Source organism: Flammeovirga aprica JL-4 (assembly GCF_012844305.1).
In the GTDB taxonomy this organism is placed as follows: domain Bacteria; phylum Bacteroidota; class Bacteroidia; order Cytophagales; family Flammeovirgaceae; genus Flammeovirga; species Flammeovirga aprica.
The window spans coordinates 1-57,671 of sequence record NZ_JABANE010000044.1; the positions used below are offsets into that span (position 1 = coordinate 1).

A 57,671-nucleotide genomic window follows, 5' to 3' on the forward strand; every position below is an offset into this window, starting at 1 on the left:
TAAACCCTCTTACTAAGTAAACCTCCTTCTTGGAATATTACAAGTAATGATTGATATACAAACCTAAGGTTAAGTCGTGGGCTAATGATGAAGTCATAAACCTTGGTAATAACTAATATTTACACCCTTAATCACCCGCCTTCAAATGAGTAATATCATTTTGAGGTCGGGTGATTTTTTTAATTCAACCCATTAATTCAACGATTCATCAAAATATCCATTTCGATTCATCTGTAATTTTCCCGATTCATCCTTCAATTTCCCGGCTTCGTCTTCCTTTAATTTATATACAGCGTTAGAATGAGGAAGTTTGTGTTATCATCAAATCATAACATTAAACTTATTCAACCAGATGAAAAGCAAATATATATATCTAATTCTGAGTCCTCTGATTATCATTATCGCTGTTTTTGCAGTGAGTGCATTACCAGAAAAAGAACCTGAAGCACCGCTTGAGGGAAAAAGTGATTTAGCAGTAAAAGTGGAATACGCGAAGTTGGAAACCTTACACAATACAATTGAAGTAACGGGAAAACTGAAAGCGAAAGATAGATATGAAATTTATGCGGAAGTAGAAGGACGTTTGTTGTCTTCCGCTAAAAAATTCAGAGAAGGAAATTATTACAAAAAAGGTCAGGTAATTTTACAGATCGACAAGCAAGAACGCTATATGACATTGCTTGCGGATAAGAGTAATTTTATGACAGATCTGACAGCAATTTTACCTGATTTAAAAGAAGATTTTTCAGAGAGTTACCCCACTTGGAATCAATACTTAAAGGAGTTTGATATTCATCAACCTTTAAAAGAGTTACCTACGCCTAAGACAGAAAAAGAAAAATATTTTATCGCCGGAAACGGAATTTACAGCTCTTATTATACCATTAAATCATCTGAAGAAAAATTAAGCAAATATACAATTTACGCTCCCTTCAATGGCGTAATTTCAAAAAGCAATGTGGAAGCTGGAACAGCTGTAAGAGCTGGTGAAGAGCTAGGAGAAATGGTCAGCTTGTCTTCTTATGAATTGGAAGTAACAGCCCCGCTAAAAGATATTGAGCATTTCAAAAAAGGAAGTAAAGTAAACTTGTATTCCTCTGAATTAGAAACGGAATGGTCAGGTACTGTCATCCGAATTGGAAGCACTTTAGATGCGAACTCTCAAAGTGTGAAAGTGTATATCCAAACTTCAGGCAAAGACCTAAAAGAAGGGATGTTCTTAACTGCAAAAGTAAACAGTACATCGTTTGAAGATGCGATTCAAATTCCTCGAAAATTAATCTTTGATGAAAATCAGGTTTTCATTGTAGAAAATAACAAACTGAAGATTCAGAAAATTGAAGTGCTGGAGTCTTTCAGATCTGAAGCAATCGTAAAAGGTGTTCCTGCTAACTCGGCAGTATTGATGACCAACATCAAGAACCCTTATGAAGGAATGAAAGTGCAAGTGATGAAATAAGCGGATCGAATCATGAAGAAATTAATATCCTATTTTATAAAGTTCCCAGTGGCTGTCAATTTAGTAATGGCACTCACATTGGTGATGGGTTTTATAACGGCGAGTAAAATTACAAGTACGTTTATGCCCAATGCTCCTCAGCGTTTTATTTATGTTGATGTCGTGTATCCTGGTTCATCTGCTGAAGAAGTGGAGGAAGGTGTCATTCTGAAAATTGAAGAAGAATTGAAAGGGCTAGAAGGACTAGATCAAATCACTTCTTATGCTCAAGAAAACGTAGGTAAAATCACGTTGGAAATGTTCAAAGGTACTGATATGGATGAAGCTTTGACGCGTGTAAAAAACGTGGTGGAAGGTATTTCATCTTTCCCTTTGGATGTTGAATCAGTTGTTTCTAAGAAACATGAAGATGCCAACTTCAGTTTTATGTTTGGTATTACAGGTGATGGTGTTTCATTAAAATCGCTCAAAGAGACTGCTAGAAAAGTTGAGAAAGATTTACTGGCGAAAAAGGGAATTTCTAAGATTGAAATCTCTGGTTATCCGAATGAAGAAATTGCTATTCTGCTTCAAGAAGACGCTTTGGAAAGTTATAATATGACTTTTGAAGAAGTGGCTATGGCAGTGCAAAGTGCCAACCTAGAAATGACAGGTGGTAGTATCAAAGATGGTGAAGAAGAGTTTTTTATCAGAGCAAAAAATAAAGGCTATTCTTCTAAAGAAATGGACCACATTATCATCCGTCAGACAGACATTGGAGGTGTGATTCGTTTGAAAGATGTAGCCAAAGTAGTGGACCAATGGGAAGACGCTCCTGCAAGAGCCACTTTGAATGGAAAAAGAGCTGTAACGGTGACCATCAATAATACTTTCAGTGAAGATATTTTAGCAACAGCAGATATTTTATATGAATATATTGATGAATTCAATGCTGAGAATGATGTATTGCACATTGATGTAATTCGTGATCAATCGGATTTATTAGGACAACGTTTAGACCTGCTGATTGACAATGGTATTCTAGGAATCATCTTGGTATTGATTGTTTTATCACTTTTCCTTAACCCTAGAATTGCTTTTTGGGTAGCGATTGGTATACCCTTTTCTATATTCGGAATGTTTATACTGATCTCATTTACAAGTGTGACGATCAATATGATTTCACTTTTTGCCTTGATCGTTGTTCTCGGGATTTTGGTGGATGACGCCATTGTAGTAGCAGAGAACATCTATCAACATTATGAAAAAGGCAAGCCTGCCATTCAAGCGGCAATTGATGGAACAATGGAAGTACTTCCAGCTGTAATTTCAGCGGTATTGACCACGATCGTTGCTTTCTCTACTTTCCTTTTCATTGATGGAACAATGGGTGACTTCTTCAAAGATATGTCATGGATTGTAGGACTGATCTTGTTTGTTTCTTTGATCGAAGGTTTAATTATCCTTCCAGCACACCTGGCATTTTCAAAAGCCTTTAAAGCGAATGGAAAAGCAGAAGCTAATATTATCACCAAAACAGTAGACAAATACCTATTCAAATTCAGAGACAATGTGTATTTGCCGGTATTGGAATTCACATTGAAGAACAAAGCCATCACATTCAGTATTACAATGGCACTGTTTATTTTCTCAGTAGGTATGATGGCAAAGAAAGTAGTTCCAGCAACATTTTTCCCGAGTATTGAAGGAGATGATGTGACGATTACATTAGTGATGCCCAACGGTACGCAACAAGAAGTAACAGAAAAAGGGGTACAGCAGATTGAAAGAGCCATTGAAGTTGTCAATAAAGAACTACAACCTGATCAAAAAGACCAGCAGGATATCATCAAAAAAGTGAATATGGTGTATATGGGTTCGGGCCACCAAGTTCAATTCAACCTTACCCTTTTAGGTGCAGAAGAACGTTCTGGATCAACTGCCGATGTCAGTAATTTACTATCAGAAGCCATCGGTAAAATTCCAGGAGCCGAGTCGATCAGTTTTGCTTCTTTCTCTCCTTTTGGAGACCCTGTAGTAGTTTCATTAAGAGGAGATGATTTAGAAGAATTAGAGATAGTAAAGAAAGAGTTGAAACTCCGTATGGAGAAAATGCCTGAGCTGAGAAATGTCAAAGACAACAATCCTATAGGTAACAGAGAAATCCACATTTCTTTAAAAGATAAAGCCTACCTACTTGGACTTACTGAACAACAGGTGATTTCTCAAATTCGTCAAGGTTTCTTCGGTTACGAAATCCAAAGAATCCAAAGAGGACAGGACGAAGTAAAAGTTTGGGTGCGTTATGATATGGACAACAGAAGCAGTTTTGGTGATCTGGAGAAAATGAAAATCAGAATGGGCAATGGTGTTGCGTATCCTTTCTCAGAAGTGGCCAATTTCACTATTGAAGACGGTTATTCATCGATCAACCATATTGATTTCAATAGAGAAATGAAGTTGACGGCTCAATTGAAAAATCCTGATGATGCTCTTCCAGATATTTTAAATAAAATCAAGACAGAGTTATTACCTGACCTATTAAAAGAGCATCAAACAGTAGAAGCGGATTTTGATGGTCAGAAAAGAGAACAGGAGAAGGTAGGTAACTCAGCGGCGAAAGTAATTCCGATTGTATTTATCCTTATGTTCACGATCGTGGTCTTTACGCTAAGATCATTCAGTCAGTCGTTTATCGTTTTCGCACTTGTTCCATTAAGTTTTATATGGGTTGTCATGGCACATTACCTTCACGGTTTTGCCATTAGTATGATGTCTTTTATGGGAATCATAGCCTTGCTGGGTGTGATGGTCAATGATGCTTTGGTTCTGATCAACGCATTCAACCTTAACCTAAAAGCTAATATGAAATTTGATGAGGCCTTAATCGAGGCATGTGTATCTCGTTTCCGTCCAATTTTATTGACTACTGTAACCACTGTTGCAGGTATGGGACCAATGGTGTTCGAAACAAGTTTACAAGCACAGTTCCTTATTCCAATGGTGATTACGATCTCTTACGGAATTGCAGGCGCAACTCTAATTACCCTTATCGTTCTTCCAGTTTGTATCAAGATGTTCAATCAAATCAAGGTGAAAATCAAGAAGATCAAAACAGGAGAAGAAGTAAATCAAGAAGCTGTTGAATCAGCAATCAAAGAATTAGCATACGACTATGAAGAAGTCTATTAATATCATCTATACCTTCTGTTTCTTACTGTTGGCAGGAAACAGCTTTGCTCAAGAGAAAATGAGCATTAATGAGGCAATTCAATTGGCATTGACCAACAACCACAATCTAAAAGCGGTGTCCGTCAATAAAGAGCAAGCCAGCAATAATGCCACTGCAGGTATGGCAGGGATGTTACCTTCCATTACTGCAAATGGTACTGCAGATTATAGTAATAACGATACGGAGATGGAGTTTATGAGCACAGGAGCTCCATCAGAAGGAGGCGATAACAGAATGCAGTTGGATAATGCGGCCTCTACCACTTTTGATGCGAACATCAGAATGGATTATGTATTGTTTAATGGCAATGGCAATCGTTTTACATTAAATCAGCTTCGTGAAAGTGCGACTTTGGAAGACATCCGTTTCAAACAGGAAGTAGAGAATACTGTTCTTCAAGTGGTAGAAGCATTTTATGATATATCGCGTGAGCAAGAAAACCTCAATATTTCCAAAGCAACAATTGTCACCTCGAATAAAAGATTAGAAAGGTTAAAGAACCGCTATCTTTTGGGACAGTCGACAAAGTTGGAAGTTTTAAATGCCGAAGTAGATTTGAATAGTGATAGTACGGCTTACCTTCAAACAGAACAGGCTTATTTTACAGCTATTAGAAAACTGAATGTGGTATTGGGAGGAGAAGTAAATGCGACTTACGAAGTGGATGCTGATTTTGAATTTATAAATGGTTTGACTGCTGATAAAGTATTGGAACAGGCAATGACTGAAAACCTTTCGCTTTTAGCACAGCACAAGCAGGAAGAAATTACAGAATTAGATTTGAAAATTGCGAAAGCAGGAAAATCACCGACACTTTCTACTTATGCTCAATATGGTTACAACAGAATGAATAATGATGCAGGGCAGGTACTTTACAGTGAAAACTTAGGGATGTCAGCCGGAGTGACCATGTCATTTAATGTATTCAACGGACATCAGCAAAAGAAAAAGGAACAAAATGCTAAGCTAAGCGTAATGGCACAACAGCAAAACACAATGCAGTTGACCAAAGAATTACAAAGAGATGTGATGAACGCTTGGTCAGATTACGATTACAAACAACGTATCGCCAATATGGAAGTCAAAAGCATGGAACAAGCCGAATTGAACTTCAGACAGACGAAAGAACAATACGAATTGGGACAGGTGACAAGCATTGATTTCCGTACAGCTCAGACCAATCTTCAAACTGCAAAAAATAGATTAAACGATGCGTTGTACAACGCTAAAGTAGCTGAATATTCCATTCTGCAATTATCTGGAGACCTACTAGATCAAATTAATGAGTAATAGTAATAGAGTGTAAAACCCGTTATCCAGCACTCAGGTCTTCGGGCTTGGGTGCTTTTATTAATTAAGGGGAATTATTCAAATGAGCATTAAACTTTAACTGATTATATTAGAGACATGAAAAAGAAAAGGAATTTACTCTGGCTGTTTTTTATACCGCTCACTATGTTTTGTATCATCCTAATACCGATGACTACATTGACATTGAGTGGATATATTTCAGAAAATAAGGTTTCCCATTTCCTTTCAGAAATGCTACCATTGATTCTGCTTACTTCCTCTACAGCAGTATTTGGATACTATTTCGCTGTAGTGAAATTGAATAAAATCCTTCCTTGGAAGAAGCACATGTTTTTAAGAGGTTTGGTAGACTTTGCCATGGTACTAGCTGTAACAAGTATCCTAATGAGCTTTATGCATAGTATGTATGATTCTGGGAATTTATTTAGTAGAATGATGGCTTTCAAAGAACAGAATTTACCCATTGAAGGCATGTTTGCATTGCCTTTGGTCGAGAACATTTTATTTATTGTTGCTATAGAAACAATTGAGTTAGTCAGTGAAAAAAATGAATTGGAATTGAACCTTGAAAGAGTAGAGAAAACCCAATTACAGACAAAATATTCTGCCTTAAAAAATCAATTAGACAATCATTTTCTTTTTAATAACCTCAGCGTACTTTCCTCCTTAATCTATGAGGACATCGAAAAGTCAGATCAATTCATTCAGGAGTTTGCCAAAGTATACAGGTATGTATTGACCATCAGCGAAGAAATGTTGGTGCCAGTAGAACAGGAATTGGAATTTATAGATGCTTATTTATTCCTTTTAAAGATCCGTTTTGAAGAAGGTTTTCAAGTCAAAAATGATTTGGACGAATCCTTATTTGCTCAGTCTATTCCACCATTATCATTACAGGTATTAATCGAAAATGCAATCAAACATAATCGAATCTCTAAAAAATCACCTCTTCAGATTCATATCTATGAAGAGAATAACAATATAGTGGTAGCCAATAATTATCAACCAAGAGATACTCCAGAAACGGCTTCCACACACACAGGACTCAAAAATTTAGAAGAGAAGTATAAATTAATTTCAGACAAAATCCCACTTTTTGGTATTCAAGGGGATCAATATATAGCAGAATTACCATTGATAAATCAATAAGCGATGTATAAAGTACTGATTGTAGAAGACGAAGCACCAAGTGCAAGAAAACTTAAAATGCTATTAGGAAAACTTGAAGACGATTTTGATGTGATAGCATCTTTAGAATCCATAGAGGAGTGTGTAGAGTTTTTTGAAACTGGAGAAAAAGTAGACCTTATCTTTATGGATATTCATCTTTCAGATGGTAATAGCTTCGAGATTTTTGAGCAATTAGAAGTGGAAACTCCTATTATTTTCACAACTGCTTTTGATCAGTACGCCATCAAAGCCTTCAAGCAAAATAGCGTGGATTACCTTCTCAAACCCATCAGTCTTGCCGATCTAGAAACAAGTGTAGACAAGTTCAAAAAGCGATTTATCACAGACAATTCTCCAAGTAAAATTGATTACGACTTATTGGGGCAAGTCGTCGCACAGCAAATGAATCATGACTACAAAGAACGTTTTATGGTCAGTTTTCGTGATGAACTCAGAACCGTTAAGGTAGAAGATATCGCATTTGTATTCGCAGAAAGTAAAGCGGTTTTTATTCAAGTCACAGACGGAAAAGTGTATGATGTCAATTACACGATGGATCAAATTGAAAAGAAACTCGATCCTAAAAACTTCTTCAGAGTCAACCGAAAATACATCGTTCAGATTAATGCAATTGACAGCGTGTCTTGGTATTCAAAAACAAAACTGAAGATTTTTACTAAACCAGAGACGCCTTCGGAATTGTTTGTCCCTGCAGATAAGATGGGGAAGTTTAAGGAGTGGTTGAATAGGTGATTTTATTTTTTACTTTTAATAATACCGTCCTAGATTAGAAAAAGTTACGTTAAGATAAATTGTTATATTTACTCTACTTAGTAGAGTAACTTAAAGGTTTGTATCGTCCCTAAAAAGAGTTCTTATTAGCTGAAAAATGGCAAGTTGTATTTACTAATTATTACAGGAGTACCTAGTTGTAAGTGCTAATTATAATATTTGATAGGGACGGTTACTAGGAGATAATCATATTATTATAATGGATAAAGAAATCTTTTTAGAACAGTCATATCGTAATTTTTTTAAAGAGGTAAAGAAAAAAATATACCACTCACAACATAATGCCTTAAAGGCTGTAAATAAAGAGTTGATTCAACTTTATTGGGAGATTGGAAAGTCTATTATTGATAAACAAAAAGAATATGGATGGGGGAAATCAGTAATTCAAAATTTATCACATGATCTTCAAAAAGAGTTTCCAGGGTTGAAAGGGTTTTCTTCTCAGAACTTATGGTATATGCGTCATTTTTATCTTGAATACAAGGATAATAAAAAACTCCAACCATTGGTTGGAGAAATTAGTTGGAGTAAACATATAGTTATTTTTAGTAAATGTAAAGATGATCAAGAAAGAGAGTTTTATATTAAAATGACGAATAAATATGGATGGACAAAAAATATTTTAATCAATCAAATTGAAGGTAATGCGTTTAAAAACTTTCTGACTGATCAGACAAATTTCGATAAAACTCTAGAAGAAAAATATAAGCACCAAGCAAAATTAGCAGTAAAGGATAAATATACTTTTGACTTTTTAGAAATTAGTGAAGATTATTCTGAACGTGAACTAGAATTGGGGTTGATTCGAAATGTTCGAAAGTTCTTAATGGAAATGGGTGGAGATTTCGCTTTTATGGGAAATCAATATCGTTTACAAGTAGGGGAAGAGGAGTTTTTTATAGATATGCTTCTCTATCATAGAAGGTTAAAATCATTGATAGCCATTGAATTAAAAACAGGAAAGTTTAAACCTGAGTATGCAGGAAAAATGCAATTTTATCTTACGGCATTGAATGAAACTGTCAAAGTAGAAGATGAAAACCCTTCGATAGGGATAATTATATGTAAATCAAAAGACAGAACGACAGTAGAATTTGCTTTAAAAGATATGAATAGTCCAATGGGTATCGCTACATACCATTTACAGGAGAATCTACCTAAAGAAATGGAAGGTTTATTACCTAGCTCTGAAGAAATAGCAAAGAGACTAGAATTATTTTTATAAGATGTCTATCACCAGTTTATAATTGAACTATAGAAATACTTCCAATTCAATTATTCTTTCTTAATTCACACACCTAAACCCAACACCAATCCATAATATTTGGTATTTTAGCTGTCTAAATACCAAAACATCAACAATGAGAGTTTTCCTTAACGTCAAAAAACATTTCAACTACGATAAACTAGACAAACAAGAGTACAAACGTCTGGTGCGAGATATCATTATTCTGAACATAATTATTTTTCATTTATTGTGGATGACCTTCAATTCGTTATTCGCTACTGAAATTGTTCAGAACTTTTTGTTTGCTATAGCAGAAACCCCTGCTAGCTGGTATAAGGATTATATTTTTGATAATTTTTATATCATCGAAATCTGTTTTATGGTGTTCTATTTATTGGAATTTTTCACTTCATGGTGGGAAGCCTATAGAACAAAAACCTATGCAAAATGGTATTTCTATCCTTTCTTACATTTCTATGATTTAGTGGGTAGTTTCCCAGGGATGAACTTTTTCAGATTGTTGAGAATTTTTGCTATGCTATTTAGATGGCATAGTCATGAGGTGATCAATTTGGAAGAACTGAGTGTTTACAGAACTATCCTGCATATCAAAGAAATTGTAGTGGAAGAAGTGTCAGATGCCGTTGTGATTAATGTATTGGAAGGTGTAAAGGATGAATTGAAATCGGGAAGTTATGCCAATCAGCAGTTTATGGTTGATGTAGTGAAGCCTTATCAGGAGAACCTGTCCTTTTGGATTTCAAGGAAAATAATGCATGCTATGCAAGAGGCTTACGCCAATAAAAAAGGAGATTTGGAAAACTACGTTTCTATATTGATTGAAGATGCGGTCAATGAGAATGAAGAAATAAAAGACATCAAAAAAGTGCCTGTATTGGGGAGCTACGCTTCCTCTCGTTTAGAAGATGCTATTTCTGATATTGTTTTTAAGGTAGCCAATGATTTGTTTGAAGATATTTCCTCTGAAAAGAATGAATTGATCCTGAAAGATGTGGTGTATGAAATGATTGAAGGTATAATGTTCTCAAAAACCAAACAAGGCAATGAAAAGCTGGTGCAAGAATTGGCAAGTTCTGTGATTGATGAAGTGATCAGCAGAGTTGCTGTGAAACAATGGCAAATGAGAGAGCAAATGTGGGAAGATAAACAGCAGAAAGATTTAGAAGAAAAGCGTAAACAAAGAGAGCAGTTCATTCATCATAATAAGCAGAATGACGACAGCTAGGGAAGTTTTGCATAATGATTTCTAATATTATTTGCGTAACTTGCGAAAGTTGTTTAAACGAATTTAGAAGTTATGAACTGGCATCAGTTAACTGAAATCTCTCAATTAGAAGAGTTAGTGGCGTTATCGCAGTCACAAAAAGTCCTAATTTTAAAACACTCAACACGTTGTTCTATCAGTGCAATGGCATTGGACCGACTAGAACGATCGTGGGACGATGGAAATGGAATCTCAGCTTATTATTTGGATTTAATCCAATACAGGAACATTTCCAATGCAATCGCTGAAAAATTTAACGTAGAGCACCAATCACCTCAAGTGCTTGTATTAGATAAAGGAGAAGTAGTGTATACCGCTTCGCACATGGGAATTTCCTATTCAGACATCGTCGCTTAATTATCATCAAACAGACAACACCATGAAAATTGGTATCATATGTTATCCTACCTACGGAGGTAGTGGAGTAGTCGCTACAGAGTTAGGGAAAAGTTTAGCCGCAGATTTAGGTCATGAGGTGCATTTCATTACCTATGATCAGCCAACGAGGTTAGATTTTTTTGATGAAAATATTTACTATCATAAAGTAGACATCAAAACCTACCCATTATTTAAATACCCTCCTTATGAGTTGGCGCTGACAAGTAAGATGGTGGAAGTGGCAGAGTCTGAACAATTAGATGTTTTACACGCTCACTATGCAATTCCTCATGCGTCTGCGGCGTATACAGCAAAGCAGATTTTGGCCAAGAAAGGAATCAATATGCCTATCGTGACCACACTTCATGGTACAGATGTGACTTTAGTGGGGAAGGATGACAGTTTGGGGCCTGTAGTAGCTTTTTCTATTGATGAATCGGATTGTGTAACTTCCGTTTCTGAAAGTTTAAAAGAAGAAACTTACCAATATTTTGATCTCACAACAGACATCAAAGTGATCCCCAACTTTGTGGACCTGAAACGCTTCATGAAACACAAAAAGGACCACTTCAAAAAGGCAATTTGTCCTGATGGAGAAAAACTGTTGATTCACGTTTCCAATATGAGGAAAGTGAAAAGAGCAGATGACGCTTTGGAGGTTTTCAAGAGAGTAAGAGAAAAGATTCCTTGCAAATTGCTGATGGTAGGTGATGGCCCGGAGAGAGCGAGTTTAGAAGAGAAATGTTATGAACTGCGTACTTGCAATGACGTTCGTTTCTTGGGAAAACTAGCAGAAGTAGAAGAAATTCTTTCCGTAGCTGACTTATTCTTGATGCCTTCCGAGAAAGAAAGTTTTGGCTTGGCGGCATTAGAAGCGATGGCCTGTGAAGTTCCAGTGATTTCTACGAATGCAGGAGGTATTCCTGAAGTAAATATTCACGGGAAAACAGGTATGATGAGCGATATTGGTGATGTGGAGGACATGGCAAAAAATGCCTTATATATCCTTGATGATAAAAACCTTCCATCGTTTAAAGAGAATGCACTCAAACAAGCACAACGATATAATATTGCTGAAATCATTCCTCAATATGAAGAGATTTATAAGAAAGCAATTGAAAAGACAAAAGTGAAAATAGGCTAGAACACCTCTTTTTTACCGATCAAGGGTTATTTCATCAAAGGAATGAGATAACCCTTTTTTGTTTTAGAGTATATGGAATATATATTTTAGAAGTGAAAATTTTCCATTTTAGGTTGTGAGGTAATTAATTTCTGAGAAAATAGTGGCTCTATAGTCGATGAAATTAATAAACTCACGTTCTGAAAGGGTGAATTTTTACTAAAAGAGATGTTTCAAACATGCTCTTAACGATAAATGTATATTATCTGATGATAAATTAGTATTTTATTATCAAAATTTGTATTATTGTTAATAATTGACAATGAAATGACTAAATCCAGCTACCGTCAAATTTTTGACAAATGAGTTAATTATTTTCTAACTATTAAAATAAAACAATCTAGTAAATTTTAAATATCAAATCTTTCTTTTTAAAAACCATTTTACAAAACAACAACACTAATAGCCTGTGCATCGTTCATTCGAAGCCCGCACTACAATTGTCTTTTTATTATTTGAAACCAGTTAAAATATAGGGAGCACTCGCTATTGAAAATTTGAAATGAATTACACAATCTTCAACCCTTTCTAAATGAAAATTTAATTGACGTTTAGACCTTTCAGTTATGTCTTATTTTTAATGGAAATGCTTGACACATCACTTCTATTGAACATTAGATTTAATGCCTGGTCGAATACTGTCTACACTTTTCGAGAATTATATAATCAAGATAGAGGAGCATGAGGTTTTCATGTTAAATCTAGTCTAGACCTTATTGAAATGCAGAAACTTTTATTGCAAGAACTAAAATTTCAGTAGGTATTGGACTGAAACGGATCTCTACACTCTAATTTTTAATGGTACAAGAATCTAAACCTCTTAGCTGGAGGGTTATATCATTGTCTTTGCTGCTTGGTTATATAATTACAACACAACAGCTCCCTTTGCGTAAGGTTGAGCTCTATTACATCCGTTAAATAGAAAATTTAATTACAACTAATTATGAAACGCAATTTCATGTTGGGTGCAATACTATTTTTGTATCTGGCTACTAACAATCTATGGGCGCAGGAATTTAATTATGGAGAAGCCCTTCAAAAATCTCTCTTTTTTTATGAAGCACAACAGTCCGGAAAGTTACCCGAATGGAACAGGGTAACATGGAGAGATGATTCAGCATTGGATGATGGATCTGATGTTGGCTTAGATCTGACTGGCGGTTGGTATGACGCCGGGGATCACGTAAAGTTTGGCTTCCCGATGGCATTTAGTGTTACTGCCCTCGCTTGGGGTGTGGTAGAATACGAAGATGCTTACAGACAAAGTGGACAACTAGAAATAATGAGACGTAATCTTCGTTTCGTTACAGACTATTTTATAAAATGTCATACTGGACCTACAGAATTTTATGGACAAGTAGGTGCAGGTGGACCTGATCACGCGTATTGGGGATCACCTGAGGTAATGACAATGGCAAGACCAGCTTATAAAATTGACGCTGCTAATCCAGGTTCTGACTTGGCGGCGGAAACTGCAGCTGCAATGGCCGCTTGTAGTATAGTTTTTAAAGATGCTGACCCAGCTTACAGTGCATTATTATTACAACACGCTGAGGAATTATATGCATTTGCAGACAACTACAGAGGTGTTTATTCTGAATCCATTACAGATGCGGCGGGTTTTTACCGTTCATTCAGTGGATATCAAGATGAGCTAGTATGGGGTGCAGCATGGTTATATAAAGCGACTGGCAACACTACATATTTAGATAAAGCAGAATCAGAATATACAAACTTATCGAATGAAGGACAATCTACTTTGAAAGCTTACAAGTGGGGATTAGCTTGGGATGATAAAGCATATGGTATTTATGTTTTAATGTCTGAGTTAACAGGAAAAGAAGAGTACAAAGCAGATGCTGAGAGACACTTGGACTACTGGACAGACGGTTTTGAAGGAGATAGAATTCCTTACAGCCCAGGTGGACAGGCACACTTGATGCAGTGGGGATCATTGCGTCATAGTTCAAACACAGCTTTAGTAGCATTTATCTACAGTGACAGAGTGTCTACAACAGCTGCAAAAAAAGCAAAGTATCATGATTTTGCAGTAAAGCAGATCAACTATGCTTTGGGTGACAACCCAATCAACAGAAGTTTTATGGTAGGTTTTGGAAATAACCCTGCCTATAATCCTCATCACAGATCAGCACACGGTGCATGGGCAAACAACCTTTTAAACAATCCAATCGACCCAAGTCACACATTATATGGTGCATTGGTAGGTGGACCAGGTGAGCCAAATGATGCATTTGAAGATGACCGTTCAGATTATGTAGCCAATGAGGTTGCTTGTGATTACAATGCTTGTTTCACAGGTGCTTTGGCAAGAATGTATCAGGAATTTGGTGGAGCTCCATTAGCGAACTTCCCAGTACCAGAAGTTCCAACTCGTGCTGAGATCAGAACATTCTCAAAATTCAATAGCAACAACGCTTCAGGTAGTACAGTAAGAGTATTAGTTCAAAACAGAACGGCTTGGCCTTCAAGAGTGACTGATAAACTTTCATTCCGTTACTTCTTTGATATTTCAGAAGGTGTAGCTGAAGGTTATACGATTGCAGATTACCAACCAGAATTAAACTCGGTACAAGGAAACAGCACTATGACTGTAGCAGCTTGGGATGAAACAAATAATATCTACTATGCAGAAGTATCTTTAGCTGGAGAGCAAATTGCTCCTATCGGTGATCCTGCTTTCCGTCGTGATGTACAAGTGAACTTCAGAGTAGCCAACGGAGTACCTTACGATACTTCAAATGACTGGTCAGCATTAGGATTGGACACAGAAGGAGAGTCGCCAAGAATACCAGTGTATGATAATGGAGTATTAGTTTTCGGTTCAGAGCCAAACGGTGGAGGAACTCCAGTAGCGAAGTTTACGATGGATGTTAACCAAGGTGTTGCACCATTGACAGTGAATTTTGATGCTTCAATGTCATCAGATCCAAATGAAGATCCAATCACTTATTCTTGGGATTTCGGAAACGGTACTTCATCAAGTTTAGTAACACCATCAGCTACTTATACTGTACCAGGTGAGTATACTGTTACTTTAACAGTAAGCGATGGAGAAAATGTATCAACTCCTGTAACGGAATCAATTACAGTTTTAGATCCTAATGCTCCTCCAGTAGCATCATTCACAGCTTCAACAACTGGTGGTGTAATGCCTCTTGATGTTACTTTTGATGCTTCGGCTTCAATTGATCCAAATGGAGATGCATTAACTTATGCGTGGGATTTTGGTAATGGAGAAGTAGGTACAGGTGTAACAGCGGCTACAACGTATGCTGTTGATGGTGATTATATTGTAGTGCTTACAGTATCTAACTCTTCTGGAAAATCAAGCAGCACTTCAGAAACGATTAAAGTGACTGACGGAAGCTTTGATTGTACTTTTGGTACTCCTCAAGCATCAGCATTAGAAAGTACTGGACATACAGCCTACAAGAATATTCATGTACTAGGTGAAGGTGGTCCAGATTTGAGCAACATGCGTGATTTCACAATTAACTGGGACTTGCCGAATAAAGGATTGTATCAATTCTCATTCAATTCAAACAATGGACAACCAAGCTGGTATGTTGATTTATTAGGTAAGGTATCACATACTTTTGATGCGGCTCAGCCAGCTGTAACAATTACAGCTTCAGGAATCCCTGGTTTTGATGGAGATTATTGGGCAGCATTAGATGGAGCTAACTTTGTGTTAGTATCAAAAACAGGTACTTTCTCTATCTATTTCAACAACTCAGCAACTGCACCAAACTGTTCAGGTGCTGTAGCATCTTCTTCAATGAGAGTGATGTCAGTAATGGCTGTTGCTTCAGATTGTTCTTTCGGAGCTCCTCAAGCGGAGGCATTTGCATCAACAGGTCACACTGCTTATCAAAATATCTTTGTATTAGGTAACGGTGGTCCAGATTTAAGTAACATGCGTGATTTCACAATCAACTGGGATCTTGCAAATAAAGGATTATACCAATTCTCGTTCAACTCTAACAATGGGCAACCTAACTGGTATGTTGACTTATTAAGCAAAGTAGCACATACTTTTGACGCGGCTGAGCCTTCAGTGACGGTGACAGCTTCAGGAATTCCAGGTTTTGATGGAGACTATTGGGTAACTTCAGATCAGGATAACTTTGTAATGGTATCGAAAGCAGGTGGCTTTACAATTTATTTCAGCAAAACCGCAACAGCTCCAACTTGTGATGGTGGAACAAATCCTCCTGATGAAAATACACTTCCTGTAGCGAGTATTTCAGCAGATGCAACAGTTGGAAATATTCCATTTGTGGTAAGCTTTGACGCATCAGGTTCTACAGATGCAGATGGTGATACTTTATCTTTTGCATGGAACTTTGGTGATGGCACAGTAGGCGAAGGTGTTTTAGCAACGCATACTTATACAGCTGTAGGTAGCTATGATGTGACATTGACAGTTACTGATACAAAAGGTGGAGAAGATCAAGCAATCATTACGATTACAGCTGAGGAAGATAATGTGATTATTACTCCTCCAGATACCGACAATGAGTACATTCAGCGTTTCGTTGAAATGAGAAATAAGTATTTAGACCCTGCCAATGGTTACTTCAGTCCTGAAGGTTCTCCTCACCACTCTGTTGAATCATTAATTGTAGAAGCACCAGATCACGGTCACGAATCGACTTCAGAATTATATTCTTATTGGATGTGGTTAGAAGCAATGCACGGTAGAATTACAGGAGACTGGGAGCCATTACAAGAAGTTTGGAGAAAAACAGAACAGTTTATCATCCCAACAGCAGAAGATCAGCCAACAAATAGTGCTTATGATCCATCAAGTCCAGCGGCTTATGCTCCTGAGTTCCCGCTTCCAGAATTATATCCTGCACCATTAGATTTTACAAACCCAGTAAAAGGTGATTATGTTTCAGCAGAATTAGAAGCAGCATATGGTAATCCTCATATCTACCAAATGCACTGGTTATTGGATAATGATAACTTCTATGGCTATGGTAACCGTGGTGATGGAGTAAGTGCACCTTCATATATCAATACTTTCCAAAGAGGTGAGCAAGAATCTGTATTCGAAACAGTACCTCATCCATCATGGGAAGCATTCAAGTGGGGTAGTGCAGATGGTTTCTTACCATTGTTTACTCAAGACAGAGCTTATTCTACGCAATGGAGATATACAAGTGCACCAGATGCTGACGCAAGAGCAGTTCAAGTAATGTACTGGGCTTATGAGTATGCAAAGGAGCAAGGTGTAAGTCTTAGCAACTTAGATTTAGATAAAGCATCTAAAATGGGTGATTACTTAAGATTAGCCATGTTTGATAAGTATTTCAAACCACTAGGGGCACAAGATCCAAGTGCTACTTCACAAACAAGCTATGATAATGCACACTACCTAATGTCATGGTACATGTCATGGGGTGGAGCAACAGATGCTTCAGCAGCGTGGGCATTTAGAATTGGTGCATCTCACTGTCACTTCGGGTACCAAAACCCAGTAGCGGCATATGCATTATCTCAAGTAGAAGAATTAAAGCCAGTATCAACAAATGGTGTAAGAGACTGGACAACAAGTTTAGACCGTCAGTTGGAATTCTACACTTGGTTACAATCTGCTGAAGGTGGTATTGCAGGTGGAGCAACAAACAGCTGGAATGGTGATTACAGCGTTTATCCTGCTGGTAAATCTACGTTCTACGATATGGCTTATGATGAAAACCCAGTGTATCACGATCCAGGTTCAGGTGGATGGTTTGGATGGCAAGTATGGTCAATGGAGCGTATTGCCGAATTGTACTACATCAACAATGATCCAAGAGCAAGAGATTTGATTACGAAGTGGGCACAGTGGGCAGTTAACGAAACAATATTAGTAGGTGATAACGATTTCGATATTCCTGCTGGTTTAGAGTGGACAGGTGAGCCTGACACTTGGGATCCTGCAAACCCAGGTGACAATGCAAACCTTCACGTTACTGTGACAAGCTATAATCAAGATTTAGGTGTGGCTGCTTCTTTAGCAAAAACATTGATTTACTATGCGGCTGCTACTGAAAAGTATGCGACACTTGACACAGCTGCTCAATATTTAGCAAAAGAAATCTTAGACAGAATGTGGGTGACTTACCGTGATGACAAAGGTGTTGCTTCATTAGAAGAGAGAGCTGATTTTGCAAGAATCTTTGAGCAAGAAGTATATATCCCTGAAACATTTACAGGTACACTACCAAGTGGAGCTACAATTCAATCAGGTATGTCATTCTTAGAGATCCGTCCTCAATACAAAGACGATCCTGAGTTTGCAAGATTAGAAGCGGCTTACTTGGCAGGAGAGCCTTACACACAACGTTACCACAGAGGTTGGGCACAAATTGAAGTGGCATTAGCCAATGCTGAATATGGTTTCTTCTTTGGTGGAGACTCTATTTCAAGCTCAGCTCGTGTGACTAATAAGGCAACAGTTAAGTCAGGTTTGGAAGAAGAAATCTTGGATGCAGTATTAAGTCCAAACCCAACTACGGGTGCGATTAAAATTGCATTAAACAGAGCAATCGGAAATTCAACTGTTAATGTATACAGCTTATTAGGACATCAAGTGAAAGCAATTAATACATCGAAAAGCGTAAATACTGTAGAAGTATCTTTGGCAGATCTTCCTTCAGGAACATATGTTTTCGAGATTATTAATCATGAGAAAAATGAAGTCCTTCGTAAGAAAGTCATCAAAAGATAATCATTAGCAAATGATTTAGTTAAATTGTCAATTATGGGTGATGCCGTTTATATTTATAAACGGTATCACTTTTTTTTATGTCTTAATCACTTCTCTGAAAAAAAACATGACATTAATTAGACTCCTTTAAAAAGATTACTAACCCATCCATCAAAAATTATTTTTTACCTTAGTGCCATATTTCTTAGTTCACTATAATTTTCATTCATCTCTCTTTGATGTCGGATTAAGAAGTAACCAAGTTTTTTAAATAGGACTAATTACTCTTTTTAGAATTAAAATATAGTTTAATTGACCACCGGAGTACTTAGCCAAAATTAACATCAAACTAAAATGAAAAATATGCGTCCTATCATGCTGGTAGGTACCGGTTCTGACGTAGGAAAAAGTTGGATCACCACAGGTATTTGCCGTTGGTTGAAAAATAAAGGTTATCAACCGGCACCTTTCAAAGCCCAAAACATGTCACTGAATAGTTTTGCAACTTACGATGGACTGGAAATTGGAAGGGCACAAGCGGTACAGGCAGAAGCATGTCAGTTGCCCGTGATGGTAGAGATGAATCCCGTTTTATTAAAACCTTCCGCAAAAAATAAATCACAAGTAGTACTTCACGGTAAACCAATTGGTGATCAAACAGCCAAAGATTATTTCTTAGGAGAAAATAAGAAACACCTCTTTGCGGAAGCTCAAAAAGCCTTTCAAAAACTTTCAGATCAGTATGGACCCATCGTAATGGAAGGGGCAGGGAGTATTAGTGAACTGAATTTGAAGCATAGAGATATTGTAAATATGCGTATGGCAAAAGCGTCTAATGCGTGTGTTTATTTGGTAGCGGATATTGATAGAGGAGGCGTTTTCGGTAGTGTGTATGGCACGATTGCTTTGTTGGAAGATTGGGAAAAGGAGCTGTTGAAAGGCATTATCATCAATAAATTTAGAGGGGACGCAAGCCTTTTTGTAGAAGGAAAGAAGAAGTTGGAAGAGTTGACGGGCTATCCTGTTTTGGGCGTATTGCCTTATGCTCAAGATATTATTATTGAAGAAGAAGATTCTGTTGCTTTAAGCACTAGAAATATTACAGCCGAAGAAGGAATGCTCAATGTGGCGGTAGTGAAGCATTATTACATGTCGAATTATACCGATTTCCAAGCCTTGGAAAATGAGCCATTGATCAACCTTTATTATACTAGAGATCATGCAGAACTGAAAAAAGCAGATGTGATTGTACTTCCGGGAACGAAGAACACCATGAATGATCTAGCGAAGCTGAAAGAAGAAGGTATCGATAAATTGATCAGTGAATTGTATGACAAAATTCCAATCATAGGTGTTTGCGGAGGCTATCAGATGCTTGGTAAAGTGGTCTACGATCCTCATCATGTGGAAGGAGAAAAAGAAGAAGAACTCGGATTGGGAATTTTTGATATTGAAACGACTTTATCGGAAAATAAACAAACTGTACAACAACAATTCACCTTTAAAAATTATGATGAAGTGTGTGAAGGATATGAGATACACATGGGTGAAACGTTGGTGCCAGAAGCTTTTGTTTTGAATACAATGGGAGATGTGAAGGAAGGATTTTTTGATGGAAAATTGAGTTGGGGTACGTATCTGCATGGTGTTTTTGATAATCAAGTAGTGGTCAATGAACTTTTGAAAAGAAAGTTTCCTGATGCGGAGGCTCAAGATTACAAGACATTCAAAGGAGAACAGTTTGATAAACTGGCAGACTGGGTAGAGGAGAATTTGGAGATCAATAAAATCATGGAAGATATATGCTAAATGGACATGGTGACGACCTTCATCTCATAAAAGGTCAAATCAAATACAATTTCAGCTCCAACGTTTTTTACAAAGGATGTCCACTAGCCATTTTGGATGCCTTAAAAAAACAGTTGCATAACATTCAAAACTATCCCTCTCCTGCAGCAGAAGAGCTCTCTATTTGTGCCTCAAAAAGGTATGATCTTCCTGCTGATAATTTCCTTTTTACCAACGGTGCTATCGAAGCCTTTTATTTGATTGCACAACTGTTTAGAGGGAAATCAGCGACTATAGTTGGACCTACTTTTTCAGAATATGAAGATGCCTGTAGAATTCATGAGGTAGCTTATCAAGTGGTCGATAGAAATGTGATTCAAGAGCATTGTACTGATTTAGTTTTTATCTGTAATCCTAATAATCCAACGGGAAGTGTTTTCAGTAGCACAGAAATAGAACATCTATTAAAGGAAAATCCAAGGACAACTTTTGTAATTGATGAAGCTTATATTGAGTTTACTTCAGCCACAGTTTCAGTTACTCCATTGGTCAAAAAATATGACAACTTAATCATTGTCCGTTCTCTGACGAAAACCTTTACAATTCCTGGACTTCGCTTAGGTTATATCATTTCAAACGCATTAAAGGTTGATAGTTTGAAAGCCATCCGAATTCCATGGAGTGTAAATGGATTGGCACTTTCGGCAGGGAAGTTTCTTTTTGAAAACTACGATGATTTGATTTTTGATATTGATCAATTATTAGAAGAACGAAAAGTTTTTCAAGAACAATTAAAGGAAGTTGATTTTATAGAAATACAGTCTACTCACACCTCTTATTTCTTAGTAAAACTCTTAAAAGGAAAGGCAAGTGAGTTAAAAAGCTACTTAATTGAAACAGGAATTTTAATTCGTGATGCGACTAACTTCACCAATTTGGAAGGAGAGCAGATTCGACTTTCAGTACAGTCACCAATGGCTAACGAACAAATCATTAAAGCATTAAAATCATGGATTTAGCATCTGTCATTATATTAACCATTGCTTTTGTTTTAGATCTTATTTTTGGAGATCCAAGGTCATTACCACACCTTATTGTAGGGTATGGAAATTTGATTTCTTTTGGAGAAAAAAGGTTGAATAAAGGCAATTATAAACTCATCAAAGGAGCCTTTTTGACAATTACATTGGTGAGTACCTCTTTTGCCCTACCGTATTATTTTCTGGGTTTGGTACATTCTTTTAATGCAATTATTGCTTCGGTAATCAGTATCGTATTACTGTTTTATTGCTTAGCGAATAAGACGTTGGTCAAAGAAGGAATTGCCGTTTTTAATGCATTAGAAAAAGACGGATTAGAAGCTGGAAGAAAGCGATTGTCGTGGATTGTAGGGCGTGATACCTCTGAATTAAGTGCACAACAAATTCGCACTGCAACATTAGAAACCATGTCAGAAAACCTAAGTGATGGCGTGATTGCTCCACTTTTCTATTTTGCCATTTTGGGAGTGCCGGGTGCCATGGCTTATAAGATGATCAATACCTTTGATTCTATGATTGGCTACAAAAATGAGCGTTACGAAAAGTTTGGTAAATTTGCCGCCAAGCTGGATGATGTGGCCAACTATATTCCAGCCCGTTTAACAGCTCTCTTTATGTTGATCGTTACTTTCCGTTTAGGCGGACTTTTTACGGTTTTCTCAGAAGGAAAAAAACACAGCAGTCCTAATGCCGGCTATCCAGAAGCAGCGTTAGCTTATATTCTTAATGTGAGATTTGGAGGACCTAACTTTTACGGAGGGAAATTAGTAGACAAGCCTTATATCGGTTCTAATGATAGAAATATTCAGCATCATGAAATTCATAAAGTAGGGAATATCAACTATGCTACAAGCTGGCTTTTTGTGTTGTCAATTGTCTCTATTCACATAATAATTGCACTTTGAAAAATTTGAATGTTTATAGAAAAATAGATTTGATAAAGTTCGGGGTGCTCAGGTGGCATTGAAGGGAAAAGCGTTAAGAATTTTGTGTAATAAGCCGTTGAAAAATCTTCGTTTGTTTGAGCGCAGCGAGTTTTGAAGATTTTAGGCTTATGGAGCAAAATTTAGCTTTTGACTTCACAGCCTAGATTTTTTTGCTTCGTTTTTTCATCAATGGAAAAAATGAAGAACACATAAGAAAAGAGGTGTAGAGAACCAATTTTCTTCTAATTTCATTAAAGGAATAGGTCGTTTTAATTCAATTTTTATAATGCACAAATACATCATCTCAGGCGCAGCAGGTACAGGAAAAACGACATTAATTAATGCAATAAATAATGACGGTACTCCTACTATGCCCGAAGCTTCCCGACAGGTGATTATGCATGAACAGTTGACGGGCGGAGAAGGAATGCCATGGCTGAATGTAGAACGATTTAGTGAATTAGTATTTCAAAAAACAATGCGGCAATTAAAAGAGAATCCGGATGCAGTTTTTTGCGATCGCAGTATTATTGATACAATAGCCTATCTGAAGTTTCAACACAAACCCATTCAAACAGAATTAACAGCATTTCCTTATCAGAAATATTATCACAAGCAGGTATTTTTTGCACTTCCATGGGAGGAGATTTATATCACTGATCCTCAAAGACCGGAATCATTTTCTTATCAAAAATCACTGTCTAACGTATTAAAAGAGACCTATTTGGAGTATGGATTTGAACTAATTTACCTTCCATTTGAATCTGTAGAAAATCGTATGGATTTTGTTTTTGACAAGGTTTGTATGACAATAAAAATTAAGTAACTTTGCTATGCTTTAAGGGTGTTCCTACAAGTACTAGGATAAATGAATAAATATAAAATATCCATATACTTTAAGGAATGAAAAGGGAATTTGGTGAAAATCCAATACTGTACCCGCAGCTGTAATCTTTCGTTTTCTTCGGAAAACAATCCTCTTATAAATAACCACTGTTTTGTATTAAAAATGGGAAGGAGTAAGAAGAGAAAGTAAGTCAGAATACCTGCCTGAAAAAGTACTGAGAAATTTAAAGACTTTCGGGAATAAAAGTTCTGACTTTCAATCTATTGCTAAAACTATTAGTCTCCCAGACTAATTTAAATAAACAGATTGTCATTCTATTATCCCCAATTGTTGCTATTCAATCAAACAATCTGACTAATGGGGAAAAACATCGCTGAAACTCAACAGATTTTTTTATTTTGTGATGGAGGGTCTTGCCAAAAAGCAGGGTCTGAGGAAGTGGTACGCAACGTACGTGCTTACTTGAGAAATAGTGGACAATGGGACAGTACGCACACGATCAAAACAAGATGTAACGGTCGGTGTGAAGATGCTCCAACTTGCATTGTACAGCCTAACTATTGGTACAAAGACCTCAATCCACAAAAAGGCTTAGAAATCATCAAAAGCCATATCGAAAATCAAGAACCTGTCACTGATTATTTACTGTATCAGGACGAATGGTCTGAAATTAAATCAGACAAAGAAAGAGAGGCATTTACTTCTAAGCCTTTTTCTATCAAAATAGATCCTGATCTTGGAGAATGTCGGATCACTAGGGGTTTTGCTTCGGACCAATATACCTTTCCTCTTTTTCTTTATTTATCAGAAAATAGTCCAAAATCTACGCTCACACTTTCTGGTCAAAAATCAATCTCATTTAGTGAAATCAAAAGCGTCAATTACAGTCAAAAGTATACACTTGAATTGGAATTGGAGAGTGAAACCATTGAACTGATTATTGCTCCTATTGACCAGAAAAATCAAGAACTCGTCAAAAAGAGAATTGCAGTGGTAGAATATTTTGAACAGCTGAATTCTCTGAAAAAAGGAGTCCGAATGAGAAATAAATTCGGAGAAGATATTGGGTTGATTTGGCTGGAGGATCACGCTTGGCAATACTGTATAGAAGTACAATTAAAAGGAATAAAATTGGAAACGGTATGAAAAAGAAGGTGACTATTGTAGGAGTCGGTTGGTTAGGCATTCCGCTGTCAGAACGATTAAGAGAGAGAGGTTTTGAGGTAAAAGGAAGTGTGGCTTCAGAAGAGGAATTAATCGCTTTTGAATTCACAGATCAGATTTCTCTACTAAAAGTAGAGGAAGATCATATCAAAGGAGATTGGAAGAGTCTGATAACTGAAACCGAAGTCTTGATTGTATGTTTTCCACCTGCTGATCGAAGAGATAAACATGGCGTTTATGTCAAGCAGATCGAACAACTGACAAAACAAACACCTCCTCATCAAAAAGTCATCTTTGTAAGTTCCACTTCAGTTTATCCGAATACCAATCAATCCATCAAAGAATCAGATCAATTCACTCCTGAAACCATAGGAGGGAAAAATATATATCAAGCAGAACAAGTTTTACGTCAACATTTTGGAGAGCAATTGACCGCTATTCGCATGGCAGGTTTAATTGGTGGAGGGCGTCATCCTTCTCAGCTTTTAAGAGAAAAAAGAGTGTTGAAAAATCCGAATGTGCCTGTCAATGTCATTCATCAAACTGATGCTATCAATCTGATTGTAGAAGTGATAGAGCAGGATGTTTTTGGAGAAGTCATTAATGGGTGTGCGGCACTTCATCCTATCCGAAGGGATTTGTACACCAATGCGGCAATGACATTAGGATTACCTCTTCCAGTTTTCCGAGACTGTAAAAGCACTGCTTACAAATTAGTTGATAATAGTAAATCAAAGCGATTGCTATCCTTTGAATATAAATACGATGATCCTCAAGCCTACTTCAATGAAAACGAAGGAGTAAAAATACATTAAGAATGAAACAAGGAATACTATTATGTGGACACGGTTCCCGAAGAAAAACAGGAACAGACGCATTTAAAAAACTCGTGGCTTTATTGAAAAAAAGGTACGAAAATGAATACGAGGTAGATTACGGTTTCTTGGAATTCAGTCATCCACTTTATGAAGCTGCAGTAGAGCGATTGTATGAAAAAGGAGTACGAAAAATCTATGCTTTGCCTGTCATACTGTTTGCGGGGTCACATGCCAAAAATGATATTCCTTATGAGATGAACACGATCCAATCGTATTATCCTGATCTTGAAATCAAGATGGGAACACACATTGGCGTCAGTTCTTATTTGTTGGATTTATCGAAGAAGCGAATTGAGGAACAGGAAGCCTTATTACCGCCGATTGATCGTAAAGAATGTGGATTGATGGTGATTGGCAGAGGAACTACGGATCCAGATGCTAACTCTGATGTACACAAATTAGCGGCGATGCTTTGGGAAGGAATGGGCTTTGGTTTTACATCCGTGGCTTATAGTGGTACGGCTTATCCATCTACTGCAGAAGCATTGCCGATGTTTGAGAAACTAGGCATGAAGCGGACTTATGTGATTCCATTCTTCTTTTTTACAGGTGTTTTGCTGGAAAGAATTTATGAAACAGTAGAGGAGTTCAACAAAACCTCAACTACTGAATATGTCAATACAGAAGCTTTTGGATCAGATGAATTGATTATGAAAGCCTTTGATGAAAGACTAGATCAAGCGAAGAACGGGCTGGCACACATGAACTGTCAATTGTGTAAATACCGTAAGCAGATTATTGGTTTTGAAGAAGAGGAAGGAAAGGAACAAGTAGGTCATCATCTAAATGTAAAAGGAATTCTTTTCGAGGAGGATGAAAAAGTAGATGAGAAGAAAGGAGTGATGAAAACGGTTAAAAATATACTGGGGATCTAATGGAAAAAGGAAAAGTATACGGCATTTCATTGGGTCCAGGTGATCCCGATTTAATTACGTTGAAAGGATATAAACTACTTCAAACTGTTGATAAAATCTATTATCCCGGTTCCATTTTTCAAGATGGAAGAAAGAGCAGTTACTCCCTTCAAATCATGGAAGACTATGATTTGTCAGAAGAGAAGTTGGTCGGCTTTTATATGGAAATGACCATTGACAGAGTACACGTTCATCCTGTATATGAAGAGGCTTTTCAGAATATGCAAAAAGATGTTTCGGAAGGGTTGGATGTAGCCATAGTTTGTGAAGGAGACTTGAGTACTTATAGCTCATTTTCTTATCTCTTAGAAAAATTTCAGCAGACAGATATTCCAATTTCATTGGTGCCGGGCATTAGTTCTTTCCATTTGGGAGCAGCAGAAATCCAACAGCCACTAGCCCTTTTAGGAGAGACGATTCATGTACTTCCTATTCTGAAATCAACACAGGTTTTAGAAGACGCTTTGAAAGTTTCGGACACGGTGGTATTGATGAAAATCAGATCGGTGATGCGACACATTCAGCCTATTCTGGAAAGAGAGGAAATCAATTTTACGTATTGTGAAAAGCTCGGAACCACGGAGCAATTCATGACCTCATCATTAGACAAACTTCAAGAGAGAACTATTCCTTATTTCTCTTTACTGATTATAAAGAAAAACAAACAAGCATGAAAATTACAGTAGCAGGCTTAGGACCTGGACATAAAGACTATATTTTACCATTGGTGGTCAATGCACTGCAAAAAGCAGATGTAGTGATTGGTTATGACTATTACTTTCAATTTTGCGAAGATTATCTGAAAGAAGGTGCGGTGAAAATTGCTATGCCTTTAGGAAAGGAAGAAGAGCGTGCAATTGTAGCGGTGGAGGAAGCGAAAAAGAACCAACATGTATTTGTGATTGGATCGGGAGATGCTAGTATTTACTCCATGGCAGCCATTGTTTATCAAGTGGCTTCTTTAGAAAAAGATTCTGAAATAGAGTTGGAAACCTTGCCGGGTGTTTCTGCATTTTTAGCGGCAGGAAGTAAGTTAGGAGCTCCATTAGGACACGACTTCTGCTGTATTTCCTTATCCGATTTGATGACGCCTTGGCAAGTGATTGAAAAGCGTATCCGAGCGGCGGCTGTAGGTGATTTTGTTTGTAGTTTATACAACCCCAAAAGCAAGAAAAGATATTGGCAGTTGGAGCGTTTGAAAAAGATCTTTTTAGAAGAACGTGATCCGAGTACGCCTGTAGCCATTATTCGTCAAGTGACGCGTCCTGAAGAGAAAATCACGATCCAAACTTTAGGGACTTTTGATGTAGAAATGGTGGATATGTTCTCTTTGGTGATGATTGGTAATTCGCAGACTTTCCAATTCAAAAATCATTTAGTGACACCTCGTGGGTATTTGAATAGAAAACCTCATACGGGACAGGAAATCCAGCAGGAAAGTTTCCGCATTGTCACAGAACAATTACAAGATGTACAGCATTCAGTAGAAGATAAATGGGCGATTACGCGCCTGATCCATACCACGGGAGTTATCGATGATCATGTGCATTATGAAGCCTCTCCAAAAGCGGTGACGACTTTCTCAAAATTCCTTCAAAATGGTGGGACAATTGTGACGGATGTAACGATGGTGCAAGCTGGCATTACTAAAAGATATGCCAAGGAATACGGCAACCAAGTAGTATGCTGTTTGAATGATCCAGAAACGACACTTTTAGCGGAAGAAGAAGATTTGACACGTTCTCAAGCGGGTATTAAAAGAGCGATGGCTTTATATCCTAATGCCTTGTTTGTCGTAGGAAATGCACCAACAGCTTTGTTTGAATTGACAGATCAGTTGAGAGAAAATCCTGATTTCAAACCGGCAGGGATTATTGGTGTTCCGGTAGGTTTTGTCAATGTCATTGAATCCAAAGAACAGTTGGTACAAGTGAAAAATGCCGAGTGGATTGTATTAAATGGCAACAGAGGTGGAAGTAATATTGCCGCCGCTTTGGTCAATGCTTGTTTCACGCTTCAAGAATCTGAAAACTATTTCTAAGTCTTGACACAAGAAAACAAACATATAGACTTCTACATCATCGGAATTGGCAATCATTCTGAAGTACAATTGAACGCTGAGGTAAAGCAGTTGATACAGCATCATACGGTCTTTTCTGGAGGAAAGAGGCATTGTCAATTGGTGAAAAAGCACCTACCTGAAAATCATGAATGGATTGAGATTTCGGGTAAAATGCAGGATGTCATTCAGCAGTATCAAAAGAAGGAGCAAAAAGTAGTGGTCTTCGCTTCGGGCGATCCATTATTTTTTGGTTTTGGCAATACACTGAAAAGACTTTTACCTTCTGCCAAACTAGAAGTCTTGCCTTATTTCAATTCCATTCAACGATTGGCACACAAAGCGTCTTTGAATTATAGTGATTTGAAAAGCATTTCATTGCATGGCAGACGTACTTGGAAACCTTTGGATGTTTGCTTGATGCAGGGTGAAAAAATGATAGGAATCTTGACGGATAAGGAGCATTCTCCACAGCATATTGCACAGCGATTACTCACTTATGGCTATCCAAATTATACCATTTATGTCGGTGAAGAATTGGATGGAGAGAAAGAAAGAGTTCGTCAATTCACCTTGGAAGAAGCGAGTGAAACGGCCGATTATCAATTATTGAATTGTGTAATTCTGATCAAGACATCTGACTTTATTCCTCCCCGAAGTATTGCAGATAGCACTTTCCAAACCTTGGAAGGAAGACCGGGAATGATGACCAAACAGAGCATTCGTTCCCTGACACTTCAAGCATTGGAATTGTGGGACAAAAAGTGCTTTTGGGATGTAGGAAGTTGCACTGGTTCCATTGCCATTGAAGCACAACTGAACTATCCGTCATTACAAGTTTTTGCTTTTGAGAAAAGAACGGAATGCGGAGAAATCATAGATAATAATGCAAAGCGTCATCATTGCCCTGGCATACAGGTGAGCATTGACGACTTCTTTGAAGAAGATATACAAGAAATCACGCCACCGGATGCAGTATTTATTGGAGGTCATGGCAACCGTTTGGAAGAAATGATACAGAAGCTAGACTCTGTTTTATTACCTAATGGTTTGATGGTCATGAATACGGTATTGGAAAAATCCTTTGAGACTTTTCAGAAGGCTTGTCTGCAATTGGATTATACCGTAGCGGATCCCATTAAAATGAGTCTCAATGACTTCAATACTATACATCTTTTGGTCGCAAAAAAGAATTAAAAATGAATAAAATAGCAATCATAGCCACTACAGATAGAGGGCTTGAACAGGCACTCATTCTTCAAAAAGAATTCCCAAAATCTTTAGTGGTTACTACTCGTAAAACAGACAATGAGCATGTCTCAGTCGTGGCTTCATTGAGTGATTACCTGAATAACTATTACCATAAATTAGACGGCATTTGCTTTGTGAGTGCATTGGGAATTTGTGTACGTTTGATCGCCCCTTATATAGAAACGAAAGCGACAGATCCAGCAGTGGTTTGTATGGATGATCACGGCAAAAATATTCAGTCTGTGCTTTCAGGGCATCAAGGTGGAGCCAATCAATTGGCAGAGAAAATTGCTCAAGTGGTTGGAGGAAAAGCCATCATAAGTACATCGAGTGATTTACAGGAAATATGGGCGTTGGACACGTTGAGCCAAACTTATGATTGGACAGTAGAAACGGATCAACCATTAAATCATCTGATCAGCTTATTTGTCAATAATCAGCCGACAGCATTATTGTTGGATGTCAAAGACAAAGGCACAGCATATTTGGAGAAAAACCTTCCCGAATTTGTGACGGTGTTTTATGATGCAGAAGAAATCGATGCAGAGCAGTTTGAGTTATTGATTGCGGTGACGTATAAAATCTACGATTTCAATCTTCCTTCCCTTTACTACCGACCTAAAGTATTGGCCTTAGGTTCGGGCTGTTCAAAGACCTTAGATTTTCCTCTTTTTGAAGCACGATTAAAAACGGAATTAGAAGAGCAGAAGATTGCTTTTTCAGCCTTAAAAACATTTGGATCTATTGATATCAAAGCTCAGCAAAGTGCTTACCTCGACCTTTCCAGCAAATACTATTTACCATTCGTCACTTTCTCAAAAGAAGCAATTGACGAAGTGAAAGTACCGAACCCGAGCGAGATGGTACAGTCCAAAATAGGAGTGGACGGCGTTTCAGAATCTTCAGCCATGTTGCTTTCCAAGCAGGACAAAGTATTGGTAGAGAAAACAAAAGTTCACTTAGAAAACGACGATAAGTTTACCTATTCCATCGCATTAATTAAGGATTTTGAGAGAAGATCTGCCGTAGCCATTATTGGTGCAGGTCCGGGAGATGAGGAATTGATTACGGTAAAAGGCAAGCAATATTTGGAAGAAGCAGACTGCGTGTTGTATGCCGGAAGTTTGGTGCCGGAGGAGATGATCAGTTGGTGTAAAGAAGGTGCCATTGTCCGTAATTCAGCGATGATGACATTAGAGGAGCAAATCACTTTGATGTTTGATCAATATAAAAAAGGAAACTCGGTAGTGAGATTGCATAGTGGTGATCCATCACTTTACGGAGCGATCCAAGAACAGATGACCATTTTTGATGAATTAGGAATGGAGTATTTTATCGTTCCTGGGATTTCAGCATTTAGTGCGGCTGCGGCAGTTTTAAAATCAGAATTTACGATTCCAGAAGTAGTGCAGTCGATCGTATTGACGCGTGGTGAAGGAAAAACGCCAATGCCACCTAAAGAAAGTGTGGAAGCATTTGCCAAGACCAATGCTACGATGTGTTTGTTCCTCAGTGCTGGAATCGCCAAGAAAATGCAAGCTCAACTATTGAATCATTTCGATGAAAATACGCCAGTAGCTGTAATGTACCGATTGACTTGGAGAGACGAGGAAGTTTATCAAGGACAATTAAAAGACCTTGCTCAAATTGTTAAAGACAGTAAGAAAACGAGAACAGTATTGATCGTAGTCGGAAAGGCTATTGGAGCTAGAAAAAATCGCTCACAATTATACAGTCCTGATTGGCAACATATCTTCAGAACCAACAAAAAGTTTGTCGTAAAAGAAGCATAAACATGGTATTGGTTTTTGGAGGAACAACGGAAGGCAAACGAGTGATCAAAGCCTTGGAGCAACGTCAGCAAGCATTTATCTATTCTACAAAAACAAAAGTAGAAGTGGAAAGCAGTGCGTGCATGAAATATTGTTTCGGTGTTTTGGATCAAGACTTAATGCAGACGATGATCAAAGAAAATCAAGTGACAATGATTATCGATGCTGCTCACCCGTTTGCCGAAGTATTGCATAAAACCATTGAAGAAGTTGCCCTCCAAAACAAGCTTCCAGTGATCCGATTTGGAAGGGAACCTATTCAACTAAAAAATAAGGAAGGTATTCATTGGGTGGAAAGCTATCAGCAGGCAGAGGCTTTACTTTTTGATCAATTCCAAGGAAAAAAGTTGTTGGCACTAACAGGTGTACAGACGATTGAGAAGTTTGAAAAATGGTGGAAACAAAACCCTTCTTGGTTTAGAATTTTACCAAGGGAGTCATCAAAAAAGATTGCTCAAAAAGCAGGTTTCCCAAGTGAAGATTTAATTCTCTCTATGCCTAATCAAGAATTGGAAAAAGAGATGGTTTTAATTCAAGAAAAAGGAGTTGATATTTTGATGACCAAGGAAAGCGGTGCAAGTGGTTTTCTTCAAACGAAAATTGATGCTTCACAAGCTTGTGGAATTCCGATTATCATCATTCGAGAACCAAAAATACCAGCTTCCTTTCAGGTGGTTTATACAGTTTCCGCATTAGAAAAATTGATGGATAAAACATGGGTTTAAAGAAAGTTCCAGAAGGTGAGTTGAAAGAAGGTTTCACAACAGGAACCTCAGCCACGGCCGCCGCAAAAGCAGGCTTAAAGGCGATCATCTTTCAACAACAGCAGGAAACGGTAAAAGTGCATTTACCAATAGGGAAAGTATTGTCTATACCTGTTCACCATTGTGAATACTCTTTTAGCTCTGCAAAATGCAGTGTCATCAAAGATGCCGGCGACGATCCGGATGTGACCAACGGTGCCGAAATAGGTTGTGAATTACAGCTGATCGAAGAGCAGGAAATACAATTTATTGCAGGCGATGGTGTGGGAACGGTTACACTTCCAGGGTTACAATTGGGAGTAGGAGAACCGGCCATTAATCCTGTCCCAAGGAAAATGATTACCGATGCTTTACAAAAGCTATTGCATGATTATGATTTGGAAATGGGAGTAGCAGTCACTGTTTATGTGGTGAATGGGAAAAAGCTCGCCAAAAAGACCTTAAATGAGCGAGTGGGCATTATGAACGGTCTTTCCATTTTAGGTACTTCAGGCATTGTAAAACCTTATTCAGCTTCCTCCTATATCGCAAGTATTGAGCAAGGCGTTGACGTGGCAGTTGCCAATGGAATCGATGAACTCGTTATCAATTCAGGAGCGAGAAGCGAGAAATACCTTAGAGCATTATTCTCTGATTTTTCGGAGCAAGCCTATATCCATTATGGAAACTGGATCGGTGATACGCTTCGCAAAATTCAAAGCGCACCGATCAGAGCAGTGACCATCGGCATTATGTTGGGGAAAGCAGTGAAGTTGGCAGAAGGACAAACCGATACTCACAGTTGTGTTTCCAGTTGGAACAAAGAATTTATTCAATCCATCGCCCAAGAAGGCGGGTATTCAAAAGAACAACAAGAAGCAATTCTTCAATTAAATATGGCGAGTAGACTCGTAGAAATTTTCCCTTTTTCCGAAGAGGAATTATTCTATCAGTTGCTACTCCAAAAATGTTATCAATCCACTAAATCTATTATTCAACAAACCAAACTCACTATCTACCTCATCGGCAAAGAGGGTGATTTTATTAAACTAAAATAATTATGACAGGAGCAAGTTTCATTCGACCATTAATGGCAGGGGTATTACACTCCTTCGAGCCGGATCACGTGACAGCAGTATCCGTACTAGCTACCGAAAACGCAATCAAAAAAGAAAGAGCCTCTTTTAAAAACGTATTCAAAGCATCTCAGTGGGCATTGGGGCACTCAGTAACCCTGATTTTATTAGGTGGAATTGCCTTATTATTTAAAAGTACAGCAGAAGTTTTTGTCCATGATTTATCAAGTTGGGCAGAAATGTCAGTAGGTCCCATCATGATTTGGTTAGGCATTGTGGCTATCAAGAGAAATCACAAAATCAATGATATGATGCAGGATCATAAAAGGATCGAAGAACATGATCATTTAGATACCAATCCGATTCACCTTCATGGAAAACAAGGAGAAGAAATCGCCATGAATCCTATGAACCGCTCATTTTGGGTAGGAATGCTTCATGGATTGGCAGGGACAGGAGGAGCCTTGACTTCCGCTTTGATTTTAAGTTCTGCAACAATGTGGGATGCCGTGATGATTCTTTTGATTGAGTCAGTAGGAATCATCTTAGCTATGGGCATTTATAGCTATACATTACTGACGGTTTTAAGTCGATTTATAGAAAAGAACATAGCCATTTTTAAGTGGATGAACGGACTCGCAGGGGTAGCCTCAATCGTCATCGGATCATACTGGATTTACAATTCAATTTTTGCTTAATGAACAACTTCCCTTTTACAGCCATCATCGGTCAGGAATCGTTTAAGTTGGCACTTATTCTTAACATCATTGACCCCACTTTGGGCGGTGTTTTAGCCGTTGGCGATAAAGGAACGGGTAAGACCACTTTAATTCGTTCACTGTCTGATTTGATGCAAAAGCCATTTGTCAACTTGCCTATTGGCGCTTCTGAAGACAGAGTGTTGGGACATATCAATTTGGAGAAACTCATCAATGATAAAAAAGAAGAAGTCCAACACGGTTTGCTATCACAAGCACATCAGGGTTTTTTATATATCGATGAAATCAATCTGTTGAATGATTATCTGATGGATGTGCTATTAGATGCTTCCGCAACGGGAAGTTATCATTTGGAAAGGGAAGGAATTTCAAGAAAGTTGAATAGCCGTTTCTGTTTGATTGGCTCCATGAATCCAGAAGAAGGAGATTTGCGTCCTCAATTAAAAGATCGTTTTGGTCTTTCGGTAGAGGTGAAAACGCCTTCTTCATTACAAGAAAGAACACAGATAGTACAGCATCGTTTGGCTTTTGATGACAACCCGAAAGAATTTTTTGAAGGTTTTGACAAAGAACAAAAAGAATTATTCGATCAAATATTATCCGCTCAAGCACTATTATCAAGCATTGAGTTAGAAGAAGATGTATTGGAATATTGCTCTCAATTGGCACTTGAACATGCGGTAGAAGGATTAAGAGCAGATATCTTATTAGTCAAAACGGCAAGGGCTTATGTGGCATTCCAAAACGGAAATAAAGTCACAAAAGAAGCTGTAAAAGCTATTCAAGAATTTGTGCTTTTACATCGTAAAAATCAAAATCCACCAAATCAAGAACCGCCTCAAAATCCTCCACCTCAGGAAGAGCAAAAGGAACAACCTGAAACTTCAAAAGAAGAAACACCTCCAGCACAATTTGAATCAGTTATTCCTAATGAATCATTGACTTTAAATCAATCTTTCAAAGACAGTAACAAACAAATCATCCATCAAAATGGTGTAAAATCTTCTACGGATACTCGAAAAACAGTGAGCCAATATTTGGCGACGAACAACTTTGAATTAATCAAAAAATCAAAAGTAGAACCAACCAAAAAGCAAGTGATCTTCATTTTAGATTCAAGCGGTTCTATGATCAAAGATCAAGTGATAGCTTATGCGAAGGGTGCGGTGCAAAAGATGATAGAAAAATACGAATCATCTGATGTTCATTTTTCACTGATTTCTTTATTGCAAAATGAAGCAGAAGTAATGATACAGGAAACTTCCAATTCTGCTTTTGTTACTGAAAAAATACAGCAATTGCAGACGGGAGGAAAAACAAACATCATCGCTGCGTTGAAGAAAATCAAAAGTATGTTGGTAGGTTTCGATCTGTCAGAAACGGAATTGGTGATTGTTTCCGATGGTCGTTTTTGTGCTGAAACGTCCATAGAAGACATCATTTCAAGCTATCAATTCCACTGCAAAAAAGTAGATCATTTGACTTTAGTCGATGCTGAAAATGGAGTAGTGCGATTGGGTATTATGCAAGATTTAGCCGATCGTTTAAGAGGCAATTATCAGAAACTATCCCTTTAAATCATGAAAGCAAACATTCACTTTGTCACAGGAGGTCAGCGTTCAGGAAAAAGTGCTTTTGCTGAAAAAGTAACTTTAGAACTATCCGAAACGCCTATTTATCTGGCGACCTCAAAAAAATGGGATGAAGAGCACAACGAAAGAATTGCCCTTCACCAAGAAAGAAGGGAAGAGTGTTGGACTACCGTTGAGGCACCCATTGAAATACATCAAAATGACTTTACAGGAAAGGTAGTCTTATTGGATTGCATCACGCTTTGGCTTACCAATATTTTCGATGAAGTGTCTTATGATAAAGAGAAAGCCTTGCAACGAGCACAAGAAATCTGGACTGCATTAATACAGCAAGACTGTACGCTGATTGTGGTCAGTAATGAAATTGGTTTGGGAGGAATTTCCATGAACAAAGCAAGCCGTCAGTTTACGGATATTCATGGATTAATCAATCAATTTATTGCTCAGCAAGCACAGAAAGTAACATTTGTAGTATCCGGTCTACCGATGACCGTAAAAGAATAAACCTAATAATGAAAACATCAAGCTTCATCATCGCCGCACCAACGAGTAATTCAGGAAAAACAACCGTCACTTTGGGATTACTACGCTTATTGAAAAACAAAGGCTATAGCACACAACCTTTTAAAAGCGGACCAGATTATATCGACCCCAAATTCCATAAAATCGCTTGTGGAAAAACGGGAATCAATCTTGACCTTTTTATGATGAGAGAAGAACACATGCGTTCCACTTATCATGAATTAGCCAATGAGGTAAATGTGGCTTGTATAGAAGGGGTGATGGGCTTGTTTGATGGAGCAAGAAAGTCAGAAGGAAGTACGGCTGAATTGGCCAAGAAGTTAGACATTCCTGTCATTTTTGTAGTAGATGCCAAGTCTGTCGCTTATTCCGTTGCTCCATTATTATATGGCTTCAAAAACTTTGACCCCGATTTGAATATTGCAGGTGTAATCTTCAACCGTGTGAATACCAAAAGCCACTACAAATTTTTAGAAGAAGCATGTGAAGATGTTGGTATAAAAGCATTGGGTCACGTTCCTTTTATTGAAGAATGTAAAATCCCATCAAGACACTTAGGGTTATCGATTGATAACCTCTCAAAATATGATCAGATGATCGGCAAGATGGCGGATCAGATGAATGAAACAGTTGCTATTGATCAGCTACTTTCTATTACTCAAAGAGAAAAAATAGTCCTTGAAGAAAAGGCAGAAACGTCCAACCCTGATTTTAAAATAGCAGTGGCACAAGATGAAGGTTTCAACTTCAGTTATTATCAAAATATTGAAGCCTTAAAGCAATTGGGAACCGTACAGTTTTTCAGCCCAATTCATGACCAAGAACTCCCCAATTCCGATTTAGTTTACTTCCCCGGAGGCTATCCCGAATGCTACACTCAAGAGCTTTCTGCAAATACAAAAATGAGAGAAAGCATTAAGAATTACGTAGAAAACGGAGGGCAAATCATCGCCGAATGCGGAGGGATGATGTACCTCGGAAAAAGCATGGTGGACCAAAAAGGGAATGAATTACCAATGGTGGGCGTCTTCCCATTTACAAGCTCAATGGAAGCCATGAAACTGACATTAGGCTATCGAAAAATTGACATCGATGATTTCACGATCAAGGGACATGAATTCCATTATTCAAAAGTCCATCAAGACGAAAATGTAATAACCGTTGGAACCGTTTGGAGTGCAAGAGAGCAGGAAGTTCCAACAAAAATCTATCAATATAAAAACGTATTGGCCTCTTACATCCACTTTTATTTTGGTGAGGTAGGAGACCTTCAGCAGTTGCTTCATCATTTACAAAATAACCATGTTTCAAGTGTTAAGCGATAGCGTCACTTGGAACTGTCTATTGGCGAAGTCTCCTGACTTCGAGGTAAATAATATTGTTTTTCGAAGTCGGGAGACTTCGCCAATGTAAATCACAAGTGACGCTTGCCGGCTTAACACTTGCGATATTGAATCTACTCCATCACCAACCCATGATTTAAATCATGGGCTGATGATGGAATCAGAATAGTCCAAATACAAAACAAATAAACTCTTACGCTATGAAAATCTACACTAGAAAAGGTGATTCCGGAAAAACAGGCGTATTCGGCGGAAAAAGAGAGTTCAAAGATGCTCCCCGAATCGAATGCATAGGCACATTGGATGAAGTGAATTCAACCATAGGGCTTTTAAGATCAAAATTAGGCAATGACCACGAGTGGCAACCGAATTTACACAGAGTTCAAAAAGACATGATGAACATGATGTCGCATTTGGCTCGACCATCAGATTCTAAAAAAGAAAACCAAAATCCTCACCCAACAGATGGTGCAGAATTTTGCGAAGCATGGATCGATGAGATGGAAAGTAAAATGAGTAGTCCATCAGATTATTTCTTATTACCAGGAGGAAATGAAATTTCGGCTTTATGTCATGTGTGCAGAACACAAGTAAGAAGAGGTGAACGTACTTTGGTAACCTTAAGTCATGAAGATCCTGAAAGTGTATTAGACTATATCTCGTCTTACATCAATCGTCTGTCTGATTTATTCTTTACGATGGCACGTTCTGAGATGGATAAGCACGGAGTAGCAGAAGAAAAATGGAATTTATTTTTATATAAAAGAAAGAAAAAACCACAAGCATGAGAAAAGTCCCAATTACAATCGTAACAGGTTTTCTAGGCGTTGGAAAAACGACCTTAGTACACCAGATGTTGAAAAATGCCAACGGAAAACGAATTGCTTTAATCGTCAATGAATTTGGTGAAGTAGGTGTAGACGGTGAAATCATCAAAGCAGGTTGTGGAGATGAAGAGTGTAATCTGATTGAATTATCAGACGGTTGCATTTGCTGTACAGTGCAAGAAGAGTTCTTGCCCGCAATGTTGGAGTTGATTGAGCGTAAAGATGATATTGACCATATCGTGATTGAAACTTCAGGTTTAGCAATGCCAAAGCCATTATTAAGAGCGGTCAATTGGCCTGACTTAAAACCACATATCACCATCGATTCTGTAATTACAGTAGTTGATGCGGTGGGTGTGGCAACCGGTGAGTTCTGCGATAGACAAAGAGTACAAGAACAGCGTTTGGCAGATGATTCATTGGATCACGAAACACCAATTGAGGAGTTATTCTTGGATCAATTGACTTGTGCTGATTTGGTATTAGTAAGTAAAAGAGACTTAGTAGATGATGCCAAATTTGAAGAGATTTCTTCTTTCGTTCAGCAAAAAATCAGATCGAATACAAAGATAATTCCTGTAGTCAACGGCGAAGTAAGTAATGAACTCTTACTAGGTATTGAAGCTTCAGCTGAAGATGATTTAGAAAACCGTCACTCTATCCATGAAGAGCATCACGATCACGGACACGACCATGATCATGAACATCATCATGACCACGATGATTCATTGACTACTGAATTACTACAATATTCAGAAACAACTGACATCAAGCAGTTAGTAAAAGACCTAACAAAATTGGTAAAGGAAAATGAAATCTATAGAATCAAAGGTTTTGTCAATATTCCGAACAAGCCAATGCGTATGATTCTTCAAGGTGTAGGAGATCGATTTGATTATTATTTTGATAGACCTTGGAAAGAAGGGGAGACGAGAAAAACGCATTTAGTGGTGATTGGTAAGGATTTAAAATTAGCTTCAACAGCTCATGCATAAGAATATAAAGCTATTGTTATTGGCATCAATTTTCACACATATGGGAGCAAACTTATTGGCTCCCATTTATGCCATTTTTATTGAAAATATTGGAGGTACACTGATTGATGCTGGTATTGCCGTAGGTGTATATGCTATTTTCAAAGGTGTATTTTATTTCCTTTTTGATAAAATAGATGAAACAAAGCTGAGCAAAAAAACAATGATGTGTATAGGCTATGTCTTAATGGGTACAGGTTATGGATTGTATGTTTTTGCGAGTAGTCCTATTCATGTTTTCTTAATTCAGATCATCGTTTCACTAGGAGAAACAGTTATCAACCCTTCATGGAGTGCCATTATCGCTATGTCATTGAAGAAAGGGAAAGAGAAAAGTATCTATTCTTCCTTTTTTGGCTACCGTTCGTTTGCAGAAGGATTTGCCGCTATCATCGGAGCCTTATTTGCCATGCAATTCGGTTTTTCAGTGATCTTCTCTCTAATGGCAATGTTCTCATTCGGTTCAGGTGTATTATCGCTGATGGTCGATGAAAAAGAGATTTCAGAACCAGAAAACGTAAAGGTTGCTTAGTTTAATTATTCTCTCAAAATGCATTTAATTTCAACACTTCCTGGAGGATGGAACCCCAACGACGAAGGCGTTTTCCATATCCAACAATCCACCGGAGACCTACTTTTCTTATCGGCCGCTGACACCGAATTATTCACCGTCAATAAAGCCTATCAAGAATTACATCAAGAGGAAACGGAACTACCTAGTGTTCGTTTAGCGAACTTGACGTATTTCAAGCAGGAATTGACGATTGATACTTATATCGAAGAAGTAGTGTCAGAAGCCAAAGTCGTCGTGTTGAAATTATTGGGAGGAACTGCTTACTTTTCTTATTTGTGTGAAGCGATTGCTGAATATGCCGAAGACAATGATATCGATGTGATTTTCCTGCCGGGTGATAATAAACCTGATTTGGAATTGATGCAAATGTCCACTTTGCCCCTTTCAAAAGTCAGTGAAATATGGCAGTATTTTGTGATGGGAGGAAAGGAAAATACCAAAGAGGTGTTGAAGCTGATCATGAATGAAACCTTAGAGTACGATTTTCCAATCAAAGCCCAAGAAAGCATTCCTGATTTATTTCTTTATCATCCATCAAAAGGAATTCTTCATCAACCTTTAGTACATACAGAAAAGGCTACGGTATTGATATTAGGCTATAGAAGTTACTTCTTAGCCGATAACCTTGATCCATTTATTGCAGTCACAGAAGAGTTGGAACGAAGAGGAGTAACAGCCATTACTTGCATGGCGTTGTCGTATCGTGATGAAGATATTCAGCAACGTATTTTTTCTCTTTTAGAAAATTGTAAAATTGCTCCGCCTAATGTATTGATCAATACGACCGGCTTTTCATTGCAAGGCTTTCAAGACAATGAAACCAAAGGCATTTTTGATACACTCAATGTTCCCGTCATTCAAGCGATATTGGCGAGTTGTAATAAGCAGGTATGGGAAGAAGGGACTTTTGGTTTACCGCCGACTGATATTGCCATGAATATCGCATTGCCAGAAGTGGATGGAAAGATCATTACCTCAGTAATTGCTTTTAAAGAAGCGAAGGAAAAGGACGAATTGACAGATTCTGAAATTGTGTATTTCGAGCCTCATCTAGAAGGCTGTCAGTTTGTAGCAGAACATGCAAAGGCTTGGATTCAATTGGGAGAAAAAGAAAACAAGCAGAAAAATGTGGCCGTTATTCTTCCTAATTATCCGAGTAAAAATAGCCGTTTGGCCAATGGTGTAGGATTAGATACACCTGCAAGTACTGTAGAAATATTAAATGCCTTAAAAAATGCTGGATATGATTTAGGAGAAAATGTTCCCGAAGGGACAGAAGAATTGATGGAGTTGTTGACGGAAAATGTCACCAACGAACTGGAATCACTCTCTTATAAATCCGCTGAAATTAAAATCAAAGAAGAAGAATTTTACACCCACTACAACCAACTATCCATTACATTAAGAGAGAAAGTAGAACAACAGTGGGGACACCCATCAAAATCACCGAATTACAAAGAAGGTTATTTTCTAATTCCAGGAAAGCAACTATGCAATATTTTCTTGAGTATTCAACCCAATAGAGGGTATAATATCGACTTGCAAGCCACGTATCACTCTCCTGATTTACCACCGACTTACGCTTATTTGGCGTATTATATTTGGTTGCAAAATTACTTTAGTGCCGATGCCATTATTCATGTTGGAAAGCATGGCAACTTGGAGTGGTTGCCAGGGAAAGGGGTAGCACTGTCGAAGGAATCTTGTTTTCCTGCCGCTATTTTGGGAGCTATTCCACATTTCTATCCTTTTATTATTAATGACCCAGGAGAAGGAACACAAGCCAAAAGGCGTAATCATGCCATTATCTTAGACCACTTAATTCCACCGATGACAAGGGCTGAAAATTACGGTGAGTTGCTTCAATTGGAATTATTGATTGATGAGTTTTATGAGTCGGCTTTACTTGATCCCAAGAGAGCCAATTTGATTAAATCGAAAATTGAAAACCTTGTCAATACAACTCATTTGAGAGTGGATTTGAATGAAGATGGAAAAGATATTGATGCCCTTTTGGAGGTGATCGATGGCTATTTATGTGAATTAAAAGAAGCTCAAATTAGAGGAGGACTCCATATTTTCGGTTTGCTCCCACAAGAAGAAAAGTTTTTGGATATGTTGGTGGCATTGCATCGCTTACCACAAGGAGAAACCAAGAGTATTTTACAAGCCTTAGCCATTGATCTGAAATTAGCATTTGATCCATTGGATACTGCTTATGAAACGGCATTAAAGCAAACGATCATGGGTGTAGAATGCAGAACGATTGGTCAGGCAGTAGAGGTTTTGGAGAATAGAGCGAAGACGATCATTGAAGGAATTATCAATCAACAAGCAGGAAATTATGGTGAGGAAACACAAAAAGTAATCTCATCTATCAAAGAAAAGACGATCCCGACTTTACTAAAAACAAGGAATGAAATTGACCATCTTCTGAAAGGCTTAAATGCTCAATACATTCCTGCCGGTGGATCAGGTGCCCCAACTAGAGGGCGATTGGATATTTTACCAACAGGTAGAAATTTTTATTCCGTAGATACAAGAACAATTCCTTCTCCATCCGCTTATGATTTGGGCGTAAAAAGTGCTCAAAATATCATTGACAGATACCTGCAGGAAGAGGGAGAGTTTCCTAGTTCAGTGGCAATTTCCGTTTGGGGAACATCTACTATGAGAACAGGAGGAGATGATATAGCACAAGCTTTTGCATTATTGGGCGTCCGACCGATTTGGCAGGGAGCCAATCGTAGAGTGAAGGATTTTGAAGTTATTTCAACATTAGAGTTAAAACGCCCGAGAGTCGATGTTTTATTACGTATTTCTGGTTTCTTCAGAGATGCCTTTCCTGATGTGATTTCCTTATTCAATTCCGCCGTAGAGAAAGTAGCTCAATTGGATGAACCGTATGATATGAACCCAATTAAAGCCCGTTTTGAGAAAGAAAAAGAGGATTGGGAGAAAGAAGGATTGGATGAAAAAACGGCTCATGAACGTTCATTGTATAGAGTTTTCGGTTCCAAGCCAGGAGCGTATGGAGCAGGGTTACAGGGGTTGATTGATGAGAAAAACTGGACGAATCAGGAAGACCTTGCCAATGTATACATCAATTGGGGAGGATATGCCTATACGGGAAGACGTAATGAAGGAAAGTCAGCGCATGAGACCTTCAGAAAACGATTATCTATGGTGGAAGTGGTGGTCCAGAATCAAGATAACCGAGAGCATGACTTATTAGACTCTGACGATTATTATCAATTTCAAGGAGGAATGACAGCGGCAGTCAACTTGGAGAAAGGAGAAATGCCGACCACTTACTTTGGTGATCATTCCCGCCCTGATCAGCCAAGAATCAAATCGCTGAAAGAGGAGTTATTAAAAGTATACCGCTCAAGAGTAGTCAATCCAAAATGGATGGAAGGCATGAGAGATCACGGTTACAAAGGTGCTTTTGAAATGGCTGCTACCATGGATTACCTTTTTGCCTATGATGCTACCACTAATCTGATCGAAGACTTTATGTATGAAGGCATCACAGAAGAGTATCTTTTCAATCAAAAAAATCAAGAATTTATCCGTCAACATAACCCGTGGGCATTGAAAGATATGTCGGAAAGAATGCTGGAAGCGATCCAAAGAGGATTGTGGGAAAACCCAAATCAAGAAACATTGGATCGGTTGAAATCATTGTATATGAAAGCGGAGGGAGAACTAGAATAGGATAATAGTAATATAATTGATATTCAATATAATGTGAGTTTGAATTTATGAGTTTAATGTGTCAATAGGTATTCTTTTTCTTTTTAATTTATAAAGAAATAATACTCAACCCTTAAACTATTTATGGACACATTAATTGAATCAATCTACGCCCTTGAAATTCTAGATTCAAGAGGCAATCCCACAGTACGCGTTTATGTAGAATTATTTGATGGAACAAGAGCGTATGCTTCCGTTCCCTCAGGAGCATCAACAGGTCAAAACGAAGCACTAGAACTAAGAGACGGAGATGAAAGGTATGGAGGAAAAGGGGTACAGAAAGCAGTAGAAAATGTAATCACTACTATTGCTGATGCCTTGGAAGGAATGGATGCCACCCAACAAAAAGAAATCGATTACACTATGATTGAATTAGACGGGACTGACAATAAGTCAAAGCTCGGAGCTAATGCAATTTTAGGTGTTTCTATGGCTGTAGCAAAAGCAGCTGCACAATCTTTAGATTTGCCATTATATCAATATTTGGGAGGAACTAATGCCGTTCGAATTCCTGTACCTTGTATGAACATTCTGAATGGTGGAGAACATGCTGATAACAGTGTAGACTTTCAAGAATTTATGTTGGTACCTCATGGAGCACCGTCATTCAAAGAGGGATTACGTTATGTTGCGGAAACCTTCCATATTCTAAAAGGGATTTTAAAAGAAAGAGGCTTAGCAACAAGTGTGGGTGATGAAGGAGGCTTTGCTCCGGATTGTGAGAGTAATGAAGCCGCGATTGAATTAATTATTGAAGCCATAGAAAAGGCAGGGTATAAGCCCGGAAAAGATCTTTCAGTTGCGGTGGATAATGCCGCCAATTCATTTTGCTCTAACCTAAAAGATAATTATGATTTAGTCTGGTCAGGGAGAGGGAAAATGACTTCAGATGATTTAATAGCGCTTACAGGAGAATGGCTGGACAAGTACCCGATTATTCTTTGGGAAGATCCTCTAGCAGAAAAAGATTGGGATGGTTTTGCCAAATTCACAGCAAAGTATGGGGATCGAATTGAGGTGGTAGGTGATGATATTTTCGTGACCAATACCAAATACATCAAAGAAGGAATTGAGAAAAAAACAGCGAATTCTTGTCTGATCAAGCTAAATCAAATTGGTACTGTAACAGAAACCATAGAAGCCGTGAGAATGTGTAGAGAAGCAGGGTGGCGTTATTTCCTCTCACACAGATCAGGAGAAACAGAAGATACTTTCTTAGCCGATTTTGCTGTCGCAATGGACGGAGGGCACCTTAAAACGGGTTCAGCTTGTAGAGGTGAGCGTATTGCAAAATACAATCGTCTGTTGGAGATTGAGCATGAATTGGCAGGGCGATCAGAATATAGATGGAAGTAAATAGTACATCAAATAATATAAAAATATCACCTGCATTTGTAGGTGGTATTTTTCAATGAGAATGAAAATGAAATTTATTTTTCACTTTTTTTGTCAGTTAAGTGCTAAAAACACGACTTAATTATGATGCTGTTCAAAACTATCGCTGAACAGTCATTGCAGTAACATAATTTTTTGAACCAAACTTTAACTTTTACTATGAAAAAGCAATTACTTACCCTAGTAATCTCCCTTTTTTCTTTATGCTTGTATGCACAGGACACTGAAACATTACCTTCAAAATACTTATATGCTGATGCTACAGTACAAATCAGTTCTGACTTTGTAGGGTCGCTTTCTCTTGGACATTCTTGGGGACTTGGGAAAAAGAAAAGATTTGTTCTTGGAACAGGTGTTCGCTATTCATTTTTCCAAGGAAAAGATAATAAAGAGTTTTACTCAGCTCCTCCTGAGTATTTCGGGAAATCTGATAAGCAAGATACATTGACAATCGCATCTCCTAGTCAGTCGAATATTGTCCTTTATATTTCTTTGAGTTACCGTATCAAAAGCAAATTTGAAGTGGGTATGAATATCGATGCTGTAGGTTATACTTTTGGTGCTGACAAAGATGCAGTTTATACAGGGAATGGTAGTAGCCAACCTACTACAGCTTCTTCAGGCAATGCATCTCTTTTACTTATTGGAGCAAATGATACAGGTATGTTAAGCTCTGAATTCTATGTACAATATCACTTCAATAAAAAGTGGTCAGCGAAGTTAGGTTTTGCTCATACCTTCACAGAATTTCAAACACCAACCGAATTACAACCTGGAAATAAAAGATTCAGAGGTGTAAGTGATGGATTAGTAATTGGAGCAAGGTATAACATAAAATAAAGAACGATGAATAAAATAACCCTAATCTTATTAACCTCATTTTGCCTTTTTATCACCAAAGGGTATGCTCAGGAAATCAATGCTTCAGCTTCAAAAATTGATTTTACAATCAGTAATTTCAAAGTCAATTCTGTTGAGGGCTTTTTCAATGGAATGAGTGGCAGTATTCAATTTGATGAAAATGATTTATCCTCTTCAGAATTTAATGTTTGTATTGATGCATCAACTGTAAATACCGACAACGAGAAAAGAGATGATCATTTAAAAAATGAAGACTTTTTTGATGTTGAGAAATACCCCAAAATATGCTTTACATCTGATGAAGTAGTGAAAAATGGCAACAAATATATTACTAAAGGAAATCTAACACTACATGGTGTAACCAAAGAAGTTTCAATACCTTTTGTCAAAAATGGATCTAATCTGGAAGGCGAATTAGAAATAAATCGTTTGGATTATGACTTGGGTAAAGGAACAGGAACATTTACAGTGGGAGATGAAGTTGAAATTAAAATTACGTGTGTTTTAAACTAACCCTTGTATTTGCTTAATATACTATGAAAGTCCGCCACCACTGATCATAATCAATGGAGGTGGACTTTCTTTATTAAGCAGCTACACAATTAAAATTATCTGATTAATTGTTTAGACCTTCTACTTCAAATGAAAGCCAGTTAATCACAAATTCAAAAGAGAAACCATCTTTTTTAAACAGAGCTGTACTTGATTTTCCAGTATCATAATCCACCGTAAAATCAATATTGTCAGTATTGTATGCCATTTCTCCTTCGGAGATATACCAGATTCTAGCTACATTTTCCTTTACGATTAAGTCGCTAATACTTTTTCCAGAATATGCATTGCCACTTCGGGTAATACCATTTGATTCTAAATTAGAAACGACAAATTCAGGAGATAATGTAATAGGGAAATCCACAGTAATAGTCTCAGAAGAATTTCTTGTATGTATAGTTCCGTCAGGATAAGTCATTTTTCCACCTTCCGTTTTCACTTCAAAAGCTAACGAATTGATCTCACCGATACCAGTCCATCCACTCAGCTCTTTTTCCATTAATCGAGTTCTTACTCCTTCCACTTTCACATTGTTTACAGTATAATTTTCAAAAGTGACTGTGTGAGAGAAAGTCACAGAAAATTCTCTTAAAGTGTCTTTGCGATGCACAATCACTTTACCCGAACACTCATAGTTGGGGTTGTAATCTTTAGAATCAATTTTATCAAAATCAATCACTACGGTATCTGTTCTAACAAAAACATGCGGATTAAGCGTTAGAATATCCCAACCGGCAATGCCGCTGTCTGTGATTTCATTTGTAGCTGAAGCCAATCGCTGAGAAGAAGCATCTAATGCAGCAAGTGCTTTATCTGCAATAGCGTCAACGTTGTTGTAAATCGTTCTCGCTTCAGTGTTTTCTTGAAAAGTGTCTTGTTCAGTTTCCGACATCTGAGACTCTTTGTCGATCAGGTTTTCATCATCTTCCTGTAGCTGACAACCTGTTAAGCATAAAGTAAAGCCAAATGCAATTGATAATGCAAGAGTTTGCAAGTAGTATTTCATATTCATAAATAAGGTTTATATGTGCTTGGGTATAGATCAAAAAGGATGCTAGATAACTTAAGTGCTCAGAATAAAGGAATATCATAATAAATCAGGCATAAAAAAACACCCTACTTCACAGTAGAGTGTTCAAATATTGTCACTGGAAATACTAAAGTTTTAAGCCTCTACTAAATCCAAGATTTCTTTCAATTTAACGATAACGGTATCAATTTCTTCCTTTGTATTGTATTTCGAGAAAGAAAAACGTACTGAAGTTCTATCAGCGTCACCACCGATTCCTGCAATTACATGAGAACCTTGAGTGGCACCGCTACTGCAAGCACTACCGCCAGATACAGAGATTTTTTGAAGATCTAAGGCGAATAATAGCATTCCATTTTTGCTAGAAGGAGGGAAGCTAACATTCAGCACTGTATATAAGCTGTTGTTAAGATCGTCGCTCATTCCATTAAAAGCAATACCTGGAATATGTTCTACCAATTGACCTCTCATATACTCTTTCACTTCTTTGATATGAGCTGTGTGTGCGTCCATTTCAGCTGTAGCAATCTCCAATGCTTTTGCCAAACCAACAATACCCCATACGTTTTCAGTACCCGAACGAACTTCTCTTTCTTGTCCGCCACCTTCAATCAAGGCAGGCATTTTCGTGCCTTTTTTGATGTACATAAAACCAGAACCCTTTGGTCCGTGGAATTTATGTGCTGCACCTGCTAAGGTATGGATATGCAATGCTTTCACATCTACCGGGAAATGCCCAACACTTTGTACAGTATCAGAGTGGAAATAAGCACCTGAAGCTTTGCAAAGTTCGCCTACACGTTGAATATCCAAGATATTTCCAATCTCGTTATTGCAGTGCATCAAAGTCACTAAAGTTTCAGTTCCGTTTTCAGCAAGAAGCGCTTCTAGCTGATCAAGGTCAAGATTTCCTTTTTTATCAGCATCTAAGAAAATTAGTTCAATATCATTTTCTTTTGCCAGATGTTCTGTGATGTGAAGAACAGCATGATGTTCTAATTGTGAAGTAATAATTCTTTTCAGGCCATAAGCTTGAACAAGACCTTTGATAGCCGCATTGTCCGTCTCAGTACCGCCAGAAGTGAAAATAATTTCAGAAGGCAACGCATTGATACTCTGAGCAATCATTTTACGTGCTTTCTCAATTTCTGCTTTAGAAGCTCTACCGTGTGCGTGTGTAGATGATGGATTACCGAACACAGTATCCATTGATGCTATCATTGTTTCTTTTACCTGCGGGTCAAGTTGAGTACTTGCTGCACTATCTAAGTAAATGCTCATGCCGTGTTTAATTTTGAATTGGTTGTGTGTACGTGAAAGTTATGTTGTTTTACACTCCAAAGTGCAAATTTAAGACAAAAAACGGGCAATCTGTGAAGATCGCCCGCTTGATTATAATATATTAAGATACAACAGTCAGACTATTAGGAGTTTAACTCTTGTTTTCTTTCTAGTTTTAAGCATCTGAATCTTCAGCTTTGAACTGAATAATTTCCTTGATATCAGAAATAATTTTTTGAGCTAAATGCTCAGCAGTTTGTTCTGAAGCAGATTCAGAGTAAATACGGATAATTGGCTCAGTATTCGATTTTCTAAGGTGAACCCACTCTTTGTCAAATTCGATTTTTACACCGTCCAAAATATTTACTGGTTGATTAGCATACTTCTCTTCCATTTTTTGAAGGATAAGATCAACATCAATCTCAGGAGTCAATTCAATCTTATTTTTAGAAATATGGTAATCAGGATACGACTGACGCAACATGCTGGCAGAACCGTTGAATTTCGCCAATTTAGAAAGGAATAACGCGATTCCCACTAACGCATCTCTACCGTAATGAAGTTCTGGAAGAATTACACCTCCGTTACCTTCACCACCGATTACAGCGTTCGTATCTTTCATCATTTTCACCACGTTTACCTCACCTACAGCCGACGCAGTATAAGTACCGCCATGCTTTTCAGTAACGTCACGCAATGCTCTTGTTGATGACATGTTAGAAACTGTATTGCCTTTTTTATGCTCTAAAACATAATCAGCAACAGCTACTAATGTATATTCTTCACCAAAAGGAGTTCCGTCCTCAGTAGTGAATGCCAAACGGTCCACATCTGGATCTACAATAATACCTAAGTGATAGTTTCCGTTTTGCAAAGTAGAACTCAACTCCGTGATGTGTTCAGGAAGTGGTTCAGGGTTGTGAGGGAATCTACCATTCGGCTCGCAGTATAACTCTTCAATTTGAGTTACGCCCAAAGCATTCAAAATCTTTGGTACAGCAATACCACCTGTAGAGTTTACACAGTCAATTACAACTTTGAAGTCTTTAGCACGGATAGCTTCAACATCTACCATCGGTAATGCCAAAATCTTCTCAATGTGTTTGTCAATGTAAGTGTCGTCGTGGGTAACTTTACCAGTTTTTTTGTAATCTACGAACTCAAAGTTGCCTTCCTCAGCATTTTTCAGGATTTCTCCCATCGCTTCAGCTGAAATAAATTCACCTTTTGAGTCCAATAGTTTTAGGGCATTCCAATTAGCGGGATTGTGGCTTGCAGTCAAAATAATTCCACCTGCAGCTTCTTCCATTTCCACTGCCATTTCAACAGTAGGAGTAGTAGAAAGACCCAAGTTGATCACATGAACACCCATAGCTTGAAGAGTACCTGAAACGATGTCGGCTAGCCATCCACCAGAAACACGGGCATCTCTACCCAATACTACTTTATTGTTGTTGTCAGAGTTTTCAAGGATCCACTTTGCATAAGTGGAGATAAATTTAGCTGCATCAATAGGGTTTAATGAATCTTCAGTAGATCCACCAATAGTTCCCCTAATACCAGAAATAGACTTAATTAATGTCAATGTCTCAATTTATTTGATTAGGCTACAAAAATAACGCTTTAAGTGATACTGTAAAGAGAATTAACATACTTATTTATTATTATTTAATAAAGGGGATATATCCTTGTTTGTTGGTTTTTTAATTGTAAATGATTGATTTTTAGTAGTGTTGAATCTTTTTTTGATAGAATAAAGTGAGGTTTTAAATATTGAAAAATTAAACCATCGTTTAGTTGAATTTCCATTACCTCTTTATTTTGATTCATATTTATAAAATGAGTCTCTTGATATGGAAAAAGTGCTTGATGTTTTTTGATGACTGTTTCGTATTCAAATTGAGCATTTACACTGTCTCTTAATAGGAAAGAATAGATATGACTTTGATCTATAAAACTAAAGGCCGGCGTCTTTGTCGCATAACAATAGAGTGTTTTTTGATGCTGATGATAAGTAGTTATATACTGAACCGTCAAGGTGATTAACATTAAGACGATTGGAAGTCCTATTAATTTTCGATTGTTCAGTTTTATATAAATAGTAATGCACAATAAAAAAGCGGTTGTAGCTCCAATATTTACCAAAGGAAGCTGTGGAAGTTCTTTAAATAAATACAGCCATTTTTGAAATAAAAAATAAAGAAATTCATAGCTACAAATCAACCAGTCTAATGGTATTTGCAATGCATCTAAGACTAAAATCATCAGTCCAGTGTACATCATAAATGAAGTGAAAAAGCCACTCAGAATACTAGAAAATAAGCTGTATGCAGGGATGTATTGGAAGAAATAAGCCGTAAAACTAATAGTGCCTAATTGTGCTAATATAGAAACAATTATGATTGATAGAATTGCTTTTTTCCAATAGGGTAGCTTTCCTACTTCCTTCCAATAAGGAAATACACTGATAAATAAAACTGCTGTGAAAGAGAGTATAAAACCTATATCGAACAATAAAAAAGGGTCGTATCCTAAAAAGCAGAAAGAGATAAAACAGAGCAAGTTTAAGAGGTTGACTTTCTGATATAGTGCTTTGCCGATAATTAAAATTGAAAACATACTCACAGCCCTTAAAATAGAAGGTGTGAAACCTGCCACAGAAGCATAAAACCATAAAAGTGGTAAGTAGAACAACTGTAGTTTCCGAGCTGTTCTGATGTTTAAATATTTCCTCCAGAAGAAAATCAAATCCAGTATCAAGACAATGATTCCCACATGCATACCAGAAAGTGCTAAAAGATGCATATTTCCCGTTTGCTGAAAAAGTTGGTATTCATCTTTTTGAAGATAACTTTTATCTCCAATCAATAAAGAAGCACTAATACCATACAGTGCCGAAGGGAAAATTTGTTCTATTCTTTTTTGAATCATATCTCTGAAAGTAAATGAATAGGAGACGTTTTCAATGATTTCTAAAGTATTAGTAGATACTTTGAAGTGAATATCTTTGTTAAGCAGATAATCACTGTAATCATACATAAAAGGAAATTGATTTTTGGAGATGGAGTGTAGTGAAGTCGGTACAAAAACGATACTGTGAGGTGATAGTTTTTCTTTCCCAAAGAACGTCAGCAAGGCTTTAGCATTGGTAGATTGAAGCCCTTCATCTGCTATGCTTATCACCTTAGTGAGGTAGCGTTTCACTTTTTCTTTTTCAGAAAGCACTTTTGTTATTTCAAGGTAAACGCCTTTGTGTTTTGGTAGTATATTATTCGTTTTCTGAAATTGGAAAGTAGAAAAACCTATAAGGAATACACTTGTACAAAGAAGTGCAGTGGTTAAAACTGTAGGTGTATTTTTCCATTGTAAAAAGGCAATAAGCACAAAAAATAATAGGGTGAGGACAATCAGATAGGTATTCCCAATCAGCTGTTTTTCAAATAAAGAGGAAAACAGTATACCTAGAATAAGAAATATATTAATTTTGAAAAAAGGAGCGTTATGAATCATTTTTTAGCAGTGAGTTAGTTTCGAGATTTATACGCCACTAATATAAAGAAGATTACACCAATGAAAAAGCTATACCTATTCCTGATTTTGAGTTTATTGTGTTTTTCTTGTTCAGAAAAAGAAGATACTGAAACAGAAACCGATGATACATTTTTTGATTTTGATTTCGACTTTTTTGATGACGATGATGAAGAGGAAGTAGAGGAAGAAGTGATTGATGAACCAATGAATGAAAGTCCAAGACTGGAAACGCCGAAAATTGAAGTGAAAGGACTGGAAGAAAAATCTGTAGAATTGGAAATAACAGATGAAAAACTAGAATTGGTGGAAGAAGTGGAAGAGACAGTCATAGAAGAAATACCGGAGGAAGTTGAAGAAAATAAATTGATTGTCATCGATTATCAGGAATTCAGAGTGCGTTTTAAAGCCATTGAAACGTTTGATGTGGATGAAATTGATTTTGAAGAAAAACTAAAGCATAAAGGGCTGTTGAAAAGATATAAGACGCACCAAAGCTACTTTGATGTTTATGATATAGATAAAGCGATTGATTGGAGTGGAGCAGGAGATTTTGCCGAATTCGGTCAAGGTTTTTATGAGCGTTCAAAAGAAGTATACAGCGGTAAATATGTAAACTTTGCCAAAAGAAAAGCCTTTATGTTTCACACTAAAATCTCTTTTGAGGAAGATCTGAATTACTCTAATATCAAAAAACTGAAATCAGATCATGATGTTGAGAAGGAAGAAAAAGTAGAAGCCGTGGTGGTATTTTTCGGTAAGGGAGATTACGGCTATAGGTACATCTATAAAAAAGGTAACCAACATGCCGAGCTTACCTCCAAAACCATGGAAACTTATTAAGGAAATGGAGTTTTTTAAAGTGAAGAAGTGGGGTAGAATGTGGCCTGTGTTATGGTTCAAAAACCATCATAAAAACCACTTTACGAACTATTTTTCTTAATTCTTCACTCTTAACTCTTAACTAAAATTAGTGGTCATCCACTATAAACTTGAAGTTGAAATTCACATCAATATGCTGATCTACTTTGACCATTCCCATCATTTTTTTGGGAGGAGTAATCCCGTAGTCAAGTATATTGATTTGTTTTGTTCCTATAATCTGAAAGTTTTTACCTTCAGAATGAGGTACAGAGTAGGTAATGTCCTCAATTCTTTCCACACCAGCGATAATCATACTCACTTTTCCTTTTCCTTTGATGGTTTTGTCTTCTCCTTGGTAAATATACATAGAGAGCAGTTTCATCACTATAATAGGGTATTGTTCCGCATATAATAGCTCCGTAAATTCTTTGTTCATCAAGGCAATGCCACAGTCAAAACAAGTCACACAAAATTCCAGACCGGAATGCTGTACTTCGGTGAGCTCATTAAAAATATTTTGCGTTAACGTCAAGTTGCTCTTTATGCTGTTTTTAAAAATACAGTCAAAAGTATTGATGTTGGTTTTACCATCAATATGCATACTCGAATCTGGAACTACTTCTAGGATATATTCTGTTGGAATGTAATCGGCTTTTTGTCCGAAAGCAGTTAATGATATAAGTGAAAGTATTAGTAAATGAAGTAAGTGTCGCATTGCAAGTTTTAAAATCAGGTGGATATCTGTCAATTATAATACATGAATTGTTTGAGAACAAATACTCATGTTTCGTAGTTAAAAATAAAAATAATAGAAAAATAGGAAGACTTAAACATGAACTTCTTAATACAATTTAAAAATGCCTTACTTTTATAATTATTATATTTTAAATTAAGTATACGGATACTCAAGTCTATATACTTAGCAGAAAATGCACTATTGTAAGGAGCAATAAAAATTTATACAATGAATCAAATTACACTCAAAGTAAAAGAAGTAGTTCAAGAAACTTCTGATACAGTCACTATAAAATTAAAACAACCACTCTTTAAGAAAGTCCAATATCAATCAGGACAGTTTCTAACTGTGATATCAGAAGTACAAGGACAAAAACTGAGAAGATCTTATTCTATGTCTTCTGCTCCACACCTTGACGCTACTATTGATATTACGGTCAAAAGAATTCCTGATGGAAAAGTTTCCAATCACCTTAATAATAGCATTAAAATGGGAGATATGCTGGAAGTGGTGGAACCAATGGGACAGTTTGTTTATGAACCCAGCAAGGAAACAGAACGACATGTGGTACTTTGGGGAGCAGGTTCAGGCATAACACCACTTTTCTCTATGTTGAAAAGTTGTTTGTTTTTTGAACCTAAATCAAAAGTCACGCTAGTGTTCGGTAATAGAAATGAAGAGTCTATTATTTTCAAAAAATCACTCGAAGAACTAAAAGAGAAGTTTCAGGATAGATTAGAAGTAGTGCATGTGTTGAGCCGACCTTCCACACAGTGGGGCGGTTTTTCAGGCAGAATTGACGATGTAGTGGCTATTAATATTATGAACCGATTATCATTGGCCAATTCAGAGCATTATTTATGTGGTCCTGACGGTATGATGGATGCAGTAACAAGTGCATTGAAGAGAAATAAAATTCCAGCTTCAAAAATTTATAAAGAAAGTTTCACACCAGTATCAGGAAGTGATCATAGTGATGATGTTTCGTCTGAAAATATCTTGCTGACTGTAGACGGTGAAGAACACAGTGTTTTTGTGGCGGCTAACCAAACTATTTTGGAAGCGGCTTTGGAAGAAGGTTTAGACGTTCCTTATTCTTGTCAAAATGGTGTATGTACGGCTTGCCGTGCTAAATGTACTTCAGGCAAGGTAGAAATGGGGGAAACTTCAGTTTTATCAGAAGCAGAGAAAAATAGTGGTGATATTTTAACATGCATTAGTCATCCTGTGGGGGTAAATGTTAAAATCACGTATGAATAATGCCAATATTGATTTTCATTTACTTTTTTTGTTAATGAATCTTGGAATATTGAAATTTTAGTCGTTACTTTGAGTCATCAAGATTGAAGAAAAAAAGAACCCTTTACCTATAAGGTAAAGGGTTACTTCAACTCCTCTTCAATCTGTTCATTTCGCTAAACTTATTTTTTGAATATTCGACTATCAATTACTATCGACTTTTTTGATTAATAGAAATTTTTAGTAAAATATTTTTTCGTATCTATTTGTAAACAGTCTCTTTTCAGTCTATTCCTCTGACATTAATTAATCGACTGTATAATAAAGCAAGTAAATACAACTCCTCTTTCCTTTCTTCTTCTATTCATCTGACATTTATTATTTACTTACATAATAGCTTAACGGGCTTGCACGTTTAAGGTTATGTTTTGCGTGTTTTATTAACGTATTTTTCCTTTTTTTAGGAACTCATAATCGCATCCATAAAGAAAAGATGAATTCTTAGGAAAGTACAAAAAAATAAAGGCTAGTACATTATTATACTAGCCTTTTCTTTTTGCCTTATTTTCAGGACTTAAACAGTTTTACAATTTTAAATGTTCAACTGCTTATTTGATATTCCCGAAAGTGGTCAGTAACTGTCTTACATCAGCCACAGTTTTAAGATTATATCTTGCCGCCGAAGCACCAATTCCCACCTTAATAGTATAAGACTTTTTAGGCATTGCTAGGAATGTATCTTCATCCGTTACATCATCACCTGCAGCGAAAACGAAATCGTACTTGTCGTCTGCAAGGAATTTAACCGCCGCTTTTCCTTTATTGACATCCTGACTTTTCACTTCCACTACTTTATTTCCGTGCATTACTTGAAGGTTCATGTTAGAAACCAAGTAATTTAAGTTGCCAACAAGCTCATTTGCTCTTAAATCACCAAAGTCAGCATCTGCCTTACGGTAATGCCATGCAATAGAGAAAGCTTTTTCTTCTACAAAAGAACCTGGAGTTCTATCAACATAGCGGTCTAGCATTCTGCTGATTTTTGATTTCCAATCAGAATTTAAATTGTCAATCATTTCGAAGTCCTGATCACCTCTTCTCAACCAAATACCATGTTCAGCGATGATATCTACTTTAAAGTCGGCAAACCAAGCCTCTAGTGTTTCTTTGTCTCTGCCACTGATAATCACTACTCTGTTTTTAGGATCAGCAGTGATACTGGCCATAATTTCTTTTAATTCCTGATCTGGAGATACTGATTGTGGGTCTGCAGCAAAACCTTTTAGCGTACCGTCATAATCAAGGAAAATGATACGTTTAGATGCTGCTTCATATTTTTCAAGCATTCTTTCTTGAGATTTTTTAGGCAATAGGCGAGAATTCATCGCCATTTGTTTTTCTTTAATATTGTCGAGCTGATTCATAAAGATCTCTACCCAACGATGCACATTGTAACGTCTTACTTTCTTCTGCATCTCTTTCATTCTGCTGCGCTGTTCTTCCTCAGGCATAGTGAGTGCATTGTGCAACGCTTCAACAATCTGATTTTCATCATTAGGGTTGATCAATATTGCTTCTGAAAGTTCTTTGGCCGCTCCAGCCATTTCACTAAGGATAAGTACACCCTGCTGATCCGTTTTACTTGCAACGTACTCCTTACAAACTAAGTTCATACCATCACGAAGTGGTGTTACAAGCCCAACATCAGAAGCTTTATAAAGTGCTGATAATCCATCAAAACTAAATGATCTATAGAAATAATGAATCGGAGACCAATTCATACGGCTATATTTACCATTAATTTTACCAACCAATGTATCAATTTCTTCTTTTAGATGTTGATACTGATCTACTTTGTCTCTTGATGGAACTACCAGTAAAATCAAAGAAACCTCACCTTGGTATTCAGGATATTTTGACAAGAATTTATCAAAACCCAATAGACGGTGTTTGATTCCTTTACTGTAATCCAGTCTGTCAATCGAAAGGATGGATTTATTCTTACTTAATAAGTCACCGTAAGCGATAACTTTTTGTTTTGTTTTACTAGAATCTGCCGCTTGTTCAAACTTATCGTAGTCAATACCCATTGGGAACGCATCTACAGAAACTAATCTATTTTTCACTTTTACAAGACCCAATGAACTGTCATAACCTAATAGACGGTTCACCGAACTTAAAAAGTGTCGCATATCGTCATAAGTATGGAATCCAATCAAATCTGCACCTAGTACACCTTCTAAAGTTTCCTCTCTCCAAGGGAGTAAACGGAAAATCTCATAAGAAGGAAAAGGGATATGATTAAAGAAGCCAATTGTAGCATCCGGCAATGCCTCTCTAAGCATACCAGGTAATAATAACAGCTGATAATCGTGTACCCAAATAGTATCTTCAGGCTCAGCATGCTCTAAAATGGCTTGTAAGAAAAGTTCATTCACATGAATATAAGAGTCCCACAATTCTTTTTCGTAAGTGGCATATTCTGTGAAATAATGGAAAAGAGGCCATAAAGTTTTGTTACTATAACCCTCATAAAATTTATTGACATCTTCTTTAGTCAAA

At 37.3% G+C, this 57,671-nt stretch carries 42 protein-coding genes and 1 riboswitch (1 of these 43 running past the window's edge); of the genes, 36 read left to right on the forward strand and 6 right to left on the reverse strand.

Features of this window, described 5'->3' with window-relative positions:
* The first annotated feature begins 352 nt into the window (after nucleotides 1–352).
* The 34 genes from HHU12_RS16380 (at nucleotide 353) to HHU12_RS16545 (ending at nucleotide 46,392) form a co-directional block, all read left to right on the forward strand.
* On the forward strand, nucleotides 353–1,459 hold the full coding sequence (locus HHU12_RS16380) for an efflux RND transporter periplasmic adaptor subunit (protein ID WP_169657830.1): 1,107 nt from the start codon (nucleotides 353–355) through the stop codon (nucleotides 1,457–1,459).
* A 12-nt stretch (nucleotides 1,460–1,471) separates the two neighbouring features.
* On the forward strand, nucleotides 1,472–4,630 hold the full coding sequence (locus HHU12_RS16385) for an efflux RND transporter permease subunit (RefSeq protein WP_169657831.1): 3,159 nt from the start codon (nucleotides 1,472–1,474) through the stop codon (nucleotides 4,628–4,630).
* On the forward strand, nucleotides 4,614–5,960 hold the full coding sequence (locus HHU12_RS16390) for a TolC family protein (protein ID WP_169657832.1): 1,347 nt from the start codon (nucleotides 4,614–4,616) through the stop codon (nucleotides 5,958–5,960). The genes HHU12_RS16385 and HHU12_RS16390 overlap by 17 nt, the downstream gene beginning before the upstream one ends.
* A 165-nt stretch (nucleotides 5,961–6,125) precedes the next feature.
* Nucleotides 6,126–7,130 (forward strand): sensor histidine kinase, encoded by a 1,005-nt coding sequence (locus HHU12_RS16395; RefSeq protein ID WP_205959904.1) that lies wholly within the window; start codon nucleotides 6,126–6,128, stop codon nucleotides 7,128–7,130.
* A 3-nt stretch (nucleotides 7,131–7,133) separates the two neighbouring features.
* A complete protein-coding gene (locus HHU12_RS16400; protein WP_169657834.1) occupies nucleotides 7,134–7,904 on the forward strand; it encodes a LytR/AlgR family response regulator transcription factor in 771 nt (256 codons plus the stop codon).
* A 238-nt stretch (nucleotides 7,905–8,142) separates the two neighbouring features.
* Nucleotides 8,143–9,168, forward strand: coding sequence for a PDDEXK nuclease domain-containing protein (locus HHU12_RS16405; protein WP_169657835.1), 1,026 nt, complete (start codon nucleotides 8,143–8,145; stop codon nucleotides 9,166–9,168).
* Nucleotides 9,169–9,304: 136 nt separating this feature from the next.
* Nucleotides 9,305–10,417, forward strand: coding sequence for a hypothetical protein (locus tag HHU12_RS16410; RefSeq protein WP_169657836.1), 1,113 nt, complete (start codon nucleotides 9,305–9,307; stop codon nucleotides 10,415–10,417).
* 72 nt (nucleotides 10,418–10,489) lie between these two features.
* Nucleotides 10,490–10,813 (forward strand): bacillithiol system redox-active protein YtxJ, encoded by a 324-nt coding sequence (gene ytxJ, locus HHU12_RS16415; protein ID WP_062618663.1) that lies wholly within the window; start codon nucleotides 10,490–10,492, stop codon nucleotides 10,811–10,813.
* A gap of 22 nt (nucleotides 10,814–10,835) precedes the next feature.
* The gene (gene bshA / locus HHU12_RS16420; RefSeq protein ID WP_062618662.1) at nucleotides 10,836–11,978 is read left to right on the forward strand and encodes an N-acetyl-alpha-D-glucosaminyl L-malate synthase BshA; all 1,143 of its coding nucleotides are present in this window, start codon (nucleotides 10,836–10,838) and stop codon (nucleotides 11,976–11,978) included.
* 982 nt (nucleotides 11,979–12,960) lie between these two features.
* Nucleotides 12,961–18,759, forward strand: coding sequence for a glycoside hydrolase family 48 protein (locus tag HHU12_RS16425; RefSeq protein ID WP_169657837.1), 5,799 nt, complete (start codon nucleotides 12,961–12,963; stop codon nucleotides 18,757–18,759).
* Between the two features lie 333 nt (nucleotides 18,760–19,092).
* The gene (locus HHU12_RS16430; protein ID WP_169657838.1) at nucleotides 19,093–20,547 is read left to right on the forward strand and encodes a cobyric acid synthase; all 1,455 of its coding nucleotides are present in this window, start codon (nucleotides 19,093–19,095) and stop codon (nucleotides 20,545–20,547) included.
* On the forward strand, nucleotides 20,541–21,545 hold the full coding sequence (locus tag HHU12_RS16435) for a pyridoxal phosphate-dependent aminotransferase (RefSeq protein ID WP_169657839.1): 1,005 nt from the start codon (nucleotides 20,541–20,543) through the stop codon (nucleotides 21,543–21,545). The genes HHU12_RS16430 and HHU12_RS16435 overlap by 7 nt, the downstream gene beginning before the upstream one ends.
* Nucleotides 21,536–22,471: an adenosylcobinamide-phosphate synthase CbiB gene (cbiB, locus tag HHU12_RS16440; protein WP_169657840.1), complete on the forward strand. Its 936-nt coding sequence runs from the start codon at nucleotides 21,536–21,538 to the stop codon at nucleotides 22,469–22,471. The genes HHU12_RS16435 and cbiB overlap by 10 nt, the downstream gene beginning before the upstream one ends.
* 307 nt (nucleotides 22,472–22,778) lie before the next feature.
* The gene (locus HHU12_RS16445; RefSeq protein WP_169657841.1) at nucleotides 22,779–23,318 is read left to right on the forward strand and encodes an AAA family ATPase; all 540 of its coding nucleotides are present in this window, start codon (nucleotides 22,779–22,781) and stop codon (nucleotides 23,316–23,318) included.
* A 56-nt stretch (nucleotides 23,319–23,374) separates the two neighbouring features.
* Nucleotides 23,375–23,560, forward strand: a riboswitch (cobalamin riboswitch).
* A 136-nt stretch (nucleotides 23,561–23,696) separates the two neighbouring features.
* Entirely contained in the window at nucleotides 23,697–24,485 is a 789-nt protein-coding gene (locus tag HHU12_RS16450) for a (2Fe-2S) ferredoxin domain-containing protein (RefSeq protein WP_169657842.1), read from the forward strand.
* The gene (locus HHU12_RS16455) at nucleotides 24,482–25,318 is read left to right on the forward strand and encodes a Rossmann-fold NAD(P)-binding domain-containing protein (protein WP_169657843.1); all 837 of its coding nucleotides are present in this window, start codon (nucleotides 24,482–24,484) and stop codon (nucleotides 25,316–25,318) included. Before HHU12_RS16450 ends, HHU12_RS16455 begins: the two co-directional genes overlap by 4 nt.
* A 2-nt stretch (nucleotides 25,319–25,320) precedes the next feature.
* Complete coding sequence (locus tag HHU12_RS16460; protein WP_062618654.1) at nucleotides 25,321–26,256, forward strand: sirohydrochlorin chelatase; 936 nt, start codon at nucleotides 25,321–25,323, stop codon at nucleotides 26,254–26,256.
* Complete coding sequence (gene cobI / locus HHU12_RS16465; protein ID WP_169657844.1) at nucleotides 26,256–26,969, forward strand: precorrin-2 C(20)-methyltransferase; 714 nt, start codon at nucleotides 26,256–26,258, stop codon at nucleotides 26,967–26,969. Before HHU12_RS16460 ends, cobI begins: the two co-directional genes overlap by 1 nt.
* Nucleotides 26,966–28,336: a precorrin-3B C(17)-methyltransferase gene (gene cobJ, locus HHU12_RS16470; RefSeq protein ID WP_169657845.1), complete on the forward strand. Its 1,371-nt coding sequence runs from the start codon at nucleotides 26,966–26,968 to the stop codon at nucleotides 28,334–28,336. The genes cobI and cobJ overlap by 4 nt, the downstream gene beginning before the upstream one ends.
* Before the next feature lie 3 nt (nucleotides 28,337–28,339).
* A complete protein-coding gene (cbiE, locus tag HHU12_RS16475) occupies nucleotides 28,340–29,551 on the forward strand; it encodes a precorrin-6y C5,15-methyltransferase (decarboxylating) subunit CbiE (protein WP_169657846.1) in 1,212 nt (403 codons plus the stop codon).
* 2 nt (nucleotides 29,552–29,553) lie between these two features.
* Nucleotides 29,554–31,398, forward strand: coding sequence for a precorrin-4 C(11)-methyltransferase (gene cobM, locus HHU12_RS16480; RefSeq protein ID WP_169657847.1), 1,845 nt, complete (start codon nucleotides 29,554–29,556; stop codon nucleotides 31,396–31,398).
* A 2-nt stretch (nucleotides 31,399–31,400) separates the two neighbouring features.
* Entirely contained in the window at nucleotides 31,401–32,162 is a 762-nt protein-coding gene (cobK, locus tag HHU12_RS16485) for a precorrin-6A reductase (RefSeq protein WP_169657848.1), read from the forward strand.
* Nucleotides 32,153–33,238, forward strand: a complete 1,086-nt coding sequence (gene cbiD, locus HHU12_RS16490) for a cobalt-precorrin-5B (C(1))-methyltransferase CbiD (RefSeq protein ID WP_169657849.1) — start codon at nucleotides 32,153–32,155, stop codon at nucleotides 33,236–33,238. Before cobK ends, cbiD begins: the two co-directional genes overlap by 10 nt.
* Before the next feature lie 2 nt (nucleotides 33,239–33,240).
* Entirely contained in the window at nucleotides 33,241–33,954 is a 714-nt protein-coding gene (locus tag HHU12_RS16495) for a cytochrome c biogenesis protein CcdA (RefSeq protein ID WP_169657850.1), read from the forward strand.
* Nucleotides 33,954–35,552 (forward strand): AAA family ATPase, encoded by a 1,599-nt coding sequence (locus tag HHU12_RS16500; RefSeq protein WP_169657851.1) that lies wholly within the window; start codon nucleotides 33,954–33,956, stop codon nucleotides 35,550–35,552. The genes HHU12_RS16495 and HHU12_RS16500 overlap by 1 nt, the downstream gene beginning before the upstream one ends.
* 3 nt (nucleotides 35,553–35,555) lie before the next feature.
* Nucleotides 35,556–36,071 carry a bifunctional adenosylcobinamide kinase/adenosylcobinamide-phosphate guanylyltransferase gene (gene cobU, locus HHU12_RS16505; protein WP_169657852.1) on the forward strand — a complete coding sequence of 172 codons (516 nt, stop codon included), beginning with the start codon at nucleotides 35,556–35,558 and terminating at the stop codon, nucleotides 36,069–36,071.
* A gap of 8 nt (nucleotides 36,072–36,079) precedes the next feature.
* Complete coding sequence (locus tag HHU12_RS16510) at nucleotides 36,080–37,414, forward strand: cobyrinate a,c-diamide synthase (protein WP_169657853.1); 1,335 nt, start codon at nucleotides 36,080–36,082, stop codon at nucleotides 37,412–37,414.
* A gap of 218 nt (nucleotides 37,415–37,632) precedes the next feature.
* Entirely contained in the window at nucleotides 37,633–38,220 is a 588-nt protein-coding gene (locus tag HHU12_RS16515; RefSeq protein WP_169657854.1) for a cob(I)yrinic acid a,c-diamide adenosyltransferase, read from the forward strand.
* Nucleotides 38,217–39,254, forward strand: coding sequence for a cobalamin biosynthesis protein CobW (gene cobW, locus HHU12_RS16520; protein ID WP_169657855.1), 1,038 nt, complete (start codon nucleotides 38,217–38,219; stop codon nucleotides 39,252–39,254). Before HHU12_RS16515 ends, cobW begins: the two co-directional genes overlap by 4 nt.
* Complete coding sequence (locus HHU12_RS16525) at nucleotides 39,247–39,825, forward strand: MFS transporter (protein ID WP_169657856.1); 579 nt, start codon at nucleotides 39,247–39,249, stop codon at nucleotides 39,823–39,825. Before cobW ends, HHU12_RS16525 begins: the two co-directional genes overlap by 8 nt.
* A gap of 18 nt (nucleotides 39,826–39,843) precedes the next feature.
* Nucleotides 39,844–43,584, forward strand: a complete 3,741-nt coding sequence (cobN, locus tag HHU12_RS16530) for a cobaltochelatase subunit CobN (RefSeq protein ID WP_169657857.1) — start codon at nucleotides 39,844–39,846, stop codon at nucleotides 43,582–43,584.
* A gap of 123 nt (nucleotides 43,585–43,707) precedes the next feature.
* On the forward strand, nucleotides 43,708–44,979 hold the full coding sequence (eno, locus tag HHU12_RS16535; protein ID WP_169657858.1) for a phosphopyruvate hydratase: 1,272 nt from the start codon (nucleotides 43,708–43,710) through the stop codon (nucleotides 44,977–44,979).
* 198 nt (nucleotides 44,980–45,177) lie between these two features.
* A complete protein-coding gene (locus tag HHU12_RS16540; RefSeq protein WP_169657859.1) occupies nucleotides 45,178–45,858 on the forward strand; it encodes a hypothetical protein in 681 nt (226 codons plus the stop codon).
* 6 nt (nucleotides 45,859–45,864) lie between these two features.
* Nucleotides 45,865–46,392 carry a YceI family protein gene (locus tag HHU12_RS16545; RefSeq protein WP_169657860.1) on the forward strand — a complete coding sequence of 176 codons (528 nt, stop codon included), beginning with the start codon at nucleotides 45,865–45,867 and terminating at the stop codon, nucleotides 46,390–46,392.
* Nucleotides 46,393–46,495: 103 nt separating this feature from the next.
* Here HHU12_RS16545 and HHU12_RS16550 read toward each other — a convergent pair whose 3' ends face one another.
* The 4 genes from HHU12_RS16550 to HHU12_RS16565 form a co-directional block, all read right to left on the reverse strand.
* A complete protein-coding gene (locus tag HHU12_RS16550) occupies nucleotides 46,496–47,437 on the reverse strand; it encodes a hypothetical protein (protein ID WP_169657861.1) in 942 nt (313 codons plus the stop codon).
* Nucleotides 47,438–47,596: 159 nt separating this feature from the next.
* Complete coding sequence (locus tag HHU12_RS16555; protein WP_169657862.1) at nucleotides 47,597–48,742, reverse strand: cysteine desulfurase family protein; 1,146 nt, start codon at nucleotides 48,740–48,742, stop codon at nucleotides 47,597–47,599.
* A 175-nt stretch (nucleotides 48,743–48,917) separates the two neighbouring features.
* Complete coding sequence (gene glmM / locus HHU12_RS16560) at nucleotides 48,918–50,327, reverse strand: phosphoglucosamine mutase (protein WP_169657863.1); 1,410 nt, start codon at nucleotides 50,325–50,327, stop codon at nucleotides 48,918–48,920.
* Nucleotides 50,328–50,410: 83 nt separating this feature from the next.
* Nucleotides 50,411–52,252, reverse strand: a complete 1,842-nt coding sequence (locus HHU12_RS16565; protein WP_169657864.1) for a ComEC/Rec2 family competence protein — start codon at nucleotides 52,250–52,252, stop codon at nucleotides 50,411–50,413.
* A 60-nt stretch (nucleotides 52,253–52,312) separates the two neighbouring features.
* Here HHU12_RS16565 and HHU12_RS16570 point away from each other — a divergent pair, with 60 nt between their 5' ends.
* Nucleotides 52,313–53,113: a hypothetical protein gene (locus HHU12_RS16570; RefSeq protein WP_169657865.1), complete on the forward strand. Its 801-nt coding sequence runs from the start codon at nucleotides 52,313–52,315 to the stop codon at nucleotides 53,111–53,113.
* A gap of 127 nt (nucleotides 53,114–53,240) precedes the next feature.
* On the opposite strand, the gene HHU12_RS16575 is transcribed toward HHU12_RS16570, so the two are convergent.
* Nucleotides 53,241–53,849, reverse strand: coding sequence for a YceI family protein (locus HHU12_RS16575; RefSeq protein ID WP_169657866.1), 609 nt, complete (start codon nucleotides 53,847–53,849; stop codon nucleotides 53,241–53,243).
* Nucleotides 53,850–54,098: 249 nt separating this feature from the next.
* On the opposite strand from HHU12_RS16575, the gene HHU12_RS16580 reads away from it, so the two are divergent.
* Complete coding sequence (locus HHU12_RS16580) at nucleotides 54,099–55,130, forward strand: ferredoxin--NADP reductase (RefSeq protein WP_169657867.1); 1,032 nt, start codon at nucleotides 54,099–54,101, stop codon at nucleotides 55,128–55,130.
* Nucleotides 55,131–55,717: 587 nt separating this feature from the next.
* Here HHU12_RS16580 and HHU12_RS16585 read toward each other — a convergent pair.
* Nucleotides 55,718–57,671, reverse strand: partial view of a bifunctional alpha,alpha-trehalose-phosphate synthase (UDP-forming)/trehalose-phosphatase gene (locus HHU12_RS16585; RefSeq protein WP_169657868.1) — the 3' portion only. The gene runs 236 nt beyond the window's last position; 1,954 of the gene's 2,190 nt are visible here — the last part of the coding sequence; the start codon falls outside the window, past its right edge; it ends in the stop codon at nucleotides 55,718–55,720.

Coding starts and splice junctions, on each gene's coding strand:
- HHU12_RS16575 (WP_169657866.1), bottom strand. CDS start 53,849: ATGCGACACTTACTTCATTTACTAATACTTTCACTTATATCATTAACT.
- bshA (WP_062618662.1), top strand. CDS start 10,836: ATGAAAATTGGTATCATATGTTATCCTACCTACGGAGGTAGTGGAGTA.
- HHU12_RS16500 (WP_169657851.1), top strand. CDS start 33,954: ATGAACAACTTCCCTTTTACAGCCATCATCGGTCAGGAATCGTTTAAG.
- eno (WP_169657858.1), top strand. CDS start 43,708: ATGGACACATTAATTGAATCAATCTACGCCCTTGAAATTCTAGATTCA.
- HHU12_RS16525 (WP_169657856.1), top strand. CDS start 39,247: ATGCATAAGAATATAAAGCTATTGTTATTGGCATCAATTTTCACACAT.
- HHU12_RS16555 (WP_169657862.1), bottom strand. CDS start 48,742: ATGAGCATTTACTTAGATAGTGCAGCAAGTACTCAACTTGACCCGCAG.
- HHU12_RS16395 (WP_205959904.1), top strand. CDS start 6,126: ATGTTTTGTATCATCCTAATACCGATGACTACATTGACATTGAGTGGA.
- HHU12_RS16390 (WP_169657832.1), top strand. CDS start 4,614: ATGAAGAAGTCTATTAATATCATCTATACCTTCTGTTTCTTACTGTTG.
- HHU12_RS16510 (WP_169657853.1), top strand. CDS start 36,080: ATGAAAACATCAAGCTTCATCATCGCCGCACCAACGAGTAATTCAGGA.
- HHU12_RS16460 (WP_062618654.1), top strand. CDS start 25,321: ATGAAACAAGGAATACTATTATGTGGACACGGTTCCCGAAGAAAAACA.
- HHU12_RS16450 (WP_169657842.1), top strand. CDS start 23,697: ATGGGGAAAAACATCGCTGAAACTCAACAGATTTTTTTATTTTGTGAT.
- cobJ (WP_169657845.1), top strand. CDS start 26,966: ATGAAAATTACAGTAGCAGGCTTAGGACCTGGACATAAAGACTATATT.
- HHU12_RS16580 (WP_169657867.1), top strand. CDS start 54,099: ATGAATCAAATTACACTCAAAGTAAAAGAAGTAGTTCAAGAAACTTCT.
- HHU12_RS16410 (WP_169657836.1), top strand. CDS start 9,305: ATGAGAGTTTTCCTTAACGTCAAAAAACATTTCAACTACGATAAACTA.
- cobU (WP_169657852.1), top strand. CDS start 35,556: ATGAAAGCAAACATTCACTTTGTCACAGGAGGTCAGCGTTCAGGAAAA.
- HHU12_RS16425 (WP_169657837.1), top strand. CDS start 12,961: ATGAAACGCAATTTCATGTTGGGTGCAATACTATTTTTGTATCTGGCT.
- ytxJ (WP_062618663.1), top strand. CDS start 10,490: ATGAACTGGCATCAGTTAACTGAAATCTCTCAATTAGAAGAGTTAGTG.
- HHU12_RS16545 (WP_169657860.1), top strand. CDS start 45,865: ATGAATAAAATAACCCTAATCTTATTAACCTCATTTTGCCTTTTTATC.
- cbiB (WP_169657840.1), top strand. CDS start 21,536: ATGGATTTAGCATCTGTCATTATATTAACCATTGCTTTTGTTTTAGAT.
- cobN (WP_169657857.1), top strand. CDS start 39,844: ATGCATTTAATTTCAACACTTCCTGGAGGATGGAACCCCAACGACGAA.
- HHU12_RS16405 (WP_169657835.1), top strand. CDS start 8,143: ATGGATAAAGAAATCTTTTTAGAACAGTCATATCGTAATTTTTTTAAA.
- HHU12_RS16495 (WP_169657850.1), top strand. CDS start 33,241: ATGACAGGAGCAAGTTTCATTCGACCATTAATGGCAGGGGTATTACAC.
- HHU12_RS16400 (WP_169657834.1), top strand. CDS start 7,134: ATGTATAAAGTACTGATTGTAGAAGACGAAGCACCAAGTGCAAGAAAA.
- cbiD (WP_169657849.1), top strand. CDS start 32,153: ATGGGTTTAAAGAAAGTTCCAGAAGGTGAGTTGAAAGAAGGTTTCACA.
- HHU12_RS16540 (WP_169657859.1), top strand. CDS start 45,178: ATGAAAAAGCAATTACTTACCCTAGTAATCTCCCTTTTTTCTTTATGC.
- HHU12_RS16515 (WP_169657854.1), top strand. CDS start 37,633: ATGAAAATCTACACTAGAAAAGGTGATTCCGGAAAAACAGGCGTATTC.
- HHU12_RS16455 (WP_169657843.1), top strand. CDS start 24,482: ATGAAAAAGAAGGTGACTATTGTAGGAGTCGGTTGGTTAGGCATTCCG.
- HHU12_RS16435 (WP_169657839.1), top strand. CDS start 20,541: ATGCTAAATGGACATGGTGACGACCTTCATCTCATAAAAGGTCAAATC.
- HHU12_RS16570 (WP_169657865.1), top strand. CDS start 52,313: ATGAAAAAGCTATACCTATTCCTGATTTTGAGTTTATTGTGTTTTTCT.
- HHU12_RS16550 (WP_169657861.1), bottom strand. CDS start 47,437: ATGAAATACTACTTGCAAACTCTTGCATTATCAATTGCATTTGGCTTT.
- HHU12_RS16380 (WP_169657830.1), top strand. CDS start 353: ATGAAAAGCAAATATATATATCTAATTCTGAGTCCTCTGATTATCATT.
- HHU12_RS16445 (WP_169657841.1), top strand. CDS start 22,779: ATGCACAAATACATCATCTCAGGCGCAGCAGGTACAGGAAAAACGACA.
- cobM (WP_169657847.1), top strand. CDS start 29,554: ATGAATAAAATAGCAATCATAGCCACTACAGATAGAGGGCTTGAACAG.
- HHU12_RS16430 (WP_169657838.1), top strand. CDS start 19,093: ATGAAAAATATGCGTCCTATCATGCTGGTAGGTACCGGTTCTGACGTA.
- HHU12_RS16385 (WP_169657831.1), top strand. CDS start 1,472: ATGAAGAAATTAATATCCTATTTTATAAAGTTCCCAGTGGCTGTCAAT.
- cobI (WP_169657844.1), top strand. CDS start 26,256: ATGGAAAAAGGAAAAGTATACGGCATTTCATTGGGTCCAGGTGATCCC.
- HHU12_RS16565 (WP_169657864.1), bottom strand. CDS start 52,252: ATGATTCATAACGCTCCTTTTTTCAAAATTAATATATTTCTTATTCTA.
- cobW (WP_169657855.1), top strand. CDS start 38,217: ATGAGAAAAGTCCCAATTACAATCGTAACAGGTTTTCTAGGCGTTGGA.
- cobK (WP_169657848.1), top strand. CDS start 31,401: ATGGTATTGGTTTTTGGAGGAACAACGGAAGGCAAACGAGTGATCAAA.